Annotated in this window: 41 protein-coding genes, 1 tRNA gene and 2 pseudogenes (1 of these 44 running past the window's edge); 32 read left to right on the top strand and 12 right to left on the bottom strand. The window is 65.4% G+C overall.

What is annotated here, in order from left to right:
* Positions 1-862, bottom strand: the 5' portion of a protein-coding gene (gene idsA2, locus MSIMFI_RS17680; protein ID WP_191498436.1) for a bifunctional (2E,6E)-farnesyl/geranyl diphosphate synthase. The gene continues 197 nt to the left of window position 1, outside the view; the window shows 862 of its 1,059 coding nt (coding positions 1-862); the start codon lies at positions 860-862; its stop codon lies off the left edge, out of view.
* A gap of 262 nt (positions 863-1,124) precedes the next feature.
* Between idsA2 and MSIMFI_RS17675 the strand changes: the two genes are divergently transcribed.
* Positions 1,125-2,021, top strand: coding sequence for a mycobacterial-type methylenetetrahydrofolate reductase (locus MSIMFI_RS17675; protein ID WP_186243615.1), 897 nt, complete (start codon positions 1,125-1,127; stop codon positions 2,019-2,021).
* On the opposite strand, the gene MSIMFI_RS17670 is transcribed toward MSIMFI_RS17675, so the two are convergent.
* Both MSIMFI_RS17670 and MSIMFI_RS17665 read right to left on the bottom strand, forming a co-directional pair.
* The gene (locus MSIMFI_RS17670) at positions 2,018-2,662 is read right to left on the bottom strand and encodes a lipoprotein LppM (protein ID WP_186245832.1); all 645 of its coding nucleotides are present in this window, start codon (positions 2,660-2,662) and stop codon (positions 2,018-2,020) included. The two genes, MSIMFI_RS17675 and MSIMFI_RS17670, sit on opposite strands and share 4 nt — an antisense overlap.
* A gap of 138 nt (positions 2,663-2,800) precedes the next feature.
* Positions 2,801-3,442, bottom strand: a complete 642-nt coding sequence (locus MSIMFI_RS17665) for a GNAT family N-acetyltransferase (protein ID WP_191498435.1) — start codon at positions 3,440-3,442, stop codon at positions 2,801-2,803.
* Positions 3,443-3,729: 287 nt separating this feature from the next.
* Here MSIMFI_RS17665 and MSIMFI_RS17660 point away from each other — a divergent pair, with 287 nt between their 5' ends.
* From MSIMFI_RS17660 to MSIMFI_RS17630, 7 genes are all read left to right on the top strand, one after another.
* Entirely contained in the window at positions 3,730-4,134 is a 405-nt protein-coding gene (locus MSIMFI_RS17660; RefSeq protein ID WP_186243613.1) for a DUF3040 domain-containing protein, read from the top strand.
* Between the two features lie 412 nt (positions 4,135-4,546).
* Positions 4,547-4,978 carry a division/cell wall cluster transcriptional repressor MraZ gene (gene mraZ / locus MSIMFI_RS17655; RefSeq protein WP_067416315.1) on the top strand — a complete coding sequence of 144 codons (432 nt, stop codon included), beginning with the start codon at positions 4,547-4,549 and terminating at the stop codon, positions 4,976-4,978.
* A 238-nt stretch (positions 4,979-5,216) separates the two neighbouring features.
* A complete protein-coding gene (gene rsmH / locus MSIMFI_RS17650; RefSeq protein WP_390632967.1) occupies positions 5,217-6,218 on the top strand; it encodes a 16S rRNA (cytosine(1402)-N(4))-methyltransferase RsmH in 1,002 nt (333 codons plus the stop codon).
* The gene (locus MSIMFI_RS17645) at positions 6,215-7,423 is read left to right on the top strand and encodes a hypothetical protein (RefSeq protein WP_191498434.1); all 1,209 of its coding nucleotides are present in this window, start codon (positions 6,215-6,217) and stop codon (positions 7,421-7,423) included. Before rsmH ends, MSIMFI_RS17645 begins: the two co-directional genes overlap by 4 nt.
* Positions 7,420-9,495, top strand: a complete 2,076-nt coding sequence (locus MSIMFI_RS17640; protein WP_191498433.1) for a peptidoglycan D,D-transpeptidase FtsI family protein — start codon at positions 7,420-7,422, stop codon at positions 9,493-9,495. The genes MSIMFI_RS17645 and MSIMFI_RS17640 overlap by 4 nt, the downstream gene beginning before the upstream one ends.
* Positions 9,496-9,694: 199 nt before the next feature.
* Positions 9,695-10,123 carry a PE family protein gene (locus tag MSIMFI_RS29775; RefSeq protein ID WP_191498432.1) on the top strand — a complete coding sequence of 143 codons (429 nt, stop codon included), beginning with the start codon at positions 9,695-9,697 and terminating at the stop codon, positions 10,121-10,123.
* Positions 10,086-10,880, top strand: coding sequence for a hypothetical protein (locus MSIMFI_RS17630; protein ID WP_191498431.1), 795 nt, complete (start codon positions 10,086-10,088; stop codon positions 10,878-10,880). Before MSIMFI_RS29775 ends, MSIMFI_RS17630 begins: the two co-directional genes overlap by 38 nt.
* Positions 10,881-10,947: 67 nt before the next feature.
* Here MSIMFI_RS17630 and MSIMFI_RS17625 read toward each other — a convergent pair whose 3' ends face one another.
* The 3 genes from MSIMFI_RS17625 to MSIMFI_RS17615 are packed head-to-tail and all read right to left on the bottom strand — an operon-like array spanning position 10,948 to position 14,627.
* Positions 10,948-12,486, bottom strand: a complete 1,539-nt coding sequence (locus tag MSIMFI_RS17625; protein WP_191498430.1) for an MFS transporter — start codon at positions 12,484-12,486, stop codon at positions 10,948-10,950.
* A 51-nt stretch (positions 12,487-12,537) separates the two neighbouring features.
* Entirely contained in the window at positions 12,538-13,728 is a 1,191-nt protein-coding gene (locus MSIMFI_RS17620; RefSeq protein WP_191498429.1) for a cytochrome P450, read from the bottom strand.
* Complete coding sequence (locus MSIMFI_RS17615) at positions 13,725-14,627, bottom strand: tRNA-dependent cyclodipeptide synthase (protein WP_191498428.1); 903 nt, start codon at positions 14,625-14,627, stop codon at positions 13,725-13,727. The genes MSIMFI_RS17620 and MSIMFI_RS17615 overlap by 4 nt, the downstream gene beginning before the upstream one ends.
* Positions 14,628-15,317: 690 nt before the next feature.
* On the opposite strand from MSIMFI_RS17615, the gene MSIMFI_RS17610 reads away from it, so the two are divergent.
* From MSIMFI_RS17610 to MSIMFI_RS17515, 20 genes are all read left to right on the top strand, one after another.
* A complete protein-coding gene (locus MSIMFI_RS17610; RefSeq protein WP_191498427.1) occupies positions 15,318-18,578 on the top strand; it encodes a helix-turn-helix transcriptional regulator in 3,261 nt (1,086 codons plus the stop codon).
* Between the two features lie 91 nt (positions 18,579-18,669).
* A complete protein-coding gene (locus MSIMFI_RS17605) occupies positions 18,670-19,527 on the top strand; it encodes a TIGR03619 family F420-dependent LLM class oxidoreductase (RefSeq protein WP_191498426.1) in 858 nt (285 codons plus the stop codon).
* Positions 19,520-20,137, top strand: a complete 618-nt coding sequence (locus tag MSIMFI_RS17600) for a TetR/AcrR family transcriptional regulator (protein ID WP_191498425.1) — start codon at positions 19,520-19,522, stop codon at positions 20,135-20,137. The genes MSIMFI_RS17605 and MSIMFI_RS17600 overlap by 8 nt, the downstream gene beginning before the upstream one ends.
* Complete coding sequence (locus MSIMFI_RS17595) at positions 20,137-21,171, top strand: alkyl hydroperoxide reductase (protein WP_191498424.1); 1,035 nt, start codon at positions 20,137-20,139, stop codon at positions 21,169-21,171. Before MSIMFI_RS17600 ends, MSIMFI_RS17595 begins: the two co-directional genes overlap by 1 nt.
* Before the next feature lie 165 nt (positions 21,172-21,336).
* Positions 21,337-24,606 carry a helix-turn-helix transcriptional regulator gene (locus MSIMFI_RS17590; RefSeq protein WP_191498423.1) on the top strand — a complete coding sequence of 1,090 codons (3,270 nt, stop codon included), beginning with the start codon at positions 21,337-21,339 and terminating at the stop codon, positions 24,604-24,606.
* Between the two features lie 99 nt (positions 24,607-24,705).
* A complete protein-coding gene (locus tag MSIMFI_RS17585; protein WP_191498422.1) occupies positions 24,706-26,301 on the top strand; it encodes a UDP-N-acetylmuramoyl-L-alanyl-D-glutamate--2,6-diaminopimelate ligase in 1,596 nt (531 codons plus the stop codon).
* Positions 26,301-27,866 carry a UDP-N-acetylmuramoyl-tripeptide--D-alanyl-D-alanine ligase gene (locus tag MSIMFI_RS17580; protein ID WP_191498421.1) on the top strand — a complete coding sequence of 522 codons (1,566 nt, stop codon included), beginning with the start codon at positions 26,301-26,303 and terminating at the stop codon, positions 27,864-27,866. The genes MSIMFI_RS17585 and MSIMFI_RS17580 overlap by 1 nt, the downstream gene beginning before the upstream one ends.
* Entirely contained in the window at positions 27,863-28,942 is a 1,080-nt protein-coding gene (gene mraY / locus MSIMFI_RS17575) for a phospho-N-acetylmuramoyl-pentapeptide-transferase (protein WP_191498420.1), read from the top strand. The genes MSIMFI_RS17580 and mraY overlap by 4 nt, the downstream gene beginning before the upstream one ends.
* Position 28,943: 1 nt before the next feature.
* Positions 28,944-30,395, top strand: a complete 1,452-nt coding sequence (gene murD, locus MSIMFI_RS17570; RefSeq protein WP_191498419.1) for a UDP-N-acetylmuramoyl-L-alanine--D-glutamate ligase — start codon at positions 28,944-28,946, stop codon at positions 30,393-30,395.
* 5 nt (positions 30,396-30,400) lie between these two features.
* Positions 30,401-31,990 carry a putative lipid II flippase FtsW gene (ftsW, locus tag MSIMFI_RS17565; RefSeq protein WP_191498418.1) on the top strand — a complete coding sequence of 530 codons (1,590 nt, stop codon included), beginning with the start codon at positions 30,401-30,403 and terminating at the stop codon, positions 31,988-31,990.
* The gene (murG, locus tag MSIMFI_RS17560) at positions 31,987-33,186 is read left to right on the top strand and encodes an undecaprenyldiphospho-muramoylpentapeptide beta-N-acetylglucosaminyltransferase (protein WP_191498417.1); all 1,200 of its coding nucleotides are present in this window, start codon (positions 31,987-31,989) and stop codon (positions 33,184-33,186) included. The genes ftsW and murG overlap by 4 nt, the downstream gene beginning before the upstream one ends.
* Complete coding sequence (murC, locus tag MSIMFI_RS17555; protein ID WP_191498416.1) at positions 33,183-34,673, top strand: UDP-N-acetylmuramate--L-alanine ligase; 1,491 nt, start codon at positions 33,183-33,185, stop codon at positions 34,671-34,673. Before murG ends, murC begins: the two co-directional genes overlap by 4 nt.
* A complete protein-coding gene (locus tag MSIMFI_RS17550) occupies positions 34,670-35,617 on the top strand; it encodes a cell division protein FtsQ/DivIB (protein ID WP_186243596.1) in 948 nt (315 codons plus the stop codon). Before murC ends, MSIMFI_RS17550 begins: the two co-directional genes overlap by 4 nt.
* A gap of 277 nt (positions 35,618-35,894) precedes the next feature.
* Positions 35,895-37,034 (top strand): cell division protein FtsZ, encoded by a 1,140-nt coding sequence (gene ftsZ, locus MSIMFI_RS17545; RefSeq protein ID WP_085251672.1) that lies wholly within the window; start codon positions 35,895-35,897, stop codon positions 37,032-37,034.
* 100 nt (positions 37,035-37,134) lie between these two features.
* Complete coding sequence (gene pgeF, locus MSIMFI_RS17540) at positions 37,135-37,851, top strand: peptidoglycan editing factor PgeF (protein ID WP_191498415.1); 717 nt, start codon at positions 37,135-37,137, stop codon at positions 37,849-37,851.
* A gap of 4 nt (positions 37,852-37,855) precedes the next feature.
* Positions 37,856-38,632 (top strand): YggS family pyridoxal phosphate-dependent enzyme, encoded by a 777-nt coding sequence (locus MSIMFI_RS17535; protein WP_191498414.1) that lies wholly within the window; start codon positions 37,856-37,858, stop codon positions 38,630-38,632.
* A 65-nt stretch (positions 38,633-38,697) separates the two neighbouring features.
* Positions 38,698-39,354, top strand: coding sequence for a cell division protein SepF (locus MSIMFI_RS17530; protein WP_191498413.1), 657 nt, complete (start codon positions 38,698-38,700; stop codon positions 39,352-39,354).
* A gap of 184 nt (positions 39,355-39,538) precedes the next feature.
* The gene (locus MSIMFI_RS17525; RefSeq protein ID WP_083114612.1) at positions 39,539-39,838 is read left to right on the top strand and encodes a YggT family protein; all 300 of its coding nucleotides are present in this window, start codon (positions 39,539-39,541) and stop codon (positions 39,836-39,838) included.
* A gap of 245 nt (positions 39,839-40,083) precedes the next feature.
* Positions 40,084-40,860 (top strand): DivIVA-like cell division protein Wag31, encoded by a 777-nt coding sequence (wag31, locus tag MSIMFI_RS17520; RefSeq protein WP_186243592.1) that lies wholly within the window; start codon positions 40,084-40,086, stop codon positions 40,858-40,860.
* Positions 40,861-40,943: 83 nt separating this feature from the next.
* On the top strand, positions 40,944-41,312 hold the full coding sequence (locus MSIMFI_RS17515; RefSeq protein ID WP_191498412.1) for an SUR7/PalI family protein: 369 nt from the start codon (positions 40,944-40,946) through the stop codon (positions 41,310-41,312).
* 18 nt (positions 41,313-41,330) lie between these two features.
* Here the strand turns inward: MSIMFI_RS17515 and MSIMFI_RS17510 are convergent.
* From MSIMFI_RS17510 to MSIMFI_RS17495, 4 genes and pseudogenes are all read right to left on the bottom strand, one after another.
* Positions 41,331-42,074 (bottom strand): annotated as a pseudogene (locus MSIMFI_RS17510) (phosphoribosyltransferase); the annotation flags it as partial.
* 158 nt (positions 42,075-42,232) lie between these two features.
* Positions 42,233-42,667, bottom strand: coding sequence for a type II toxin-antitoxin system VapC family toxin (locus MSIMFI_RS17505; protein ID WP_191498410.1), 435 nt, complete (start codon positions 42,665-42,667; stop codon positions 42,233-42,235).
* 3 nt (positions 42,668-42,670) lie between these two features.
* Positions 42,671-42,982, bottom strand: a pseudogene (locus tag MSIMFI_RS17500) (type II toxin-antitoxin system Phd/YefM family antitoxin); the annotation flags it as partial.
* Between the two features lie 219 nt (positions 42,983-43,201).
* A complete protein-coding gene (locus MSIMFI_RS17495; protein ID WP_191498409.1) occupies positions 43,202-43,666 on the bottom strand; it encodes a hypothetical protein in 465 nt (154 codons plus the stop codon).
* Positions 43,667-43,703: 37 nt separating this feature from the next.
* Here MSIMFI_RS17495 and MSIMFI_RS17490 point away from each other — a divergent pair, with 37 nt between their 5' ends.
* Complete coding sequence (locus tag MSIMFI_RS17490) at positions 43,704-44,327, top strand: hypothetical protein (protein ID WP_191498408.1); 624 nt, start codon at positions 43,704-43,706, stop codon at positions 44,325-44,327.
* Between the two features lie 170 nt (positions 44,328-44,497).
* Here the strand turns inward: MSIMFI_RS17490 and MSIMFI_RS17485 are convergent.
* Positions 44,498-44,583 (bottom strand) — tRNA-Leu (locus MSIMFI_RS17485).
* 128 nt (positions 44,584-44,711) lie between these two features.
* Between MSIMFI_RS17485 and MSIMFI_RS17480 the strand changes: the two genes are divergently transcribed.
* Both MSIMFI_RS17480 and MSIMFI_RS17475 read left to right on the top strand, forming a co-directional pair.
* Positions 44,712-46,067: a M20/M25/M40 family metallo-hydrolase gene (locus tag MSIMFI_RS17480; RefSeq protein WP_191498407.1), complete on the top strand. Its 1,356-nt coding sequence runs from the start codon at positions 44,712-44,714 to the stop codon at positions 46,065-46,067.
* 41 nt (positions 46,068-46,108) lie between these two features.
* Positions 46,109-46,636, top strand: coding sequence for a YbhB/YbcL family Raf kinase inhibitor-like protein (locus tag MSIMFI_RS17475; RefSeq protein ID WP_191498406.1), 528 nt, complete (start codon positions 46,109-46,111; stop codon positions 46,634-46,636).
* A 67-nt stretch (positions 46,637-46,703) separates the two neighbouring features.
* Here MSIMFI_RS17475 and MSIMFI_RS17470 read toward each other — a convergent pair whose 3' ends face one another.
* On the bottom strand, positions 46,704-56,663 hold the full coding sequence (locus MSIMFI_RS17470; protein ID WP_191498405.1) for a PPE domain-containing protein: 9,960 nt from the start codon (positions 56,661-56,663) through the stop codon (positions 46,704-46,706).
* A 438-nt stretch (positions 56,664-57,101) separates the two neighbouring features.
* Between MSIMFI_RS17470 and MSIMFI_RS30065 the strand changes: the two genes are divergently transcribed.
* Positions 57,102-57,671, top strand: a 570-nt coding sequence (locus MSIMFI_RS30065; protein WP_191498586.1) for a PE family protein, incomplete at its 3' end; no start/stop codon positions are given.

The raw sequence follows: 57,671 nt of genomic DNA, 5'->3' as shown, positions 1-57,671 counted from the left end.
CGATCGAGGTTCGCAGAAGGTTCGCGGCCGCGGGATCTGACTTATCGGCCAATTCGGCCGCCTCGGCCACCAGCACGGTGCGTTTCCCAGACCTCAAGTCGTCGCCGGACGGCTTGCCCGTGACCGCCGGGTCTCCGAACACGCCAAGCACGTCGTCGCGCAGCTGGAACGCCACCCCGAGGTCCGTCCCGAACTGTCCGAACACCTCGGCAACGTCGGGTCTATCGGCGGCGGCTGCGGCTCCCAGCTGAAGCGGTCGCGAGACGGTGTAGTAAGCGGTCTTGAAAGTGGCGACGGTCATTGCCGCAGCGACCGACTCGGCGGCGCTGGCTTCGGCGACGATGTCGAGGTATTGCCCGCCTAGCACCTCGGTGCGGATGTCGGCCCACACGCGCTGGACCCGCCGCTGCGCGCCGGGCGTCAGACAGGCCTGCGAGACCCGGGAGATTATGTCGTCCGCCCACGCCTGCGCCACATCACCGAGCAGGATGGCCGCCGATATCCCGAACTGGTCGGCCGGGCCTCGCCAGTTCCGCTCCCGGTGCAGGTCCGCGAAGTGCACATGGGCCGTCGGTTTGCCACGGCGGGTCCGAGAGGCGTCGATCACGTCGTCGTGTATCAGCGCCCACGCATGCAACAGCTCCAGCGCGGAAAACAGCAGCAGCACATCAGGATCGGGCTCCTGGGTTGCGACTGAACGCCAGCCCCAGTAGGCAAAGACCGGTCGCAGTCGCTTGCCCCTGCTGAGCGCGAAGTCTTCGAGCCAGGCGGTCAGAGCGCCGTAGTCGCTACCGATATAGGCGGCCTCGCTACGACGGTCGCGAAGATACCGTCGCAGTTGGTCGGTCATGGCGCCGGCCAACTCGGCGGTTGCCGGGGCTGCCGGTGCGTCCAGGCTCAGGGCGGCGCCCCTTTCTGCTCGGCATCTCTGTAGCCCGACAGTGTATTCGGCCTGGGCGCGGGTGGCGTTTTGATTCGAGCGGGCGCCGCTTGTTTCGACTGACTCACTACCTCACACCTATGCTGTCGGGGTGACCTAGGTGGGCCGGCTGTAGGTCTCTGCACCATAGGTTTGCGCGGCGTGGCGCGGTCGGGGAGTTGGCAATCTGAGAAAGAGGAACCGTGTGACGCTCAACACCATCGCGCTCGAGTTGGTACCGCCGAATGTGGACGGTGGTAAGGAACGGGCGTTAGAAGATGCGCAGAAAGTGGTGCGCTACTCGGCCGAGTCCGGGCTCGACGGACGCATCCGACACGTGATGATTCCCGGCATGATTGCCGAGGACGATGATCGTCCCGTCCCGATGCGGCCGAGGCTGGATGTGCTGGATTTCTGGTCGATCATCAAGCCCGAGTTGCCCGGATTCAACGGCCTGTGCACGCAGGTCACCGCGTTTATGGACGAGGTATCCCTGCGTGGGCGCCTCGGGGACCTGACCGCCGCCGGCATGGAAGGTGTCGTTTTCGTCGGGGTGCCGCGCACCATGAACGACGGTGAAGGCTCCGGCGTCGCGCCCACAGATGCCTTGTCGATTTATCGCGAGCTGGTACCAAACCGGGGTGTGATTGTCATTCCAACCAGGGACGGCGAACAGGGCCGGCTCAATTTCAAGTGCAATCAGGGCGCGACTTACGGCATGACCCAATTGTTGTATTCCGATGCGATCGTGGGTTTCTTGGCCGAGTTTGCCAAGAACACCGACCATCGCCCCGAGATCCTGCTGTCGTTCGGGTTCGTGCCCCAGGTCGAGACTCGTGTCGGCCTGATCACCTGGCTGATTCAGGATCCTGGGAATGCGGCGGTGGCCGACGAACAGGAGTTCGTCAAGAAGCTGGCCAGCAGTGAACCCGCTGCGAAACGCCAGCTCATGGTCGACTTGTACAAGCGAGTGATAGACGGCGTCGCCGACCTAGGCTTTCCGCTGAGCATCCATCTGGAAGCGACGTATGGCGTTTCCGCGCCGGCATTCCAGACGTTCGCGGAGATGCTTTCCTATTGGGCGCCGCCACAGGCTGCTTAGCCCTGCGATTGGTCGCCCGGGGCCGTAAACCGCGGGGAGCGGTCCCGGCTGATCCAGGCCAGCAGCGCCACCACACCCGCGGCCGCGAAGGACGCGATACCCAGCCAGATGCCCGCCCCGGTGAATGAGCGAGTGTTGGGGTCGGTGTAGCGCGCTTGCGCGCTCATAGTGCTCACCACGCCGGGTTTGAGCTTCCATTGCACCACCTCGGGCTCGATGCGGTCACCGTTGGTGGACGTCACTGTCCCGGGGAATGCGACGGTCAATTCGACGTCGGCGTCGGGATCTGTCAGTGAGGTGAGATCGGCCCGGCCCTCCAGAATCACCAGGTTGCCGTTACGGCGCAGGGACAGACTCATGCCGGCGGCGTCCGAGTTCATGTGGGCCAACTGCGGCAACTCGGCGAAGGTCAAATCGGAAAACACCGCCTGCGACCCCACGTAGCCGTCACTGTCGTAATTGGAGACGGCCACCTTCTGGCTGAAGGGCAAGTTGTTCTCCAGCTGAGGGCCGGTGTCTTTGCTCGTTTTCGGTTTGGCCGCGGCGATGATTTCTCCGGACACCAGGTCATCGGGCGAGATAGTGATCGACGCTCTAACCCGCAGACAGCCGGTGGCCAGGGGCACCAGCATCAGCAGCATGGCGATGGCCAGCAGCCGGCGCCGCCGGGCCGTGAAGTGCCGGGATCCGCGGGCTGGGAGCGGGGGAGAGCTGGCGCGCACCAGGTCATCGTGCCAGACCCGGTGTGCCGCTGCGGCAAGCTGTCTGGCGAGTTGGGATTACAGCGGGAGCGCGCGCCCCAGGACCGCGAAGGCTCGAGGGTCGCCGGCGAAGTGGTATCCGCGCATTATGTCCGTGAAGCCCAGCCGCCGGTATAACCGCCACGCTCGGTTGGCCTCGCCGTTGGTCTCCGGCGTAGACAGCAAGACATGGTCCTCGGCGCGGCCGGCGAGCAGCCGGCGGGCCAATGCCTCGCCGAGGCCGCGGCCTTGGGCGCGGGGATGAATGTGCAATTCGGTCAATTCGAAGTAACTGGTCATTAGCCGGGTGATCGCATGCGGTGGAAAGCCGCTGCGCTGCAAGCCCAATACGACCTGCTGCTGCCACCATTGACCCGGTGCCCCGGGATAGCCGTACGCCACACCGAGCATCGGTGCGTCGCTCAGTTCCGCAGCGGTAGGACAGGGACCGGCCGGATCGACCGTTTCGGCCGGCACTGCCGGTTCGGCTCCGCCTACTGCTTCAACCTCTACCGCCGCGACCGCTTGCCAGCCGCGCCGCCGGAGATGCTCCAGCCACATGCCGGCGCGCTGGTTCTCGGTGCCTCTCGGGTAACGCATGGCGTCGACATACACAGTCAGGGCATCACCGAGGCGACGCTCCATATCGTTTGGTGGCAGATCGATGAGGAATATCGCCAACTCGCGGTGCCCTCCTCATATGACGATCCCGTGCGGTGCGTATGAAACCAGTATCGGACGGGGCACCCGCGCATCTACGAGCGGTCCTGCGAGCGGTCAACGTGACGGAGTGCACCGCTTAGCAATTCCGGCCCACCGCTTCGCTACGGCGCAGCCGGGATAGAATCGCCGGCGAACCAGTGGTACGGCGCAGGTTGACCTCGTATCATCTGAGTTAGTTACCCGCACAACGGGCATCCGCCTGTTATCCGGTAGTCATGCGACAATCTGTCGGCAAGGAGGGACGAATGCCACTCTCCGATCATGAGCAGCGGATGCTCGATCAGATCGAGAGCGCTCTCTACGCCGAAGACCCCAAGTTCGCGTCGAGTGTCCGGGGTGGAGGCTTCCGAGCACCGACCGCACGGCGGCGTTTGCAGGGTTCGGCATTGTTTGTCATCGGCCTCGGGATGTTGGTTTCCGGGGTGGCCTTCAAGGCCACAATGATTGGAACCTTCCCGATTCTCAGTGTCTTCGGTTTCGTCGTGATGTTCGGCGGTGTGGTCTATGCCATCACCGGTCCACGGTTGTCCCGCAGGGGGGATCACGGTGGACCCGCGTCCGGGCCGTCGCGGCAGCGTCGCGCCAAAGGCTCGGGCGGCTCGTTCACCAGCCGCATGGAAGATCGGTTCCGGCGCCGTTTCGACGAGTAGCCGAAACGCACCAAGACACCACGGGGCACGCGATTTGGCTGCCCCGTTTTTATGCGTGGATTCTGCGCTAACGGCGCGACTTCGTCCCGGGTGAATCCGCCGCACAGGCTCGACGCCGACGGGTCTGTAGGCCATATCGAGCCCAACATGTGGCGTAGTTGTGCCCCAGCGCGCCCCACTCGGCCCCACCCGAGGGCCGTCACCCGCTATATACGCGTTTGAAGTGCGGCTTTCCGTTGCCCGGTTGGGCCCAACCGCTGTGCGATAGCCGCGTGTGCGCGTCCTGTAGTGGGTAATTGGCGACGAGACACGCCAACGACACCCCCGAAGGGGGTGTTTCTGGGGCAAAGTGGGGGATTGTGGGGTATGGTGGCCGAAGCGTTTGGGTGAGAAGCAAGTTGGAGGTGCCCCAGTGTTTCTCGGCACCTACACGCCCAAACTCGACGACAAGGGCCGGCTCACACTGCCGGCCAAGTTTCGCGACGCGTTGGCAGGGGGGTTGATGGTCACCAAGAGCCAAGATCACAGCCTCGCCGTCTACCCGAGGGCGGAGTTCGAGCAGCTGGCGCGCCGGGCGAGCAAGGCGCCGCGAAGCAATCCAGAAGCCCGAGCGTTTCTGCGAAATCTCGCCGCCGGCACCGACGAACAGCATCCCGACAGTCAAGGCCGGATCACGTTGTCCGCCGACCACCGCCGCTACGCCGGCCTTTCCAAGGACTGCGTGGTGATCGGAGCGGTCGACTACCTCGAGATCTGGGATGCGCAGGCCTGGCAGGACTATCAGCAAATCCATGAAGAGAACTTCTCCGCGGCCAGCGATGAAGCACTCGGCGACATCTTCTGATGAGTGGCGACCCGTCCCCCGCAAGCGGGAGGTGCCCCCAGCGCCCGGCTCCGCCGCGCTTGCGATCACCCCTGGCTCTGAGGTGCATGCCTGTGCACCGTGGTCTCTGCCCGAACCGACCCTGGCGTACTTCCCCAACGCCAGGTGCGTGCCTTCGGGCAGGGACCTCGGTGCAGGGGCGACGCCACCGGTAGGCGGGTCCCGAAACAAGGCACGCTGGACCCGGAAAGGTGCCACGATGCCTGATCGGAGAGCGCAGCCAAGCGATTTCGGTCATGTGCCGGTGCTGGCGGATCGTTGCGTCGAGTTGCTCACCCCGGCACTGACCCGCCACCACTCAGACGGGTCGAACGCCGTCCTCGTCGACGCCACGCTCGGCGCGGGCGGCCACGCGGAGCGATTCCTCACCGCCTTGCCGGGCGTGCGGCTGATCGGACTCGACCGCGACCCGAGTGCCGTGGACATCGCGCGAACGAGGCTCGCGCGATTCGCCGATCGGATTACCTTGGTGCACAAGCGGTATGACGAACTCGCCGCCGCGCTGGCCGAATCCGGTTATGGCGCAGTGGAATCGGTAGACGGCGTGCTGTTCGATCTTGGTGTCTCGTCAATGCAGCTGGACCGTCCGGAGCGCGGGTTCGCCTACGCCAAGGATGCACCACTGGACATGCGGATGGACCCGTCGGCGCCGCTGACCGCGGCTGACATCGTCAACACCTACGACGAGGCCGCGCTGACCGACATTCTGCGCCGGTATGGCGAGGAGCGGTTCGCGCGCCGGATCGCTGCACATATCGTCCGTCAGCGCGACCGTGCCCCGTTGACCTCGACCGCCGAACTGGTCGCATTGCTGTACGAGGCGATTCCGGCACCGGCCCGGCGCACCGGCGGGCATCCGGCCAAGCGGACATTTCAGGCGCTGCGCATCGCGGTCAACGAGGAACTGGACTCGCTGCGCGCCGCAATTCCCACGGCGCTGGACGCGCTCACCGTCGCCGGACGCATCGTGGTGATGTCCTACCAGTCTCTGGAGGACCGAATCGTCAAGCGAGTGTTCGCTGACGCGGTCGCCTCCCAAACGCCGCCGGACCTTCCGGTCGAACTTCCCGGTCTCGCACCGCGATTCCGGTCGCTGACGCGTGGCGCCGAACGAGCGGATGCCGCCGAGATCGAACGCAATCCCCGCAGCGCCCCCGTGCGGTTGCGGGCCCTGCAACGAGTTGGGAAGGGCGATTCATGAGCGCGAAGCGCGAGGGGCCGAAACGCCGCGGCAGCGACCGTCGCAGCGGGCGGGACGGTTCGGCCCGATCAAGCAGGCGCACCGGGCTCGGTACGAAGGCCGACTCGGCGTCGTCGCGTCGCACCCGTAAGACCACCGCGCCCACAAAGGAGGCGCGGACGCCGCAGTCCGGACCGCAAACGAGCCCGATTCCCCGGCCTGTCGATCGGCCCGCCCGGCCCAAGAACACCAGTCAGGCCAAGGCGCGGGCCAAGGCCCGGAAAGCTAAGGCGCCCAAGGTTGTTCGGCCTAAATTGACCGAGCGTGTGGCCGCCCGGCTGGCGTCCATCGACCTGCGGCCACGCACGATAGCGAGCAAGGTCCCGTTCGTCGTGCTGGTCATCGGTTCGCTTGGTGTCGGGCTGGGCCTGACGCTGTGGCTGTCCACTGACGCCGCCGAGCGTTCGTACCAGTTGAGCCACGCCCGCGAGCGGACCCGGATGCTGCAGCAGCAGAAGGAGGCGCTCGAACGCGATGTGCGTGAGGCACAGTCCGCCCCGGCGCTGGCAGAGGCGGCCCGCAAGCAGGGCATGATCCCGACGCGGGATACCGCACACCTGGTACAGGCTCCGGACGGCAATTGGGTGGTCGTGGGTACCCCTAAGCCGGCCGACGGCGTACCCCCGCCGCCGCTGAACACGAAGCTGCCCGAAGAGGGTCCGCCGCCGCCCCCAAAGCCGCCGGTGGTTCCTCCCGAGGTTCCGGTCCGGCTGTCGCCAGGCCCCGGTGATCCCCCTGCGCCCGCCAGGCCCGGGCCGCAGTTGCTGCTCCGAGCGCCAGACGGTTCGTCGACGTTGGGCGTTGACCCGCACCTGGCAACCCAGGTGCCGGGCCAGCCGCAGGTGCTGCCTGGAGTAGTGCCGGGGGTGCCGGGCCAGCCGCCGGTGGTGCCCGGAGTCCAGCTGCCGGAGGGCCCTGGGGTAGTGCCGGGGGTGCCGGGCCAGCTGCCGGCTCCGGTAAACGCAGCGCCCCCATTGTCTGTCCACGTGCCGGCAGAAGTGCCGGTGCCATTGCAAGCGGGGACAGTGCCCCAGGCCCCAGGAGTACCACCTCTGGCCCCCGTCGCACCGCAGCCGACGGCCCTACCTCCCGCGCTCATGCCAGTGCCGGATAACGGCGAACAATTCACCCCCGTCATCGCCCCGGCGCCAGGGGCGCCACGGTGAGTCGCGGCGAGTCGCGCCGGACACGTCCGTCGCAGTCGGCGCGGCCGGCGCGCGGTCCCCGCAAACCGCAGAAAGGTCACGACATCCGGCAACCGAAGCGGCCCCGGACTCCGCAAAAGGGTAGCAAAGCCACGGACGTTGGAGAGCCGAAGCGTTCCCGGAAGGCCAAGGAAGCCAAGAAATCTCGTCCTGCGGTGCGGCCTGCGGAAGTCTCGGCGGGTCGCTCGGCACGGGACCGGCGTACCCGCCAGGCGATGGAAGTCGCGAGCCGCGGTGCGTCGTTCGTATTCAGGCATCGGGCCGGCAACGCGGTCATCTTCGTGTTGATAGTGGTGGCGGCGACGCAGCTGTTCATGCTGCAGGTTTCGAATGCCGCCGAGCTGCGCGCCCAGGCGGCCGGTCAACTCAAGGTCACCGACGTCGAACGAGCGGTCCGTGGCGCCATCGTCGACCGCAACAACGACCGACTTGCATTCACCATCGAGGCGCGCGCATTGACCTTCCAGCCCAAGAGGATTCGCCAGCAGCTGGACGAGGCCAAGAAGAAGTCCTCGCGCGCGCCAGACCCGCAGCAGCGGCTCAAGGACATCGCCAAGGAGGTCGCGGGAAAGCTGAACAACAAGCCCGACGCCGCGACCTTGCTGAAGAAGCTGCAAAGCAACGAGTCGTTTGTCTATCTGGCGCGCGCCGTCGATCCCGCCATTGCCAGCGCGATCTCGGAGAAGTATCCCGAAGTCGGTTCCGAGCGCCAGGATCTGCGCCAGTACCCGGGCGGGTCGCTGGCGGCCAACATCGTCGGCGGCATCGACTGGGACGGTCACGGCCTCCTGGGACTAGAGGACTCCCTGGACGCCGTGCTGGCCGGAACCGACGGTTCGGTCACCTACGACCGCGGGTCGGACGGCGTCGTCATTCCTGGCAGCTACCGCAATCGACACAAGGCGGTCTACGGTTCGACCGTCCAGCTCACGCTCGACGATGACATTCAGTTCTATGTGCAGCAGCAGGTACAGCAGGCAAAGAACCTGTCCGGCGCCCACAATGTCTCGGCGGTCGTACTCGACGCCAAGACCGGTGAGGTGCTCGCCATGGCCAACGACAACACCTTCGATCCTTCCCAGGACATCGGGCGTCAGGGTGACAAGCAACTGGGCAACCTGGCGGTGTCCTCGCCGTTTGAGCCGGGCTCGGTGAACAAGATCATCACCGCGTCCTCGGTCATCGAGTACGGGCTCTCAAACCCCGATGAGGTGCTGCAGGTCCCGGGCTCGATCCAGATGGGTGGTGTCGGAGTGCACGACGCCTGGGAACACGGTGTGATGCCCTACACCACCACCGGCATATTCGGGAAGTCCTCGAACGTCGGCACGCTGATGCTGGCGCAGCGCGTGGGCCCCGAACGCTTTTACGACATGGTTCGCAAGTTCGGGTTGGGTCAGCGCACCGGTGTGGCGCTGCCCGGGGAGAGTGCCGGACTGGTGCCCCCGATCGACCAATGGTCGGGCAGCACATTCTCCAACCTGCCTATCGGACAGGGTCTTTCGATGACCTTGCTGCAGATGGCCGGCATGTACCAGGCCATCGCAAACGACGGGGTGCGGATGCCGCCGCGGATCATCAAGGCCACCATCGCCGCCGACGGCACCCGGACCGAAGAACCACGACCCGACGGGGTCCGGGTGGTGTCGCCGCAGACCGCCCAGACGGTGCGGCAGATGCTGCGTGCCGTCGTGCAGCACGACCCGATGGGCTACCAGCAGGGGACCGGGCCTGCCGCCGCGGTGCCGGGCTATCAGATGGCAGGCAAGACGGGGACGGCGCAGCAGATCAACCCGGCCTGCGGTTGCTATTTCGATAACGTCTACTGGATCACGTTCGCCGGGATGGCCACCGTCGACAATCCCCGCTATGTCATCGGCCTGATGATGGACAACCCGGAGCGCAACGCGGACGGGACGCCAGGGCATTCCGCGGCTTCGCTATTCCACAACATCGCGGGCTGGTTGATGCAGCGCGAGAATGTTCCGCTGTCACCCGACCCGGGTCCGCCGCTGGTGTTGCAAGCGACCTAGGAACGCGTCAAGTAACGACACGCGGCCCTGATCCGAAGTCTCCGTAGCGACGTGGCTTCGCTAAGGCAGCTGATTTGCTGAATATATTTTCGCTGAATGTGTTTTCATCGCGTCCTGATCACGATACTATCGGCCCCTACCGAGTGTTCGCCTGTAGCGGGACATACCGGGGTCGTGCTGAGCTGGTCGGAGGTGCGGGATGTCATTTGTGTTTGCGGCGCCGGAGCTCATGGCGGCCACAGCCACCGATCTGGCGAGTATCGGTTCGACGATCAGCGCGGCGGATGCGGCGGCGGCGCTGCCGACGAGCGGGGTGCTGGCAGCGGGCGCAGATGAGGTGTCGGCCGCGATCGCGGCGATCTTCGGGGCCCATGCCCGGGGTTATCAGGCACTTAGCGCCCAAGCTACGGCGTTTCATCAGGAGTTTGTGCAGGCCCTGAGCACGGGTGCGGGGGCGTATGTGAACGCTGAGGCAGCCAACGTCGAGCAGAGCCTGCTCAATGCGATCAATGCGCCCACCCAAGCGTTGCTGGGGCGCCCGCTAATCGGCAACGGCGCCGATGGGGGGCCGGGGCAAAACGGCGGGGCCGGTGGGGTGTTGGACGGGCTGGCTCTTCTACACATCTGACGCCGGTGGAGACGGCGGAAACGGCGGAAACGGCGGGGGCGGCAACGTTGGTGGTGTCGGCGGCATGGGCGGTGTCGGCGGCAGTGTGGGGCTGATCGGCGCTGGCGGGAACGGCGGGTACGGCGGGAACGGCGGGACCGCAACGTTCAGCGGCACGGGGCTGCCCGGTGGGGGGGACGGCGGCATCGGCGGTGGCGGCGGGAATGGCGGACTGCTACAGGGCAACGGCGGATCCGGCGGGAACGGCGGAAACGGCGGTCTAGGTCTAGGGAAGGCCAACCCTGGCGGGGACGGCGGCATGGGCGGTGCCGGCGGGGTTGCCGGATTGATCGGCAGCGGCGGGGTCGGAGGGAACGGCGGTAACGGTGTGCTCGGCACCTTAACCCCGGGTAATGGTGGTAACGGCGGTGCCGGCGGCCATGCCCGGCTGATCGGCAATCCCGCGGTCGGTGGCAACGGCGGAAACGGCGGAAATAGCGGGACCGGAGGTATCGGCGGTAACGGCGGTGCCGGCGGCAATGCCGCGGTGATCGGCAATGGCGCGGCCGGTGGGGCCGGTGGCACCGGCGGGCTGAACCCGGCCACCGGTGTTCAAGGTGGCGGCGGGAACGGCGGCCAAGGCGGCGATGCCGTGCTAGTCGGCGACGGCGGAGCCGGCGGTGCAGGCGGGTTCGGCAATCCTGTCGGGACCGGCGGTGTGGGCGGTCGTCGCGGATCGCTGTTCGGCGCACCAGGCCCTGCCGGCGCCGACGGCTGATATGGGTAGCGGCACCGTGAATGCCGCTTTGTCTGACGCCGCGATGGGACCTGCCGTCGTTGTCAACTCAAGTCCCGAATTGTCGCATTGACGGCACGAGGCGTGCCTCCGATACCGCCCGTCGCCGATCATGCAGGCGGCCAGCGTCAGCGGCGGACCATCCCGGCCGCGCCGCTGAGCCGATCCGAAGGCCAATGACCGCTGGAATTGCAACGCACAGCAATGTGCTCGCTGCGATGGCGAAGCCCAGGTGGTAGCCGGCCAAAGCCAAACCGCAGTCGCGGGCCGGAGCAATGCTTTGGGCGATCCCTGCCAGGACTGTGGGCCCGATTGCACCACCGGCCTGGAGCGCTGTGATCGTGATAGCCGACGCCATACCGTGGGCGTCAGCTGGCACTTCCTGCAGACCAACCGCGGTGAGGGCCGGAAATGCCAGTCCCTGCCCTATTCCGGTGACGATCAGCCCGGCGAGGATGGCGCCCGCGTAGGGGCTGTTCGCCCCGACGGTGCACCACAAGAACACACCCGCTGAGGTCAACGCAACGCCCAATATCAGCAACATGCGCGGCCCGCGGGTTTTCATTAGCCGGCCGGACGCCAGTGCCGCGCCGGTCACTGCCAGGCTGACTGGAAGAATCGCCAGCCCCGATGCGGCGGGCGACAGGCCATGCGTTTGTTGCAGGTATAGCGGGAGCAAAAACAACGAACCGGTGCCACAAAAGAAGAAGCTGCCGGCCACCACAGCCGCGCGGCGCACCGACTGTATACGCAGCAGCGCCCGATTCAGCAAAAGCGCCTCGGTGTCGCATATCCGGCTACGCCACCACCACAGCGAGCCCATGGCCGCAGCGGCCGTGAGCATGGCAGCGGCCAGCAGGAGGCCTGGGAGGTCGAAGCGCCGGGATGCCATATTTGCCGCCAGAATCATCAGGGTGATCGCTGTCACCAGCGCGCCGGCTCCGGTGGGGTCTAGGGGCTGGCGGTGTCGCGGCATGCCAATGGGCAGCCACCGGACGGCCGCAGCGGCTGTGAACGCCGCCACCACGACGTGCAGAGCAAACACCCAACGCCAACCGAGGGCGCTGGTGATAACTCCACCGAGGATGAGACCGGCCGCGAAGCAGCCTGCCTGTGCCGAGGAGAACACGCCCAATGCGCGTGAGCGCATCGGATCGCTGTGATAAACCGACGTCAGCAGCGCGGTGGTCGCGGGCATGGTTATCGCCGCGCCCACGCCCTGCAACACCCGCCCCGCTACGACGGTCCAAAATGTGGGCGCCACGATCGCGAGCACATCACCCAGGCCGATCATTGCCAAACCCGCGACCAGCACCTGCCGGCGACGCAGCCGATCGGTCATCGCACCACCGCACAACACGAGACCAGCGAACGCGAGCGCATACCCGGTGACCGCCCACGACAGGCTTTGCGTCGACGTGCCGAACTCCATGCCCATCGACGGCAAAGCGCTGTTCAGCATCGACACGCCGCTGGCATCCAACCCAGCCGCCGCGCTCAGCACAACTAGAGGCACATACCGCTGACCTCGCTGACGGAACTGGGCTCCGCGGACAACGGCGGATCGCACTTGCGCCTTGACGTGCATCACTCCTCGGTCAGGCAGGATGGCAGTGCGCCCCACCGTCGGGACGAAGGTCTACCACAGCACCGGCAGGCGTTCGGGGATGCGTCGTTGGAACCGGGTGCGCCACACCAATTGGTCGATCGGTACGGCCAGGTCGAAGCCCGGAATCTTTTGCAGCACTGTCTCGATGCCGATCTGTGCATGGCGGCGGCCAAGGGCAGATCCAGGACAGAAATGTTGGCCGCGGCCGAACGCCAGGTGAGAGGTGGGGTTCGGCCGGTCGAGGTCGATCGTCTCCGGGTTCGGGAAGTGCGCGGGATCGAAGTTGGCGCCCTCGAGCAGCACCAGCACCAGCTCCCCCTTGCGGACCAGCACGTCGCCGACCTCGATGTCGGCGGTGGCCAGGCGTGGTAACCCGTCGGCGAAGGAGAGGTTGATCCGCAGCAGTTCCTCCACACCGGCCGGGATTAGTTCCGGCTTTTCACGCAACAAGTTCCGCAGTCGTGGGTGCTGTACCAGCGATAGCAGCGCCAGGGTGAGGAAGCTGCCGGTTGAGACGACACCGGCACCGAAGAAAGTGACGCCGATAGTGGCGAACAGTTCGTCGGAGACGTGCGAGTAGTCGGGATCTTTCCGGAGCCGGCCGAGCTCGCCCATGAGGCCGGTCGTGATGTTTGGGTTTTCCAGAATTCCGGCCATGTATTCGATGTCGCGATTCCAGTTGATCTTCGCGGCCGGGATTGCGTCGGCCGAACTCATGAAGGCGATACTCAAGCTGCGGAACAGCTTCGGGCCGTCTTCTTGCGGAATGCCCAGAACCTTGCAGTGCAGCGCAGTGGCCAGCGGGTCGGCGAAGTCGTTGCGCAGATCGGCTGGTGCGCCCTCGGTAATCAGGTTGTCCAGCAGCGAGTTCGCCGTATCGCGTAGGAATTGCTCTAACCCGGGGGCCTTCGGTGTGATCGCCTTCATCACCGCCTTGCGCAAACCCGCGTCGGCAATGTTTCCCATGTTGTTGACCACTTCGGGTGGAATAGTCAGCGCGTTCAGGCGGGGAGCGCCGGGAGCGGCGGTTTCCTTCATCGAAAAGCGCCGATCCTCCAGCACCTGCGTGCATAGCGCATACGAGGAGACCAGCCAGGCTTCGGCACCGGAAATGGTCCGCACCTTGCGGATGGGCTCGCGGGTTCGTAATTCCGCGACCTCGTCGGGAATCCGATCCCCACGTGCAGAGAATGGGACATCGAGTAGAACCGTCGCGGTCATACGGTGGGGCTCCCATCAGGGGTAACAATGGCGTGGCCTTGATTGCGCGATGCCCTTAGTCCCGATCCTCGGGCGTAGAGCATTTCGGCCATGGGCAGTGATTGGTGGTAGCAATTCAACGACGACGGCACTCCGAGAATCGCGGGTGTGTCGAGGAACAGTGGGGCTTCGGCGCAAATGTAATCCATGCACACCTGTTCCTGAGTGGCCGTCGGCCCCTGCTGCGCAACCACTTTCGTGGACAGGAAGCGCCGCACCAGGTCCTTGCAGACAGCGCGGAAATCCTCGTCGTCGTCCAGGCGCGCGAGCAGGTCCGCATGCAGCTCCCGGTATGCCTCGTTGGACTGAAATTCCGACATCGGACGGACGGACAGCCGGGTCCCGGTCGGATCGAGTTCGTCGACCGCGGCGGCGATTTTGGCGCGGACGCCGCGAATGTTTTTGACCGCTTTGCGCCGGGCTTCGATCGCGGAATCGCCTAGCGCTTCGTAACTCTCGGCCACGTGGACATCGGTGTAGACGAAGTCCACTCGGTCGAAATTCGTGAGCCCCCAGACTCCCAGATCCCGTATGCGTTCCCGGGAGAAGTAACTGTTCCCTGGAGATATCCCGATGACAGCATGATCTCCCTCGGTGTGGATGACGTGGCAATGCTGGGTGAAAGGCTGAACCAGAAACCCTTCTTGGGAAACGGCTTTCGGAACGTGCCGGCCCAATTGAAACCGGGATTGAAACCGGGATTGAAACCGGGGTTGAAACCGGGGGTTGGACTGCGAGGTGTGTTTGGTCACACGTGTTGTACCCTGTCCGATTTCTTGCGCGGCGCGAGCTCGCTGGGTGCACTGCAACTTTCCCGCCGCCGAGGTCAGCATGTCGGGTTCGGCAATCATGTAAGGCATAGTTCTCCTGGGTAGACAGAGTTTGGTCGACACCGGAATTGAAGCCACCATGGTGACGGCGCAATTTGGTCATTTCTGTGGCTCGTTCGGCCACTGCCTGCGGTGAATCCTGGCGTTGCCCGGCTACGGCTGCTGCTTAGTACAACGTGACTCGCACTCCGGCTTCGGCAATGGCGACGTCCGTTCGCGTGAGCGTGACGGATTCACAATGTGGCGTACCTTTCCAATCAAGCGCTGCGTTCAACTGTGCGCGTTGGAGCGGCAAATCCCATCGGCGATAACGCGTATATGTGTGCCGCAGGGGTCGTAGATTGTTCGCGGTGTGCGTCGTGGTTGCACCCGAGCGGGTTGATGACCACGCCGGCGAGCAGCTGCGGTGGCGACCGGTCGACGGCTCACCAACCTGTTGTGCGACCACCTCGGTGATGACGGCGGCCACGCAGACGGATAAGTAACACGGGCACGGCGGTGACGGGCGGTAACGGCGGCATAACTCAGGGCCGTAGTCGTGGGTTGCCGTTCGGCACGCCCGGCGCGCACGGCTGATAAGGGTCGCGATGGTATCGGGTGTCCGGCCCGCGTCCCCACGCAACCGCGACGGATTCAGTATTTGCTTACTTGAGCGTGTTTCGCGGTTCCACGGTGGCCGGATGCTGGTTAGCATGAGTGCGACTGAGTGGAGCGATGGGCGTGAGCGAGTTGCTGCCGCAGGGCACGGTGACATTGCTGTTGGCCGATGTCGAGGGTTCAACACGACTGTGGGAGACCCAACCCGAGGAAATGAGCGCTGCGGTCAAGCGCCTCGATCAAGTGCTGTCCGAAGTGATCGCCACCCATGACGGGGTGCGCCCGGTCGAGCAGGGCGAGGGCGACAGTTTTGTGATCGCGTTCACCCGTGCGTCCGATGCGGTCGCCGCTGCGCTGGACCTGCAGCGAGCGTCGCTGGCCCCGATCCGGTTACGCATCGGGATTCACACCGGGGAAGTGCGGCTGCGCGACGAGGGCAACTATGCCGGGCCGACCATCAACCGGACCGCGCGGTTGCGTGACTTGGCGCATGGAGGTCAGACGGTGCTGTCGGGTGCGGCCGAGAATTTGGTGGTGGACCGGCTGCCCGAGGGAGCCTGGCTGGTTGATCTGGGGACTCACTCGCTGCGTGATCTGCCGCGCCCGGAGCGGGTGGTGCAGCTATGCCATCCCGATCTTCGTGTCGAGTTTCCGCCGCTGCGAGCTTCCAGCGAGGCGCTCGCCCATGGTCTCCCGGTACATCTCACGCGTTTCGTGGGGCGTGGCGCGCAGATCGGCGAGGTGCACCAGTTACTAGCCGAGAACCGGTTGGTGACCCTGACTGGCCCGGGCGGTGTGGGCAAGACACGGCTGTCAGCGCAGCTCGCCGCCCAGTTGGCGGGTGAGTTCGGCGGCGCGTGGTTCGTGGACCTGGCACCGATCACCGACCCCGATCTGGTGCCGATCACGGTGGCGCGGGTACTTGGCCTGCATGACCAGCCCGGCCGCTCGACGACGGACACCGTGGTGCGTCACCTCGGCGCGCGCCGAGCCTTGCTGGTGTTGGATAACTGTGAGCATCTGATCGAAGCGAGCGCGGCCTTGGTAATGGTCCTCGTGGAGGCATGTCCGGGAGTGCGGTTGCTGGCAACCAGTCGTGAGCCGATCCGTGTGCCCGGCGAGGTGAGTTACCAGGTGCCGTCGCTGTCGTTGCGCGATGAGGCCATCGAGATGTTCAGCTTCCGGGCCCGACGCGTTCGGCCCGATTTCCGTCTCACCGACGACAATGTCGCCGCGGTGACCGAGATCTGCGAACGTCTGGACGGTATGCCGCTGGCGATCGAGCTGGCGGCGGCGCGGGTGCGCGCGCTGTCATTGGCCGAGATCGTGGATGGTTTGCGTGACCGCTTCCAGCTGTTGACCGGCGGTATCGCGCGTACCCTGTCGCGCCGCCAGCAGACGCTGTGGGGTTCGGTGGATTGGTCGTACACGCTCTTGACCGAACCCGAGAGGATCTTGTTCCGCCGACTGGCGGTGTTCGTGGGCTGCTTTTTCCTCGACGACGCGCGAGCGGTCGTTGGAGGTAGTGATGTGCCGCGGTATCAGGTCCTCGACGGGCTCACCCTGCTCGTGGAGAAGTCGCTGGTGGTGGCCAACGAAACCACGGGTCGAACCTGCTATCGGATGTTAGAAACCATGCGGCAATACGCCCTGGAAAAGCTCGACGAGGCCGGCGAGGTCGACGCGGTGCGGTCGCGCCACCGCGACCACTACACAGGGCTGGCCGCGCTGCTCGACAACCCGGGCCACGCCGACTATGCACAGCGCCTCGACCATGCCGAGACCCAAATCGACAACCTGCGCGCCGCCTTTGTTTGGAGCCGTGACAATTCCGACACAGATCTGGCCTTGGCGTTGGCGTCCTCGTTGCTTCCCATGTGGATGACACGTGGCTGCATCCGCGAGGGGCGGGACTGGTTTGACGCCGTCCTCGCCGACGTGAACACACGCCAGCTCGAGGTGGCGGCCGCGGTGCGCGCCCGAGCGCTGGCCGACAAGGCCCTGCTCGACATCTTTGTCGACGCCGCGACGGGTATGGAGCAGGCCCAACAGGCTCTGGCGATTGCGCGCGAGGTGAACGAGCCCGCGCTGCTGGCTCGCGCGCTCACGACCTGCGGTTTGATCGCGGTCGCCGTAGCCCGCGCCGAGGTGGCGGCGGAGTATTTCGCCGAGGCGATCGACCTTGCCCGCGCCGTCGACGATCGGTGGAGGCTGGCCCAAATCCTTACGTACCAGGCAATTGACGCGGTCGTGGCCGGTTACCCCGTCGCGGCGCGCGCGGCCGCCGAAGAGGGACGGGAGCTTGCAACCGCGATCGGTAGCCAGTCAGATGAGCTTTGGTGTCGGTGGTGCCTTGGATTCGCACAGATGATGCGAGGCGATCTTGCCGAAGCCACTGCGCAATTCGGCGAGGTCGTGGAAGAGGCCGAGACGGCGCAGGAAATCATGCAGAAGGCAAATAGCGTCCAGGGCCTGTCCATCGCCCTCGCATACCAGGGCGACGTGAGCGCCGCTCGGGCGGCCGCTGACGCGGCGCTCGACGCCGCCGATTTGGGCGAATACTTCGCGGGCATGGGCTACTCGGCGTTAGCTACGACCGCCCTGGCCGCCGGCGACGTCGAACCGGCAAAAAACGCGAGCGGGGCGGCGTGGAAGAGTTTGGGTTCGGTCATGCCGCAGATTGCGGCGCCGCAGCGGGCCTTCAATGCCCAGGTTGCGCTGGCGGGGGGTGATGTCACCGCGGCCCGCCGTTGGTGCGACGAAGCCGTGCAAGCGCTGACCGGCCGGCACCTGATGGTGGCGCTTGCGACGCGCGCCCGGATCGCGATCGCCGAGGGCAAGCCAGAAGAGGCCGCAAATGATGCCCATAACGCACTGTGCTGCGCGGTCGACAGCGGGGCATTCGTGGATCTCCCTGACGTGCTTGAATGCCTCGCCGGCCTGGCCGGCGACGCCGGCACGCATACGGAAGGGGTGCGGCTTTTCGGCGCGGCAGAGGCGATCCGGCGGCGCATCGGCGTGGTCCGCTTCATTATCTACCAAGCGGAGTATGAGGCGTCCGTGGCGACGTTGCGAGATGCTATGGACCGCAAGGACTTTGATGCCGCTTGGACCGAGGGTGCGGCGTTGTCCACCGAGGAGGCGATCGCCTATGCGCAACGTGGCCGCGGGTGGCGCAAACGGCCGGCCACGGGTTGGGATTCACTCACGCCGACCGAGTTGGATGTTGTGCGACTAGTGAGCGAGGGACTGGCCAACAAGGACATTGCGACGCGGCTGTTCGTCTCGCCGCGGACCGTGCAAACCCACCTGACCCACGTGTACACCAAACTCGGCTTCACTTCCCGCGTCCAGCTCGCTCAAGCCGCGGCCAACCGAGTCTGAGCGGCAAGACCGAGCCGTAGGTATTGACAGCAGGCCGCGGTGGCGGCATCGTTAAGTACGAACGTTCGTGCTTAATGGAAGCCGGCCGCCGATGCTCGTTTCGCTCATGCAGTTCGTCACCGACCTGACCCCACACCCGCAGGCGGTCGCAGTATGGGCCGAGGAGCGTGGGTTCGCGGGGCTGTACGTGCCAGAGAAGACACACGTGCCGATCAGCAGGCGGACGCCGTGGCCCGGTGGAGAGCTGCCACCGTGGTACTGCCGCTGCTATGACCCGTTTGTCGCGCTCGCCGCCGCTGCCGCAGTCACGACTCGGCTGCGCGTGGGCACCGGGGCCTGCCTGGTGGCAGTGCACGATCCGATCCTGCTGGCCAAACAGATCGCCTCACTTTCCGCTATGTCCGACGACCGGTTCGTGTTGGGGGTGGGTTTTGGGTGGAATGTGGAGGAGCTCGCTGACCACGGTGTGGCGTTCGCCGACCGTATCGCGGTGACGGTGGACAAGCTCGCCGCCGTGCGGGCGCTGTGGACGGCAGAACCGACCCGATACGACGGTGTCCACGCGTCGGTGCCGCCGTCGTGGGCGTGGCCGAAACCCGCGGTCGAGCCGACGGTGTTGTTCGGCTGCCGGCCCGGCATGCGGGCCTTCGACGTGATCGCCCAGCACGGCGACGGCTGGCAGCCGATCGAGGGGTACGGCGAGCTTCTTGGAGCGCTGCCGATGCTGCATGCAGCATTCGAACGTGCCGGGCGCGATCCATCGACCGCGAAGGTGTGCGTGTACTCGTCGGCCGGCGACCGGGCAACGCTGGAAAGCTATCGCGCCGCCGGTATCGCCGAGGTGGCTCTGACGCTGCCGTCCGCGGACCGCAACGAGGTGCTAAGGGCCCTAGACCGGCTGGCGCCATTGATCGAGGCGTTCGGAGAAGAGGCGACAACCCATGCCTAGCGCAGCGGCCGGCCGCGCCACCCGCGAGCAGATCCTGCGCGCCGCAATGGATACCGCATCGGTCAAAGGACTGTCCGGGCTGTCCATCGGCGAACTAGCTACGCACCTCGAGATGAGCAAGTCGGGTCTGTTTCGGCACTTCGGCGCCAAGGAGCAGCTGCAATTGGCCACCGTCGATGCCGCGATAAGTGTGTTCGAGCGAGAGGTAGTCACCCCTGCGATGGCGGCCGCCCCAGGACGGGATCGGCTGCACGCGTTGATGTTCGCGTGGGTGAGTTACCTCGAACGTGACGTTTTCCCCGGTGGTTGCTTTTTCGCGGCCGCGGCCGTCGACGTCGACTCACAGCCAGGCCCGGTGCGTGACCGCATCGCCGACGCCGGACGGGCCGGGATCGACGCCATCATGGCTGAAGTCGAAGCGGCGCAACGCCTGGGCCAGATACGTGCGGATATCGAAGCCCGTCAGCTCGCATTCGAACTTCACGGGTACGCGATGGAGGCCAACTGGTCCCGTCTGCTGTTGGACGACGATCAGGCCGGCGAGCGGGCTCGCGCTGCGATCGACGCAGCACTGGACCGAGCCAGCACCGCCCAGGAGGGAGGCGAATAGTGAGATTTATCAATCACATTGAGCCCGTTTTGCCGCGCCGAGCCAGTGGCGTCGTCGCCGAGGTCTACGCCGAGGCCCGCCGTGAGTTCGGCCGCCTGCCAGAGCCGCTCGTCATGTTGTCACCGGACGAGCAGTTGCTCACCGCCGGCTGGGCGACGTTGCGGGAGACGCTTCTGGTGGGGCAGGTGCCGCGCGGCCGCAAGGAAGCTGTTGCCGCAGCCGTCGCTGCCAGCCTGCGCTGCCCGTGGTGCGTCGACGCGCATACCACCATGCTGTACGCGGCCGGCGAAAGCGACACCGCCGCTGCGATTTTGGCCGGCAAACAGCCACCCGCCGATGATCCCAACGCGCCCTATGTCGAGTGGGCTGCCGGCTCGGGGTCACCGTCGGGACCGGCCGCGCCGTTTGGCCCGGATGTCGCGGCCGAATACCTTGGCACCGCGCTCGAGTTCCACTTCATCGCCCGGCTGGTCCTGGTCCTGCTCGACGAAACGTTCCTGCCCGGAGGCGCCCGCGCCCAACACCTGATACGCAGGGCCGGGGGGTTGGCGTTCGCCCGCAAGGTTCGGGCAAGCCACCGGCGGGGGATGTCCACGCAGCGGCTCGCTTACCGACCGCTGCCCGACGATTTCGACTGGGCCGTGCGCTGTCCGCCGGTGGCGACCGCGTTCGCGTCATTGAGTCACCGGCTGGATAGCGCCCCGCATCTACCCGAAGCCAGCCGCGAGGTGGTGAGGCATGTCGTGGCATCATGGCGCGGCGAGCCGATGCCCCTCAGTAGCGGCTGGACGAGCGAGCATACCGTCGACCTGCCCGCAGATTTGCACGCAGCTACCCGTCTTGCCCTGCTGACAAGCCTGGCGCCGCATCAGGTAACCGATGGCGATGTCGCCGCCGCTAGACCCCTGCTTGTTACCGACGCCGCTCTGGTCGGCGCACTGGCCTGGGCCGCGCTTACCGCCGCACGGCGCATCAGCACATGGATCGGCCGCGATGTCGACGGGCAAACCCATCCCGTCCCGCAGGCGCCATAGGACGGCACTAGCCCACGCTGCGGTGCGGCCGACAGCGACTGTCAGCTAGCCCGCGTCTCCACCACCGCCGCGGCGATTCAGCATCTGATTTGGTTTGGTGCGTCTTGTGGTTCCACCGTCGCCGGATGCTGGCTAGCATGAGTGCGACCGAGGAGCGGTGTGGGCGTGAGCGAGTTGCTACCGCAGGGCACGGTGACGTTGTTGTTAGCCGACGTCGAGCGTTCGACGCGCCTGTGGGACATCCAACCCGACCAAATTAGCGCCGCGATCGCTCGTCTCGACAAAGCGGTGTCCGACGTGACCGCTGCCCATGACGGAGTGCGTCCTGTCGAGCAGGGCGAGGGTGACAGTTTCGTGATCGCGTTCACTCGCGCGTCTGATGCGGTGGCTGCCGCGTTGGACTTACAGCGTGCGCCGCTGGCGCCGATTCGGTTACGCATCGGTGTGCACACCGGGGAGATCCTGGTGCGCCGTGAGGGCAACTATGCCGGTCCGACCATCAATCGGACCGCGCGCCTGCGTGATCTGGCTCATGGGGGTCAGACGCTGCTGTCAAGCGCGGCCGAAAGCATGGTGGTCGATCGGCTGCCTAGTGAGGCCTGGCTGACTGACCTGGGCACCCACCAGTTGCGTGATTTGCCCCGTCCTGAGCGAGTGGTGCAGCTATGTCATCCCGACCTTCGTGTCGAATTCCCTCCCCTGCGGGCCGCCGATAACGTTGTCACCCATGGTCTTCCAGTGCACCTGACCCGTTTCGTAGGGCGTACCGCGCAGATCAGCGAGGTGCACCAGTTGGTGGCCGATAACCGGCTGGTGACCCTGACTGGCGCCGGCGGCGTGGGCAAGACACGGTTGGCAACGCAGGTCACGGCTCAGATCGCGGGTGAGTTCGGCGGCGCTTGGTTCGTGGATCTTGCACCCATCATCGACCCCGACCTGGTGCCGATTACGGTGGCGCGCTCGCTGGGCCTGCACGACCAGCCCGGCCGCTCCACGACGGACACCTTGCTGCGTTACCTCGGTGAGCGTCGGGTGTTGTTGGTGCTGGATAACTGTGAACATCTGATCGAAGCCAGCGCGGCCTTGGTGGTGGCCCTCGTGGAAGCGTGTCCGGATGTGAGGTTGCTGGCGACCAGTCGTGAGCCGATCCGGGTGCCCGGTGAGGTGAGCTACCTGGTGCCGCAGCTGTCAGTAGGTGATGAAGCCGTCCAGATGTTTAGCTGTCGGGCCAAGCAGGTGCGGCCCGATTTTCGCCTCAGCAACGACAACAGCGCCGTGGTGACCGAGATCTGCGACCGTCTAGACGGATTGCCGCTGGCGATCGAGCTAGCGGCGGCACGGGTGCGAGCGTTGTCTCTGGACGAGATTCTCCTTGGTTTATGTGACCGATTCCATCTATTGACCGGAGGGGCGCGTACTTGGGCGCGCCGCCAGCAAACGCTGCGGGCATCGGTTGACTGGTCGTACGCGCTCTTGACCGAACCCGAACGGGTCTTGTTCCGCCGGCTGGCGGTGTTCGTGGGTTGCTTCTGCCTCGACGACGCGCATGCGGTCGCAAGCGACGGTGATGTGCCGCGCTATCAGGTCCTCGACCGGCTCACCCTTCTCGTCGAGAAATCGCTGGTGGTGGTCGACGACAGCAGCGGTCGAACGTGCTATCGGCTGTTGGAGACGATGCGCCAGTATGCGCAGGAAAAGGCCGACGAGGCCGACGAGATCGACGCGTTGCGGGCGCGTCACCGTGACCACTACACAGCGCTGGCGGCCCGGCTCGACAGCCCGCGCGGCAGCAATTATGAGCAGTGCCTCGACCAGGCTGAAGCCGACATCGACAACCTGCGCGCCGCCTTCGCGTGGAGCCGCGAAAACTCCGATGCGGAACTCGCCTTGGCGCTGGCGTCCTCGCTGGAGCCGCTGTGGCTGAAACGCGGCCGCATCCGGGAAGGTCGGGCCTGGTTTGACGCCGTTCTCACCGGCCTGGATGGGCCGCAGTTCGACGGGATCTCGGCCGCAATAGGTGCGCGGGCGCTCGCCGACAAGGCATTGCTCGATATGTTTGCCGACGCCGCCGTGAGTATGGACCACGCCGAACAGGCCCTGGCTATGGCGCGTGAGGTCAATGACCCGGTCCTGCTGTCCCGAGCGCTCATGGCCCGCGGACTGATCGGTGTGGCGGTAGCCCGCGCGGAGGTAGCGGCGCCCTACTTCGCCGAGGCCATCGGCCTCGCCCGCGCCTCAAACGATCAGTGGCGGCTTGCTCAGATCCTTACCTGTCAGGCGCTCGATGCGGTGATGGCGGGTTACCCGATCGCAGCCCACGCGGCCGCCGAAGAGGGGTGCGAGCTGGCCAACTCGATCGGTGATCGGTCCGATTCCCTTTGGTGCCGCTGGTGTCTTGGTTTTGCACAGCTGATGCGAGGCAATCTGGTCGAAGCCGCTGCACAATTCGGCGAAGTGGCGGACCAGGCCGAGGCGGCTCACGAAGTGCTGCACAAGGCCAGTGGCTTCCAGGGCCTGGCCTACGTCCTCGCATACCAGGGTGAGCTGAAGGCTGCTCGGGCGGCAGCCGACGCGGCTTTTGAGGCCGCCGAGCTGGGCGAATTCTTTGCGGGTATGGGCTATTCCGCGTTGGCCACGGCCGCGCTGGCTGCGGGCGACGCTAAAACGGCCAAAGACGCAAGTGAAGCAGCCTGGCGGAACTTTAATTTGGCCATGCCGCAGTCTGCGGCGGTGCAGCGCGCGTTCAACGCGCGGGTCGCGCTGGTGGACGGCGACCTGGTCGAGGCCCGCCGCTGGATCGACGATTCCATGCATTCAATGACCGGCCGGCACCTAGCGGTGGCGCTGATGACGCGCGCTCGGATCGGGATCGCCGAGGGCAAGCGACAAGAAGCCGAACGCGACGCATATGACGCACTCGCCTGCGCAGCCGATAGTGGGGCACATGTGGATCTCCCAGACGTGCTCGAATCCCTTGCCAGCCTTGCCAGCCTTGCCGGCGATGCCGGTACCTATGCCGCGGCGGCACGAACCTTGGGCGCGGCCGAGGCTATCCGGCAACGAATCGGCTTGGTCCGCTTTGCGATTCATCAAGCGAGATATGAACAGTCGGTGGCTGTGTTGCGAGATGCGATGGGTGAGAACGACTTCGACGGTGCCTGGGCAGAGGGTGCGGCGTTGTCGGTCGAGGAGGCGATCGCGTATGCGCAGCGTGGTCACCGCTGGCGCAAACGCCCGGGCACTGGTTGGGAGTCGTTGACGCCGACCGAGATTGACGTCGTGCGACTGGTTAGCGAAGGACTGGCCAACAAGGAGATCGCGACGCGGCTTTTCGTTTCACCTCGTACCGTGCAAACCCATCTGACCCATGTTTACACCAAACTCGGCTTCACTTCCCGTGTCCAACTCGCTCAGGCGGCGGCTAACCGCGTCTGAGCGCCAGGGCGGGTAAGCCGATGTCGGTATGTATTTCCCGCTGCGGGCGCGGGAGCATCTCCTGGGCCACCGCAGCTAGGTAGGGTGTCATGGCCGATCATGGCTTCATGCAGCGTCGGACATTGGACGGAGGTGGCGACAGTGGTGGAGTCGGTGCCCACTGGATTGCGCCCCAACGCGGTCGCCGGCGTGCGGCTTGCTGCACTGGCGGCGCAGGTTGGCGCGGTACCGGCTGACGGTCCTGACCACATCGCATCGGTGCCGGACGTGCAGGTCACCGGCGTGACGCTGCGTGCTCAGGACGTGCGGCCCGGTGACCTGTTCGCCGCGCTCGCCGGCTCGACCACACACGGGGCGCGGCACGCCGGGGAGGCGATCGAACACGGTGCCGTCGCGGTGCTCACCGACGCTGGCGGCGTCGCCGAGATTTCCAGCCGGGCAGCTGTCCCGGTATTGGTGCATCCGGCGCCCCGCAGCGTGCTCGGTGGTCTGGCCGCGACGGTGTACGGACATCCGTCCGAGCGCATGACGGTTGTCGGGATCACCGGAACATCGGGCAAGACCACCACCACTTACATGGTCGAGGCCGGTCTGCGCGCCGGCGGGCGAGTTGCCGGTCTGATCGGCACGATCGGCATCCGCATCGACGGCGCTGACATCCCCAGCGCGCTGACCACTCCGGAAGCTCCCGCGCTGCAGGCGATGTTGGCGGCAATGACCGAACGTGGAGTCGACACCGTGGTCATGGAGGTGTCCAGTCACGCGCTGACCCTCGGCCGGGTGGATGGCGCCAAGTTCGCCGTCGGCGCCTTCACCAACCTGTCGCGCGATCATCTCGACTTTCACCCCAGCATGGCCGACTACTTCGAGGCCAAGGCATCACTGTTCAACCAAAAATCGGCGCTGCGCGCGCGCACCGTCGTCGTGTGCGTCGACGACGAGGCCGGTCGCGCGATGGCCGACCGGGCCGGCGACGCGATCACGGTAAGTGCCGCAGACCAACCCGCGCATTGGCGCGCCACAGACGTAGCAGCGGTAGGCGCCGGCAGGCAGGAATTCACCGTCATCGATCCCGCCGGCGTGCGTCACCGGGTCGGCATCCCGCTACCGGGGCGCTACAACGTCGCCAATTGTGTTGTGGCGCTGGCGATTCTCGATACAGTCGGGGTCTCGCCGGAACAGGCGGCGGTGGGGCTGCGGGAAGTCCGGGTTCCCGGGCGACTGGAACAGATCGACCGCGGTCAGGATTTTCTGGCGCTGGTCGACTATGCGCACAAGCCGGAGGCGTTGCGTGCGGTGCTGACCACCTTGCTGCACCAGGACCGCAGGCTGGCGGTGGTGTTTGGCGCCGGAGGCGATCGCGATCCCGGCAAGCGGGCTGCGATGGGTGCGATCGCCGTCGAGCTGGCCGATCTGGTCGTCGTTACCGACGACAACCCGCGTGGTGAGGATCCAGCGTCGATCCGCCGCGAGATTCTGGCCGGGGCGGCCGAAAGCGGCGGTGCGGCGCAGGTCGTTGAGATTGGCGACCGTCGCGAGGCAATCCGGCATGCCGTTGCCTGGGCGGGCCCCGGTGACGTGGTCCTGATCGCCGGCAAGGGCCATGAAACCGGTCAGCGCGCCGGCGGTCAGCTTCGTCCGTTCGACGACCGGGTGGAGCTGGCTCGGGCCCTAGCGGCCTTAGGGGGCCGCTGATGATCGACCTGACCGTCGCTCAGATCGCCGAGATCGTAGGCGGCGAACTCGCCGATATCACGCCGGAAGACGCCGCGAAACGCCGCGTCACCGGCACCGTGGAATTCGACTCGCGCGCCATCGGCCCGGGCGGCTTGTTCCTGGCGTTGCCCGGCGCGCGATCCGACGGCCACGACCACGCGGCTTCGGCGGTAGCGGCCGGCGCGGTCGCCGTCTTGGCCGCTAGGGCGGTCGGCGTCCCCGCCATCGTTGTTGCGCCTGAGCCGCGCACAGCGGGGGGCCGCGTTGCCGGTGTGCTCGAGCACGACGCCGACGGATCGGGTGCGGCCGTGCTGGCCGCGCTGGCCAGGCTCGCCAAAGCGGTGGCCGCGGAACTGGTCGCCGGGGGGTTGACCATCATCGGGATCACTGGCTCGTCGGGTAAGACATCGACAAAGGACTTGGTGGCCACGGTCCTCGATCCGTTGGGTGAGGTGGTGGCCCCGCCGGGATCGTTCAACAACGAGCTGGGCCATCCCTGGACCGTGCTGCGCGCAAGCCGCAGCACCGACTACCTGATCCTGGAGATGTCGGCGCGCCATCCGGGCAATATCGCCGCGCTGGCCGAGATCGCGCGGCCATCAATCGGAGTGGTCCTCAATGTCGGCACCGCGCATCTGGGCGAGTTCGGTTCCCGCGAGGTCATCGCACAAACCAAAGCCGAACTGCCGCAAGCTGTTCCACATTCCGGTGTGGTCATCCTCAATGCCGACGACGCGGCAGTCGCCGCCATGGCTGACGCTACTGCTGCCCGCGTGGTCCGGGTCAGTCGCGAACACACCGGTGACGTGTGGGCCGGCCCGGTTTCGCTGGACGAACTGGCCAGGCCCCGTTTCACCATGCACACGGGCGGTCCAAAAGGGGATGCTCAAGCCGAGGTTCAGCTGGGGGTGTTCGGCGACCATCAGGTCACCAACGCGCTGTGCGCGGGTGCCGTCGCACTGCACTGCGGCGCCACCATCGAACAGGTAGCGTCCGCGCTGACCGTCGCGGGTCCGGTGTCGCGGCACCGAATGCAGGTGACCACACGCGCCGATGGGGTCACGGTGATCGACGACGCCTACAACGCCAACCCCGACTCGATGCGGGCCGGGCTGCAGGCGCTGGCCTGGATCGCGCACTGGGATTCTCGAGCCCAACATCCGAGGCGCAGCTGGGCAGTGCTGGGGGAGATGGCTGAGCTCGGCGACGACGCGATAACCGAGCATGATCGCATCGGCCGGCTTGCGGTGCGCTTAGATGTGTCTCGACTCGTTGTCGTGGGAACCGGGAGGTCGATGAGCGCCATGCACCACGGTGCGGTCCTGGAAGGGGCGTGGGGCTCGTGGGGGGCTGCGTCTGATAGCGGCGCCGAGAGAGGGGCCGTCAATGTTGCCGACGGCGACGCCGCCCTGGCACTACTGCGGGCCGAGGTGCAACCCGGGGACGTGGTCCTGGTCAAGGCGTCGAACGCGGCCGGGCTCGGCGCACTGGCGGACGCGCTGGTCGCCGAGGGCCCCGAAAAGGGTGGTGCCGCGCATCCATGAGACAGATCCTGATCGCGGTCGCCATCGCGGTGACTGTGTCCATCCTGTTGACCCCCGCACTGATCCGGTTGTTCAACAGGCAGGGCTTCGGTCACCAGATCCGCGAAGACGGCCCACCCAGCCACCACACCAAACGCGGCACCCCGTCGATGGGCGGCGTGGCCATCCTGGCCGGCATCTGGGCGGGCTACCTGGGCACCCACGTAGCCGGACTGGCGTTCGATGGCGAAGGCATATCCGCTTCGGGCCTGCTGGTGCTGGGCCTGGCCACCGCGCTGGGCGGCGTCGGATTCATCGACGATCTGATCAAGATTCGCCGATCGCGCAACCTCGGGCTGAACAAGACGGCCAAGACGGTCGGACAGATCACCGCCGCCGTGCTGTTTGCGGTGCTGGTGCTGCAGTTCCACAATCCCGCCGGCCTGACACCGGGCAGCGCGGACTTGTCCTACGTGCGTGAGATCGCCACCGTCACACTGGCTCCCGCGTTGTTCGTGCTGTTCTGCGTAGTCGTCGTCAGCGCCTGGTCGAACGCGGTCAACTTCACCGACGGTCTGGACGGGCTGGCCGCCGGCTGCATGGCGATGGTCACCGCCGCCTACGTGCTGATCACCTTCTGGCAGTACCGCAACGCCTGCGTCACCGCCCCCGGCCTGGGTTGCTACAACGTGCGCGATCCACTGGATCTGGCGCTCATCGCGGCCGCAACCGCCGGCGCTTGTGTCGGCTTTTTGTGGTGGAATGCCGCGCCGGCCAAGATCTTCATGGGTGATACCGGGTCGCTGGCGCTGGGCGGCATCATCGCGGGACTGTCGGTCACCAGCCGCACGGAAATCCTCGCGGTGGTGCTGGGTTCGTTGTTTGTCGCCGAAATCACCTCGGTGGTGCTGCAGATCCTCACCTTCCGCACAACCGGGCGCCGGATGTTCCGGATGGCGCCCTTCCACCACCATTTCGAGCTGGTCGGATGGGCCGAAACCACGGTGATCATCCGCTTCTGGCTGCTCACCGCGATCACCTGCGGTCTGGGCGTGGCCCTGTTCTACGGTGAGTGGCTGGCCACGGTCGGTGCCTGACGTGCTTGATCCCCTGGTGCCGGGTGCGCCGGTGCTGGTAGCCGGAGGCCGGGTGACCGGCCAGGCGGTGCAGGCAGCGCTGACGCGTTGGGGTGCGACGCCAACGGTCTGCGACGACGATCCGGCCATGCTGCGCCGGTACGTCGACGAGGGAGTCGCGACCACGACGCCGGCGGAGGCGATTCAGCGGATCGCGGAATATGCGCTGGTGGTCACCAGTCCGGGCTTTCGGCCGGAGGCGCCCGTGCTGGCTGCCGCCGCGGCTGGGGGCGTACCCATCTGGGGCGACGTGGAGCTGGCTTGGCGGCTGGACGCGGCGGGCTGCTACGGGCCGCCACGCCGCTGGATTGTCGTGACCGGCACCAACGGCAAGACCACCACGACGTCGATGCTGCACGCCATGCTCATCGCCGGGGGGCGCCGTAGCGTGCTGTGCGGCAATATCGGCAATCCCGTGCTCGATGTGCTGGATCAGCCCGCCGACCTGCTGGCCGTCGAATTGTCCAGCTTCCAGCTGTACTGGGCGCCGTCGCTGCGGCCGGAGGCCGGCGCCGTGCTCAATATCGCCGAAGACCATCTGGATTGGCATCCCACGATGGACGAATACACCGCGGCCAAAGGTCGGGTGCTGACCGGCCGGGTGGCGGTTGCCGGGCTGGACGACAATCGGGCGGCCGCATTGCTGGATGCCGCGCCCGCGCCGGTGCGAGTCGGTTTCCGGCTCGGCGAACCAGGCGCCGGGGAACTCGGTGTGCGCGACGCGCATCTGGTTGACCGCGCCTTTGCCGATGACCTGGCACTGCTGCCGGTCGCGTCCATACCGGTGCCTGGCCCGGTCGGAGTGCTCGATGCCCTGGCCGCCGCGGCTTTGGCCCGCTCTATCGGAGTGCCCGCGGCTGCGATCGCGGACGCGATCGCAGCGTTTCAGGTGGGCCGGCATCGGGCTGAGGTGGTGGCCGTCGTCGACGGCATCAGGTACGTCGATGATTCCAAGGCCACGAACCCCCATGCCGCCGAGGCATCCGTGTTGGCCTACCCGCGAGTGGTGTGGGTGGCCGGCGGCCTGCTCAAGGGCGCGTCTCTGGACGCCGAGGTCGCTCGAATCGCGTCCCGCCTGGTCGGCGCGGTGCTGATCGGGCGCGATCGGGCCGAGGTTGCCGAGGCGTTATCACGACACGCCCCCGATGTCCCCGTCGTGCAGGTTGTGACAGGCGAGGATGTTGAGATGCATGCGACTGCTGAGGTTTCTGTTGCCTCTGTGACACGAGTTGATAACGCCGGTGAGACAATCGGCACTCGCGTGATGGCCGCGGCGGTGGCCGCGGCCCGAAAAATGGCTAAGCCCGGTGACACGGTGCTGCTGGCACCGGCGGGCGCATCGTTCGACCAGTTCGCCGGGTACGCCGACCGTGGCGACGCGTTCGCGGCCGCTGTGCGCACTGCGGTCCGGTAGCGGGCGTGGGTAGCGTACTGACCCGGCTTCTGAACCGGGACAAGCGCCGGGGCAAGGGCAACGACGAGGCCGTCAACACCGAGGAGGAGACGGAGCCGGCCGAAGTGGGGGAGACGGGTCCAAAGGATGCAAATCCGTCATCCCCATCCAAGGTCAAAGCCGAGGGTGCACGCACCCGGTTTGGTGCCTGGCTGGGCCGGCCCATGACCTCGTTTCACTTGATCATCGCCGTCGCTGCGCTGCTGACGACCCTCGGCCTGATCATGGTGCTTTCGGCGTCGGGCGTGCGGTCCTATGACGACGACGGATCGCCGTGGGTGATCTTCGGCAAGCAGGTGTTGTGGACGGTCGTCGGACTCATCGGCTGCTACGTGTCGCTGCGGATGTCGATTCGCTTCATGCGTCGAATCGCGTTCTCCGGTTTCGCGATCACCATCGTGTTGTTGGTGCTCGTGCTGGTTCCCGGAATTGGCCATGAGTCCAACGGCTCTCGCGGATGGTTCGTGGTCGCGGGCTTCTCGATGCAGCCGTCCGAGCTGACCAAGATGGCGTTCGCCATCTGGGGTTCGCATCTGCTGGCGGCCCGCCGTATGGAACGGGCGTCGTTGCGCGAGATGCTCATTCCGTTGGTGCCGGCCGCCGTCGTCGCGCTCGCGCTGATCGTGGCGCAGCCCGACCTGGGACAGACGGTGTCGATGGGCATCATCCTGTTGGGTCTGCTGTGGTACGCGGGGTTGCCGCTGCGGGTCTTCCTCAGCTCGCTGGCAGCGGTCGTCATCTCCGCTGGGATCCTTGCGGTATCCGCGGGCTACCGGTCCGACCGGGTGAGGTCTTGGCTGAACCCAGAAGACGATCCTCAGGACTCCGGCTACCAGGCCCGGCAGGCAAAGTATGCACTTGCCCACGGCGGAATCTTCGGCGACGGCCTCGGTCAGGGTGTGGCCAAATGGAATTACCTGCCCAACGCCCACAACGACTTCATCTTCGCGATCATCGGCGAGGAGCTGGGCCTCATCGGCGCGCTCGGACTGCTTGGGCTGTTCGGGTTGTTCGCCTACACCGGAATGCGGATCGCCCGCCGGTCGGCCGACCCGTTCCTGCGGCTGCTTACCGCGACCACGACGTTGTGGGTGCTGGGGCAGGCGTTCATCAATATCGGCTACGTGATCGGGCTGTTGCCCGTCACCGGCCTGCAGTTGCCGCTGATCTCGGCGGGTGGAACCTCCACGGCCACAACGCTTTCGCTGATAGGAATAATCGCCAACGCGGCGCGCCACGAGCCGGAGGCGGTGGCGGCGCTGCGGGCCGGGCGCGACGACAAGGTGAACCGGCTGCTGCGGTTGCCGTTGCCGGAGCCGTATGTACCGACCCGGCTCGAGGCATTTCGCGACCGCAAGCGCCCACACCCGCAACCGGCCAAGCAGGTGGCCCCCCGCAAGGCGCCCCGGCAACCGGACAAGCCGCTGCGACCGGCGTTACCGCGAACTGCTGATCGGCCGGCCCGTCGATCAAGGCATCATGGATCTGGCCAGCGGTACGCGGGCCAGCGTCCTACAGGGCGTGTTCGCGCGTTGGAAGGTCAGCGTTACGGGTGAATGACTCGGTCAGGAAGCCGGCCGGCGGGCACGGGGTAAGCCCCCGGCCCGCCGGTGCTGCCTCGCCGTCTTTTGAGCCATTGTCGGTCGTCCTCGCCGGCGGCGGCACGGCCGGCCATGTGGAGCCCGCAATGGCCGTCGCCGACGCGCTGACCGCATTAGATCCGCACGTCCGGGTCACCGCGCTGGGGACCGCGCGGGGACTAGAGACCCGGTTGGTGCCTGAGCGTGGCTACCACCTCGAGCTGATCACCCCGGTGCCGCTGCCGCGAAAACCCAGCGGCGACCTGGCCCGGCTGCCGTCTCGGGTGTGGCGCGCCGTGCGGGAGACCCGGGCGGTGCTCGACGTGGTCGAGGCTGACGTCGTCATCGGTTTCGGCGGTTACGTAGCCCTGCCGGCGTATCTCGCCGCGCGCGGTGTACCCAGATTGCGTCGACGGATCCCGGTGGTGATCCATGAAGCCAACGCACGGGCCGGCCTGGCCAACCGCGTCGGTGCGCGCAGCGCCGACCGAGTGCTCTCAGCGGTGCCGGATTCTGGGCTCCGGCGCGCCGAGGTGGTCGGAGTGCCGGTTCGGGCGGCGATCACCGCGTTGGACCGCGCGGCCCTGCGAGCCGAAGCGCGCGCCCATTTCGGCTTCCCCGACGATGCGCGGGTGCTCTTGGTGTTCGGCGGCTCGCAGGGCGCCGTCTCACTCAACCGAGCGGTTTCTGCGGCGGCCGCCGGGTTGGCCGCGGGGGGCGTTTCCGTGCTGCATGCGCATGGACCCAAGAACGTCTTGGAGCTGCGCATGCCCGACCATGGCGACCCGCCCTACGTGACTGTGCCCTATCTGGACCGCATGGACTTGGCCTACGCCGCCGCCGATCTGGTGATTTGCCGAGCCGGCGCGATGACCGTGGCCGAGGTGTCGGCCGTGGGCCGGCCGGCCATCTACGTCCCACTGCCGATCGGCAACGGCGAGCAGCGGCTCAACGCGCTGCCGGTGGTCAATGCGGGCGGTGGCATGGTGGTCGCCGACGCCGACCTAACGCCGGACCTGGTGACCGCCCGGGTGGCTGGTCTGCTCAACGACCCGCCGCGGCTGGCGGCAATGACGTCGGCCGCCGCACAGGTGGGACATCGTGACGCAGCGCGCCAGGTGGCCCAGGCGGCCCTAGATGTCGCTAAGCAAACAGCCGGAGGTCGGCGGTGAGCGCCGAGCAATTGCCGCCCGAGCTGCGTCGGGTGCACATGGTTGGCATCGGGGGAGCCGGTATGTCAGGCATCGCCCGCATCCTGCTGGACCGCGGCGGGCTGGTATCGGGGTCAGACGCCAAGGAGTCGCGTGGTGTACACGCGCTGCGAGCCCGTGGCGCGCAGATCCGGATCGGACACGACGCGTCATCCCTGGACCAGCTGCCCGGCGGAGTCACCATGGTCATCACCACTCAGGCTGCGATTCCCAAGACCAATCCCGAACTCGTCGAGGCTCGCCGGCGCGGTATTCCTGTGGTCTTGCGGCCGGTCGTGCTGGCCAAGCTGATGGCTGGGCGTACCACGTTGATGGTCACCGGCACGCACGGCAAGACAACGACGACCTCGATGCTGATCGTTGCCCTGCAGCACTGCGGGCGGGACCCGTCGTTCGCGGTCGGCGGTGAGCTCGGGGAAGCGGGTACCAACGCCCACCATGGCAGCGGTGACTGCTTTGTGGCCGAAGCCGACGAAAGCGACGGTTCGCTGCTGGAATACACGCCCGACGTCGCGGTGGTAACGAATATCGAGTCCGATCACTTGGACTTCTACGGCAGCGCCGACGCCTATGTCGGCGTGTTCGACTCCTTCGTGGGGCGGCTCGCCCCCGGGGGCGCGCTGGTCGTGTGCACCGACGACCCCGGCGCGGCCGCACTGGCCCGGCGCACGGCCGACTTGGGAATTCGGGTGCGGCGGTACGGATCTTCACCCTCCCAACCGGGCGAGCCGTTGGTAGGCACCCTTGTGTCGTGGGAACAGCAGGGCATCGAGGCGGTCGCCCAGATCGAGTTGGCCGGTGAACCGCACCCACGCGTGATGCGGCTTTCGGTGCCGGGACGGCACATGGCGCTCAACGCGCTGGGCGCGCTGCTAGCCGCGATCGAAATCGGCGCACCAGCCGATGACGTGCTCGACGGCTTGGCCGGTTTCGAGGGTGTGCGTCGCCGCTTCGAGTTGGTCGGGACCTCGGGTGTCGGGGAGGCATCGGTACGGGTGTTCGACGACTACGCCCACCACCCAACGGAGGTCAGCGCGACACTCGCTGCGGTACGCACGGTACTTGAGCAGAGCCCCACCACTCCGGCCGGCCGTTCGCTGGTCGTGTTTCAGCCCCATTTGTACTCGCGGACAAAGGCTTTCGCTTCCGAATTCGGTCACGCGCTGGACGCCGCTGACGAAGTGTTCGTCCTGGACGTGTATGGCGCCCGCGAACAGCCGCTCGCCGGTGTCAGCGGAGCCAGCGTCGCCGAGCACGTCAGTGTTCCGGTGCGCTATATCCCGGATTTTTCCGCGGTCGCCGAGGAAGTGGCCGCGGCGGCGGGTCCAGGCGACGTCATCGTCACGATGGGCGCCGGCGACGTTACCTTGCTGGGGCCCGAGATCGTGACCGCCCTGCGGGTGCGAGCCAATCGCAGCGCGCCCGGTCGTCCGGGGGTAACGCGGTGACCGAACCCAGCGACGGCCCGGGTGTGGTCGACGAGAGCGCCCCTACCGAACCGCTCGTCATCGAATCGCAGGACGGCGCGGAGCGGTCCGATCAGCCGGAGCAGCCCGATCAAGCCGAATTCGAGGGGCCGCGCCGGCGCGCCCGTCGGGAGCGTGCCGAGCGTCGCGCCGCGCAAGCTCGCGCTGCGGCGATCGAGCAGGCTCGCCGTGAGGCCAAGCGACGGGCGCGCGGGCTTGCCAACGACGAGCCCTACCCTCCAAAAGCCGCCGCGCGAGGGGTTGTTCGCGGGCTCAAGATGCTGCTCGCAACGGTGGTGTTGGCCGTCGTCGGCGTGGCTCTGGCACTCGTCCTCTATTTCACGCCGGTAATGTCGGCGCGCAGCATCGTCGTCACCGGGATCGGGGCGGTGACCCGCGAAGAGGTCCTCGACGCTGCCAGCGTGCGGCCCGGGACGCCACTGTTGCAGATCAACACCGACCAGGTCGCCGACCGGGTGGCCGCGATCCGGCGGGTGGCCAGTGCGCGGGTGCAGCGTCAGTACCCGTCGGCGTTGCGGATCACCATCGTGGAGCGGGTCCCGGTGGTGGTCAAGGACTTTCCCGACGGTCCGCACCTTTTTGACCGCGACGGCGTCGACTTTGCGACCGATCCGCCGCCGCCGGCACTGCCCTACATCGATGTCGACAATCCCGGTCCCACCGATCCGCCGACTCTGGCCGCCTTGCACGTACTGACCGCGCTGCGCCCGGAGGTAGCAGGCCAGGTGGGTCGGATCGCGGCCCCTTCGGTGTCCTCGATCACCCTCACGCTGTCTGATGGCCGGGTGGTGATTTGGGGGAGCACCGACCGCGCAGAGGAGAAGGCCGAGAAACTGGCGGCGCTGTTGACGCAGCCCGGGCGGACCTATGACGTGTCCAGCCCCGATCTGCCGACCGTGAAGTGAGGGCAGCCCTGCGGGCGTCAGGATGGCGTGACGCTCGACGCCGAATGCCGCGCTGACGTGACGCTGGGCGGCGCATTCAAGCCAGCCTCAGGCTCGAGCGCGGAAAAAATGCCCACGGCGCGTCGGCGCGCCTGCGCGGTAAGTCCGCCTCGTACCCATACGGTTCTGGTTACGCAGAAGTACTTGACATAACTCTAAATCTATGGTTGAGGTTGAGAGTTTTGCAAGGAGACACACCGCAGCGAGACTCCAAGCCCCCCAGGGAGGAAGACGAATGATGACCCCCCCGCATAACTACCTGGCAGTCATCAAGGTCGTGGGTATCGGCGGCGGTGGTGTCAACGCCGTCAACCGGATGATCGAGCAGGGCCTCAAAGGGGTGGAGTTCATCGCGATCAACACCGACGCGCAGGCGTTGTTGATGAGCGACGCCGACGTCAAGCTCGACGTCGGTCGTGACTCCACCCGCGGGCTGGGTGCCGGCGCCGACCCGGAAGTCGGGCGCAAGGCGGCCGAGGACGCCAAGGATGAGATCGAGGAGCTGCTGCGCGGTGCCGACATGGTATTCGTCACCGCTGGTGAAGGCGGCGGCACCGGCACCGGCGGTGCGCCCGTCGTCGCCAGCATTGCCCGCAAACTGGGGGCATTGACCGTCGGTGTGGTCACTCGGCCGTTCTCGTTCGAAGGCAAGCGGCGCAGCAATCAGGCCGAAAACGGAATCGCCGCGCTACGGGAAAGTTGCGACACCCTCATCGTGATCCCCAACGACCGGCTGCTGCAGATGGGGGATGCCGCGGTATCGCTGATGGATGCGTTCCGCAGCGCCGACGAGGTGCTGCTCAACGGCGTGCAGGGCATCACCGATCTGATCACCACGCCGGGGTTGATCAACGTCGACTTCGCCGACGTCAAGGGCATCATGTCCGGTGCCGGCACCGCACTGATGGGAATCGGTTCTGCCCGGGGAGAAGGCCGGTCGCTCAAAGCTGCCGAGATCGCCATCAACTCACCGCTGCTGGAAGCCTCGATGGAGGGCGCGCAGGGCGTGCTGATGTCGATCGCCGGCGGCAGTGACCTTGGTCTGTTCGAGATCAACGAGGCGGCTTCGTTGGTGCAGGACGCCGCGCATCAGGACGCCAACATCATTTTCGGCACCGTGATCGACGACTCGCTCGGTGACGAGGTGCGGGTCACCGTGATCGCGGCGGGATTTGCGGCAAGTGGGCCCGGGCGCAAGCCGGTCGTCGGGGAAACCGGCGGCGCTCACCGGATCGAGTCGGCGAAGGCCGGCAAGCTCACCTCGACATTGTTCGAGCCGGTCGACGCGGTAAGCGTGCCGATACACACCAACGGTGCGACCCTGAGCATCGGCGGCGACGACGATGACGTCGATGTGCCGCCCTTCATGCGCCGCTGAGGTCTCAATTTGCTTGCCAGTGTGCGACAAACCGGCCACGAATTATGGGGGCCGGACATCGGTGTCGCCCGGCCGGCAATGCATTCCGGATACTGGGCACGTGAGCGTTCACATCCGTCGGGTGACTACCACCCGGGCGGGCGGCGTGTCGTCAGCGCCGTTCGACACCTTCAACCTGGGCGACCACGTCGGTGACGACCCAGCGGCCGTGGCGGCCAACCGGGCGCGGCTGGCCGCTGCCATCGGCCTGCCCGGTGAGCGAGTGGTATGGATGAACCAGGTCCACGGTGACCGGATCGAGGTGGTCGACGGGCCGCAGAGCGCCGCCGTCGGCGGCAGGGGGGGCGCCGACGGATTGGTGACCAACAATCCCCGATTGGCGCTGGCGGTTCTGACGGCCGACTGCGTGCCCGTCCTGCTGGCGGACGCGCGGGCCGGTGTGGTTGCGGGGGTCCATGCCGGTCGCGTCGGCGCCCAGCGCGGCGTGGTGGTTCGCGCCGTGGAAGCGATGCTGGGTCTGGGTGCGCGGACCGGTGACATTTCAGCGCTGTTGGGTCCGGCGGTCAGCGGTCCCAATTACGAGGTGCCCGCCGCTATGGCCGACGAGGTCGAGGCGGCGTTGCCGGGCAGCCGCACCACCACGTCCGCCGGTACCCCCGCACTCGATCTTCGAGCCGGAATTGCTTGTCAGCTACGCGATTTGGGTGTGACCTCGATCGAGGTCGATCCGCGGTGCACGGTCGCCGACCCGACACTGTTCAGCCACCGACGTGGCGCGCCGACCGGACGGTTGGCGTCGCTGGTCTGGATGGAATGACCGGATGGTGGTGGATCTTTCTAGGCTAGGCGACCGCCAATCGGAATTGACGCACGCGTTGGCGGCGGTGCGATCCCGGTTAGCGGCGGCCGCCGAGGCGGCCGGCCGCAATGTCGGCGAAATTGAACTTCTGCCCATTACCAAATTCTTCCCAGCAACCGATGTTGCGATTTTGTCCCGATTGGGTTGTCGGTCGGTTGGCGAATCGCGGGAACAAGAAGCTTCGGCCAAGGTTGCTGAACTCGCGCGACTGTTTGCCGCGCCCATGCGGGCGGGATCGCGAGGTATCCAGTGGCACATGGTCGGTCGGATCCAGCGGAACAAGGCTCGGTCGCTGGCTCAATGGGCGCACACCGTGCACTCAGTCGACAGCTTGCAGGTGGTGACCGCGCTGGATCGGGCGGTAGCCACGGCGTTGGCCGAGAGCCATCGCGCCAACCCGTTGCGGGTCTACGTTCAGGTCAGCCTCGACGGCGACGTGTCTCGCGGCGGCGTCGATATCGCGGCGTCTGGCGCGGTGGACCGAATCTGCGCGCAGGTGCAGGAGTCGCAGAACCTGGAACTGGTCGGATTGATGTGCATTCCGCCCTTGGACTGGGACCCGGACCAGGCGTTTGACCGGCTGAAATGCGCGCATGTCCGGATGCTCGAGTCCTTCCCGAAGGCGGTCGGGCTTTCCGCTGGCATGTCCAACGACTTTGAAGTCGCCGTCAAACATGGTTCGACGTGTGTGCGTGTCGGTACCGCGCTATTGGGTCCGCGGCGGTTACGGTCACCGTGAATAGTCACTGTAGTCACACCTTCATCACAGACACCAAATATCCCAGGGCTAGAAGGGGTCACGCAATGAGCACACTGCACAAGGTCAAGGCCTACTTCGGTATGGCTCCGATGGAGGATTACGACGACGAGTATTACGACGACCGTGCTCCTTCTCGCGGCTACTCGCGGCCGCGATTCGAAGACGATTACGGCCGCTACGAAGGGCGTGACTACGACGACCCGCGCCGGGATCCGCGCGGCGACCTGCGCGGTGAGCCGGCCGACTACCCGCCGCCGAGCAGTTATCGCGGCGGGTACGACGAACCGCGGTTCCCGCCGCGCGGGTTCGACCGTCCCGATATGTCCCGGCCGCGCTTCGGCTCATGGTTGCGTAACTCCACGCGCGGCGCGCTGGCGATGGACCCACGCCGGATGGCGATGATGTTCGAGGAAGGCCATCCGCTGTCGAAGATCACCACGCTGCGCCCCAAGGACTACAGCGAGGCCCGCACCATCGGTGAGCGGTTCCGCGACGGCACCCCGGTCATCATGGACCTGGTGTCGATGGACAACGCCGACGCCAAGCGTCTCGTCGACTTTGCGGCTGGATTGGCCTTCGCGCTGCGCGGCTCGTTCGACAAGGTCGCGACCAAGGTGTTTCTGCTGTCACCGGCGGATGTCGACGTCTCCCCGGAGGAACGTCGCCGGATCGCCGAAACCGGCTTCTACGCTTACCAATAGACCACACTGCGCATCACAGCCCGGTAGGTCCTACGTGGGGCCACCGGGCTGGGCGCTGGGTGGGCCCGCCGCAAGATGTGTGCCGGCCCGCCGAGTCGGTAGGCTTGCGATTGCCGCCCTCATGGGCGGCGTCTTGACATGAACATCGGTACACATCGGTACACATCGGTAAGGTCGGCTTTCCTTGGTGCTGTTTTTTGAGATCCTCGGGTTCGCGCTGTTCGTCTTCTGGCTGCTGCTGATCGCTCGGGTCGTCGTAGAGTTCATCCGCTCGTTCAGCCGTGACTGGCGCCCTACCGGCTTCACCGTGGTGATCCTGGAGATCATCATGTCGATCACCGATCCGCCGGTGAAGCTGCTCCGCCGGCTGATCCCGCAACTCACCATCGGCGCAGTACGGTTCGACCTGTCCATCATGGTGCTGCTGCTAGTGGCGTTCATCGGCATGCAACTGGCGTTCGGTGCGGCCGATAGGCCGCACTGAGGTCACCGCCCGGTGAAGATGTGAGACGCTTCGGCCACGTTTTGGAGACAGATTCGTGAGCGCAATATTCAAATCTAAGAAATGTGATTTATTGGCTTAGAGATTGAAATTGCTCTTTATTTGTTACTCCAATCGGCAACCGCCGAGTCTGGTGTGACAGGATGGACGGTAGTTGCACGATGGCTACCACTGCGTTCTACACTTTCCAGATCGTTTGACAGCCAGGAACTTGAGGGGAACAAAGAATGCCGCTTACACCTGCCGACGTCCACAATGTGGCGTTCAGTAAGCCGCCTATCGGCAAGCGCGGGTACAACGAAGATGAGGTTGATGCCTTCCTTGACCTGGTGGAGAACGAGCTGACGCGGCTCATTGAAGAAAACTCCGATCTGCGCCAACGAATCGCGGAACTGGACCAGGAGCTGGCCGGGGGCGCCGGCGCTGGAGTCACCGCCCAGCCCACCCAGGCGATCCCGGTCTATGAACCCGAACCGGAAAAGGCGGCACCGGCCCCGACCGGTACAAACGAGGAGCAGGCCCTGAAGGCCGCCCGGGTTCTGAGCCTGGCCCAAGACACCGCCGACCGGCTCACCGGCACCGCCAAGGCCGAGTCGGACAAGATGCTGGCCGACGCCCGCGCGAATGCCGACCAGATTCTCAGTGAGGCCAGGCACACCGCGGAGACCACGGTCACCGAGGCTCGGCAGCGCGCCGACGCAATGCTCGCCGATGCCCAAGCCCGGTCCGAGAGCCAGTTGCGCCAGGCCCAGGAGAAGGCCGACGCCCTGCAGGCCGACGCCGAACGCAAGCATTCCGAGATCATGGGAACCATCAACCAGCAGCGCACAGTGCTGGAGGGCCGCCTCGAGCAGCTGCGCACGTTCGAGCGCGAGTACCGCACTCGCCTCAAGACCTACTTGGAATCCCAGCTTGAGGAACTCGGTCAGCGCGGATCTGCCGCGCCGGTCGATTCGAGCGCGGACGCAGGTGGGTTCGACCAGTTCAACCGGGGCAATAACTAGCCGGGACACGCGCCAGGTTTCGAGGTCGGCGTTCAGACCCTGGTAGGTTTGGCAGTCGCTGCTAGCCGGCTGGAGGATGACCGATGCTGATCATTGCGCTCGTACTGGCCCTGATTGGGCTCGTCGCGTTGGTGTTCGCGGTGGTCACAAGCAACGAGCTGGTGGCTTGGGTGTGCATCGGCGCCAGTCTGCTGGGTGTCGTGCTGCTGATCATCGACGCGGTGCGGGAACGCCAGCGGGCCGACGTAGGGGACGACGTGGCGGACGAAGCGGCGGACGAACCGGCGGACGAGGAAGGCGCCGATCACGAGGACCGGGAGGCGGCCGAGGCTGTCGACTACCCGGAGGAAGCCCCCGATGAGGCTGAACAGCCCGCGGAGAACGCTGCTTCGGAGGCGAACGAGGAATCGACGGTGTCGGCCGACACTACCGACGACGAGAGCACCAAATAGCGTTGCTTAGCCCGCCCGCTAGCTGCCCCTGAGCGCGCTGTCGGTGGTCGGCGTGGCGAGCAGCTCGCGGACCTCGTCGTCTGTGACCTGATGAAAGTCGGCGTAGACCTGTCCGACGGCCTCAAACGCGGGCGGCATGGTGGCGCATATCACCTCGTCGGCTTCCCTGGAGAGCTCCGTGCAGGCCGTGACCGGGCCGACGGGTACCGCGACAACGATCGCTTGTGGGCCGGACGCGCGCACGGCCCGCACCGCCGCCAGCATGCTCGCGCCGGTGGCAATGCCGTCGTCGACCAAGATCACGATCTTGCCGCGCGGGTCGGCAACTGGGCGTCCGCGTCGATAGGCCTGCTCGCGCCGCTCGAGCTCTGCCGTCTCGCTGTCGATCACCTTGCGGATCTGCTCCTGGGTGACGTGCAGGCTGGAAACCACGTCGTCGTTCATCACCACGCGACCGCCGCTGGCCAACGCGCCCATCGCGAGTTCGGGCCAGTGCGGCACACCGAGCTTGCGCACCAGGAACACGTCCAGGTGGGCGTGCAACGCCGCGGCGACTTCCCAACCGACGGGAACGCCACCGCGAGCAAGCCCGAGTACGAGCAAACCGTCCTTGCCGCGGTAGGACGAGAGCTCCTCGGCCAGCACGCGGCCAGCCTCATGGCGGTCGCGGAAGTTTCGTGTCGGCGTCCGTCGAAGGAAGCCGCCCGGTGGATTCATCGCCCTCGGTGGTGGTCGTGAATGTTGACATAACCAGCCTACGACCGACGTCCAGCTTCGCGCCGACTTTGCGAAGTCCCGTGAACGCTCCCGGGTGTCCGAGGGGGGACTTGGCCATCTGCGACACGGGTTGAGACCTGGCGGATCGGTACCTGATCGTCGTCCGTGCCGGGTTTGACTCACTCTAATGTCGGGCGGTCGGGCTAGGGGTCGAGTTGGGCGGGGGCGACTCGGCACCCGGCGGCTTGGGCTCCGGCGTGCAGGCGTCGGTCCCAAACGGCGACGATCAGGCCGGGGTCGCCGACTGCCAACGCGCTGGCCAGATGGACAGCGTCGGCTCCGCGTAAGGCATGGTCTCGGGCGAGGTGGCCGGCGTGCTGTTCAACCGTCGCGGTGAGTTCGACTGGGCGGGTGGCGGCCCAGAAGCCCTCCCAGTCCCGCTCGGCGTCGGCGAACTCGGATTCGGTTAGGTCGTGATTGCGGGCTGCTGCGGCGAGTGCGGCGCGGACTTCGGGATAGGCCAGGCGGCTGGACAATGCGGCGTCGCAGCCGTCCCATAGAGCCGACGCCAGCGAGCTCCCTGTCTCGGTGGTGAGAAGTTTGACGAAGGCGCTGGCGTCGAAGTAGACGAGCGGCACCGGTCAGCGCCGCTGGTCGCTGACGCGGTCAGACACCGGCCGCCGCGGTCGGGGTCCTGACCGTCCCGCAGCGACGGGCCGCTGCGCGGTGGCCTTGCCAATTACGCCTTCGGCCGTGAGACGCTCCAACGTGCCTGCGCTGTCCAGCGCAGTGAGTCGCGCGACGGGAATCCCGCGGTCGGTGATGACGACCTCACCACCAGCCCGAGCTCGATCGAGCCAATCGCTGAGGTGCGCGCGCAACTCGGTCACGGACACATCCACACCGTGAACTGTACACTCACTGAACCGTGATTTGTACATGTCGCATTGACTCATCGAAAATGCGTGCGTAGGGGGCGCGCCTACCTGGCTGCTGATGTATCGCTGGTTAGGTTCGGACGATGGGACTGACGATGGGTCAACGCAGGGCCGTGACGAAGGCGATCGCGAGCCGTTACGCGCGGGCGGCTAAGGCTGACGGCCGCGTGTAGTACGGCGACCGCCGCGAGTTCATTCCAAATCGGGCAGATCTGCCATGTTCTGGGGGTTGTTTCACAGGCGTTGCATCGCTGCCAGCTCTTCGGGGTCGAGAGGTATCTCTCCGAACATGGCGTAAAGTGTTGTGTCCCAGGGGCGTACGTGGCCATGGCGTGGCGTCAGCATCACAGCGACGGTTGTCGAAAGGCGACGCCTGTCGGGTTCGAGCGCCGTGATCCATTCGGTATGACGTAGCAGGACCCACTGTCTGAAGGCTTCCTTGTGCAGATCCGTGAATTGGTTGCACACGGCGTATCCCAGATGCAGGTCGGCGTTGCCCAATAGATTACGTCGGAAATCCCAGCGGGCTGTGCCTATCTCCACATGCGGCGCCCTGCTCATGTGCGTCAACAGTCGGCGCCCCATGACCGCGCGCTCGGCGACCGGGAGTTTGTCGAGGAGGTGGACAACGTTGACGCGGTCGGATTCCTCGCGATCCCACGGGCTGAGCGCAATGTCTTCAAGCATCTGGCGGTGCATTCGTGCACCGTATTCGTCCGCGGCACTGGCCGGTTCAATGGGCAAGACCGGATCCGACGTTCGAAGTGCAGGGTCACCGAGGGAGGCGGGGATTCGTGATCCTGACATTTTCACCGTCATATCAACCGTCTTTGGCCTGGTCATGACCGCTTTCGGTATCTGCAGGACCATTCGCGCCAACCGCAATGCGAAGAGCGCGCATTTCGACGAAGGCCAGGCAGCTCTGCGTATGGAACTGCGAGCGCGGCTCAACTCGCAGTTCCGTTTAGTGCGAGCAGTCGACGACGTGAATCGAGGCCTCCTTCCCGGAAGCCCCGTTGAGGCAGATCTAGACGAACTACGGACGTATCTGAACGCGAAGAAGCACCGGTTCATGGTGCCGACGCGTGAGCAGATCGAGGTGGTCATTAAGTCCATCGGTGGCGCCCTGGCCGCGCTCGCAGTAGCGCACTGCCCTCCAAGGAACGACGCCGCCTTCATCCCGCACGTGGATGAGATCAAGTGCAACGTGCTGATGCCGTGGCTGGAGAAAGCGCGCGCAGATATCAACGTGCTGCTGGACGGCCTGGCAGCGATCGAGCGGCACCCGATGTCGGTGCGCCGACAGATCAAGCTGTTCGCGGCACTGAACCTAGAAAGCCAGACGCCGATTGAGGTGTAAGCACTCCAGCTGGGCTGCCAGGTGTAAACGCCCCCGGCAGCCCAACGGCGGGCGTACTGCCGTAGGACAGATCTAGGACATCAACGCGATGCCAATCGACGTCAGCAATACAGAAACCCCGCCCTAGCCGAGTTCGATGCGGGTTTTACATCTGTGTAGCTAAGAAATTGTGTCCGAGGGGGGACTTGAACCCCCACGCCCATTAGTAGGGCACTAGCACCTCAAGCTAGCGCGTCTGCCATTCCGCCACTCGGACCGGACCAACTACATGAGTTGGCAGCTAAGGCTATCGGATTGCCTCGCGCTGGACCCAACTGGGCTCGGCGACGACGTGGCCGGGCAAGAACGGCCGCGGCGGTGTCGGTAGTGGTAGGAAAGGTGACTGTGAGTCTAGAGAGCGGAGCGACCGAGACCTCGATCGGCCCAAGCGATGACGTGGTCGAGGTCGTCAGCAGGTTGATCCGGTTCGATACTTCCAACACCGGCGCACCCGAGACCACCAAGGGAGAGGCCGAGTGTGCACAGTGGATCGCCGACCAGCTCGCGGAGGTCGGCTACCAAACCGAATACCTCGAGTCTGGGGCGCCCGGCCGGGGGAATGTGTTCGCTCGCCTCGCGGGCGCGAACAGCTCCCGTGGCGCTCTGCTGATCCACGGCCATCTCGACGTGGTGCCGGCCGAAGCCGCCGACTGGAGCGTGCACCCGTTTTCCGGCGCGATCGAAGACGGGTATGTCTGGGGCCGCGGGGCGGTCGACATGAAGGACATGGTGGGCATGATGATCGTGATTGCCCGCCACTTCCGGCGGGCCGGCATCGTTCCGCCACGCGATCTGGTGTTCGCATTCGTTGCCGACGAGGAGCACGGTGGCACCTACGGTTCCCAGTGGCTAGTGGACAACCGGCCCGATCTGTTCGAAGGCATCACGGAAGCGATCGGTGAGGTCGGCGGCTTTTCCCTCACAGTGCCGCGCCACGACGGCGGTGAACGGCGTCTATACCTGATCGAGACGGCCGAAAAGGGCATCAATTGGATGCGACTGACCGCGCGGGGCCGGGCGGGGCACGGTTCGATGGTGCACGACCAAAACGCGGTCACCGCCGTCGCTGAGGCGGTTGCCCGGCTCGGCCGCCACCAGTTTCCGCTGGTGCGGACCGACAGCGTCACCCAGTTCCTGGCTGCCGTCAGTGAAGAGACCGGCCTCACGTTCGACATCGACTCGCCCGACTTAGACGGCACGATCGACAAGCTTGGCCCGATGGCTCGCATGTTGAAGGCCGTGCTGCGCGACACCGCCAACCCGACGATGCTCAAGGCCGGATACAAGGCCAACGTGGTACCCGCGACGGCGGAAGCGGTGGTGGACTGCCGCATCCTGCCCGGTCGGAAGGCGGCGTTCGAGGCCGAGATCGATGCGTTGATCGGCCCCGACGTGACCCGGGAGTGGATCAGGGATCTGCCGTCATATGAGACCAGCTTCGACGGCCATCTGGTCGATGCGATGAACGCCGCTGTGCTGGCCGTGGATCCCGACGGCCGGACGGTGCCTTACATGCTTTCCGGCGGGACTGATGCAAAAGCGTTCGCGCGCTTGGGTATTCGCTGCTTCGGTTTCAGTCCACTGCGGTTGCCGCCGGACTTGGATTTCTCGTCACTGTTCCATGGCGTCGATGAGCGGGTACCCATCGATGCGTTGCGGTTCGGCACTGACGTGCTGGCACACTTCTTAACGCACTGCTAGTCGGAAGCCGATGACACGCTGATCACAGGAGAGGACTGTCCATGACTTTGCCCAACCCGTATGACGCACTGCCCAAGCTGCCCACTTTTACCTTGACCTCGGGGTCGATCACCGACGGGCAGCCGCTGGCCAAACCCCAAGTCAGCGGAATCATGGGCGCCGGCGGCGAAGATGCCAGCCCGCAGTTGAGCTGGTCGGGATTTCCGGAGGAGACCCGTAGCTTCGCAGTTACCGTCTATGACCCCGACGCGCCCACATTGTCCGGGTTCTGGCACTGGGCGGTGGCCAACCTGCCCGCCGACGTGACTGAGTTGCCCGCGGGCGCGGGCGACGGCGGCGAGCTACCGGGAAAGGCGCTGACGTTGGTCAACGACGCTGGGATGCGCCGCTACATCGGTGCCGCGCCGCCTCCCGGCCACGGCGTACACCGCTACTACGTCGCCGTGCACGCGGTCAAGGTCGACAAGCTCGATCTCAATGAGGACGCCAGCCCCGCATTTCTGGGATTCAACCTGTTCCAGCACGCGGTCGCCCGGGCGGTCATCCACGGCACCTACGAGCAAACTTAACCGCGGCCCAGACGCGCTCACCGGTGGTAGCGCCCGGCAGCCCGGACGTCGGATGCGACTTCACGAATCAGGGCAAGAAGACGTTGTTGAAGAAGCCCGAGAGGTTGGTGCCGACATTTCCGACGCCTGAGTCAAAGGCGGCCTCGGTGAGGTCCAGCGTGCTCGTGTTGAAAAACCCCGAAATGGTGTTGCCCAAGTTCGCGAAGCCCGATTCCAGCGCGCCGTAGTTTAGGTAGCCCGAATTGCCTGCGCCGCCACTGTTGCCGATGCCCGAATTGTAGGCGAAGTCGTTTGCCAGACCCGACACGGGACCATCCGAGGAGTTGAAGAAACCTGATCCTGTGCCACTGCCGGAGTTGAAGAAGCCCGACGAGGGGTCGGTGGTCGAATTGAAGAATCCCGGGTTCTGCTGGTAACCGAAGCCGAACGTGTAGGGGCCCGAGGTCCCGCTGCCGGAGTAATCGACTATTTGGCCAATGACGGTGTCCACGGCAATTGCGGATTGGAGAACGAATGCGTCGATCGTCCAGCCGCCGATGCTGCCGTCGTACACGGTCGTCGTGATGGTCCAGCAAATTGACGTCCCGGGGATGCAGATCTTTTGTTGCAACTGGACCTTGATGGGTATGTCCGAGATGTGGAAAGTTTCCATGGTGATTTCGTTGACGGAGGCCGTGACTGGAATCTCAATGGCCGCATTCACGTCGTAGTACCAAGGGATTTCGGGAATAGTCGACGAGTACGAGATGGAAATCAGGCCCTGGTAATCGCCTCGCCAAAACAAGCCGTTGCTGTAGTTGCCCGAAATGAAAGCGCCGGTGTTGACATTGCCCGAGTTGGCAACGCCGGTGTTGGAGTTGCCGGTGTTGAGCAAACCTGTGTTGAAGTCGCCCGGGTTGAACCAGCCGGTGTTGTAGTTGCCCGGGTTGAAGCTACCGGTGTTGCTGGCACCCGCATTGTAGTTGCCGGTGTTGTAGCCGCCCGTGTTGGCGATGCCGGTGTTGGTGATGCCGGCGTTGAAGAAACCGGTGTTGGCGCTGCCCGCATTGCCGATGCCGGTGTTGTAGCTGCCGGAGTTGCCGATGCCCCAGTTTCCGGTCCCGGAGTTGCCGATGCCGATATTGTTGGTGCCCGAATTGAACAGCCCGATGTTGCCGGTGCCCGAGTTCAGGGCGCCGAAGCCGCTTAGGCCGTCGCCGCTGAGCCCGATGCCGATGTTGCCGTTGCCGGTGTTGCCGAAGCCGATATTGCCGTCGCCGGTGTTGCCGAAGCCGATGTTGTTGCTGCCGGCGTTGGCGAACCCGAAGTTGTCGCTTCCAGTGTTGGCGAAGCCGATGTTGACGCTGCCGATGTTTCCGCTACCGACGTTGAGGTCGCCCAGGTTGCCGCCGCCCAGGTTGTGGGCGCCGATGTTTCCATTGCCCAGGTTGTGGGCGCCAATGTTTCCATTGCCCAGGTTGTGGTCGCCGATGTTTGCGAAGCCGACGTTGAGTTGACCCTCGTTTGCAAGGCCCACGTTGAAGATCGTCCCGGTTGCGCTGTCGCGGAGCACGCCGGCGAGATTGGTGCCGACGTTGGCCAAGCCGGAGACATTGGCCGCCGATGTGAGGTCCTGGGTGCTCGTGTTGTAGAGGCCCGAGACGGTATTGCCAAAATTGGCGAACCCCGATTGCAACGACCCGTAGTTTTGCACGCCCGAGTTGCCGGCGAGTCCGGTCGAGGAGTTGAAAATGCCGGAATTGCTCGCGCCGAAGTTCCCGAAGCCAGATGCGCTGCCACTGCCGGAGTTGAAGAATCCCGACGACGGGCTGCTGGTCGAGTTTCCGTATCCCGGAGCCGCCGGCATGTCGATGAGTGGGATGGTGATGGGGCCGAAACCGCTTGTGCCGCTTATGCCTATCACCGTTGAGCCGTCCGGGTTGCCGATGTTGACCGCGACCGTGGGTTGCTCGCCGAAGGAAATGACGAGCGGGTCGCCGCTCTGGGCGCCGTAGACGCTGAACGGGCCGATGTAGCCGACGACTTTACCGCCGATGCCGTCGTCCAACCCGCTGAAGGTGACCTTAGGAATGGTGAAGGCGTCAATGTAGACGTCGGTCATGCTGACACTGATCGGGATGTTGATGGGGATTTGGATGTCGAAGGATGCGGGGATTTCCGGAACGGTGATCGCGTAATACGCGCCGATCTGGCCGTGGTTGTCGCCTCGCCACAAGAGGCCGTTGTTCATGTCGCCGGTGTTGAAAGCGCCGGTGTTGATGTTGCCGGTGTTGGCCAGGCCCGTGTTGTAGTCACCGGTGTTGAACCAGCCGGTGTTGGTGGCTCCGGGGTTGAAGCCGCCGGTGTTGATGGCGCCGGTGTTGTAATTGCCGGTGTTGTAGCTGCCCACGTTGGCGACGCCGGTGTTGGCGATGCCGGTGTTGAAGAAACCGGTGTTGGCGCGGCCGGGGTTGGCGATGCCGGTGTTGTAGCTGCCGGAGTTGCCGATGCCCCAGTTGCCGGTGCCGGAGTTGCCGATGCCGATGTTGTTGGTGCCGGAGTTGAACAGGCCGATGTTGCCGGTGCCCGAGTTCAGGGCGCCGAAGCCGAACTGGCCGTCACCGCTGAGCCCGATGCCGATGTTGCCGTTGCCGGTGTTGCCGAAGCCGATGTTGCCGTCTCCGGTGTTGCCGAACCCGAGGTTGTCGCTGCCGATGTTGCCGAAGCCGAGATTGTCGCTGCCGATGTTGGCGAACCCGACGTTGGCGCTGCCGACGTTGCCGCTGCCGAGGTTGTGGTCGCCGAGGTTTCCGCTACCGAGGTTGAGATCGCCGAGGTTGCCACTACCCAGGTTGACGGAGCCGACGTTTCCGAAGCCCACGTTGAGCTGGCCCGCATTTGCCAAGCCCACGTTGACAACCCGCCCGGCCGCGACGCTGCTGTTGTGGAACGCGCCGCTTAGGTCGGAGCCGACGTTTGCCAAGCCGGAAAGATTGGCAGCTGTGGCGAGGTCCTGGGTGCTGGTGTTGTAGATGCCCGAAATGGTGTTGCCCACATTGGCGATGCCCGACTCCAGCGAGCCCACGTTTCGGTAGCCCGAGACGCCGGTGTTGCCCAGCGAGACGTTGCGGAAGCCCGAGTTGTTGGCGCCGGCATTGCCGAAGCCCGACGCGCTGCCGGTGCCGGAGTTGAAGAAGCCCGACGACGGGGTGCTGGTCGTGTTCCCGTAGCCCGGAGCCGCCGGTATATCAATGAACGTGATGTCGACGGGGCCGAAGCTGCTGGAGATGGTGATCGGTATCGATGTATCTGGTCCGCCGATGAGGGCATCAACCGTGGGCAAGATGCCGGTGAGGGCCGGGACGGAAATGGTGGCGAAGGTGATGCTCAGATACGACGAACCGAGGACGCTGACGGTGATCGGTTGAATCTCGAAGGGGCCGACGACGATGTTCGTGGCATCGACAGTGATGGGGATATTGATGGGGATCGCCAGATCCAAGTCTAGGACCGAGAATTCGGGAATATAGATTCCGGCGTGGAAACCATGCAGACCCTGGTAGTCGTCCCTCCAGAAGAAGCCGTTGCTGTAGCTGCCCGCATTGAAAGCCCCGGTGTTGACATTGCCGGTGTTTGCCAGGCCCGTGTTGTAGTTACCGACGTTGAGTAAGCCCGTGTTGTAGTCGCCGGTGTTGAAGCTGCCGGTGTTGGTGCTGCCCCTATTTGCCGAGCCCGTGTTGTAGCTGCCCGGGTTGGCGAAGCCGGTGTTCGCGCTGCCGGTGTCGTAGCCGCCCGTGTTGTAGTTGCCTGCATTGGCGAGGCCGGTGTTGCCGGTACCCGGATTCCAGAGTCCCGTGTTGTGGCTGCCGGCGTTCTCGATGCCGGTGCTTGCGAGGCCCGCGTTGGCGACACCCCAGTTGCCGGTGCCCGAGTTTCCGATGCCGATGTTGCCGGTGCCCGAATTAAAGAAGCCAATGTTGCCGCTGCCGGAGTTGAACAGGCCGATGTTGCCGGTGCCGGAATTCAGTGCGCCGAAACCGATTTGGCCGTCGCCGCTGAGTCCGATGCCGATGTTGTTGCTGCCGGAGTTCGCAAAGCCGATGTTGTTGTCGCCGGTGTTCGCGAAACCCGCATTGGCGTTTCCCGCGTTCCCGAACCCGTGGTTGTAGTCGCCGAAGTTTGCCGGGCCGATGTTGTAGTCGCCCAGGTTTCCGGATCCGACGTTGTGTGCGCCGTGGCTTCCGAAGCCGACATTGAAGCTGCCGATGTTTGCGCCGCCGAGGTTGTGGCCGCCGACGTTTCCGCTGCCGACGTTGTAGTCGCCGACGTTCCCGCTGCCCAGGTTGAAGCTGCCGATGTTCGCCACACCCGCGTTGGACACCGCGAAGTTTCCGAAGAAACCCGCGAGGTCGGTGCCCCTGTTTGCGAAGCCGGAGACGTCGGCCGGCGTCGCGAGATCCAGGGTGCTGATGTTGAAGAATCCCGACATGGTGTTGCCGTAGTTCGCCATGCCCGATACCAGGTCGCCGACGTTCTTGTAACCCGAGATTCCTGAACTGCTGGAGGCCACGTTGAAGAACCCTGAGTTGTTGGCGCCGACATTGCCGAGGCCCGAGGCGCTTCCGGTGCCCGAGTTGAAGAAGCCCGACGACGGGACGCTGGTCGTGTTCCCGTAGCCCGGCTCCGCCGGAACGTCGATGACCGGGATGGGGATGGGGCCGATGCCGCCGGTGCCATCGATCGTTATCGCGGTGGTTGGCCCGCCGATGGTGACAGTGATGGTGGGAAGGGCGATCGCGATATCCCCGAACGTGATGGGCCCGACGCTGATTGCTTGGGTAGTTCCGGTATCCAGGACGGTGATGTCGGCGGTGTATTTAGGAATGGTGAAGCCCTGAATGGTCAGGGTGCCGAGTGTCGCGGTGATCGGGATGTTGATCGGGATGGTCACGGAGAGGTTTACCGGAATGGCGGTATCAGGGATATCGATCGTGTAGTTGTAGTCCATCAGGCGTTGGTAGTCGCCCTGCCATAAGACGCCGTTGTTATAGCTGCCGGAATTAACGAAACCGGTGTTCACGTCTCCCGTGTTTGCGAACCCCGTGTTGTAGTTGCCCGTATTCGAGTAGCCCGTGTTGTAGGAGCCCGGGTTGAAGCCGGCGGTGTTGAAGCTGCCGGTGTTGAAGCTGCCAGAGTTGTAGGCGCCCGCGTTGCCGATGCCTGTGTTTCCGGTGCCGGAGTCGATGAAGCCCGTATTGACGTGGCCGGAGTTCAAGACGCCGGTGTTGGTGTTGCCGCTATTGCCGAGGCCCCAGTTTCCGGTGCCCGAGTTGCCGATGCCGACATTGCCGGTGCCGGAGTTGAACAAGCCGACGTTGCCGGTGCCGGAGTTGAACAAGCCGGTGTTGCCAGCGCCGGAATTCAGCGCACCGAAACCGATTTCGCCGTCGCCGGTGAGGCCTATGCCGATGTTGTTGCTGCCGGTGTTGGCAAAGCCGACGTTGAAGTCGCCGGTGTTCGCGAAGCCGGCATTGGCGTTGCCGGCGTTCCCGAAACCGTGGTTGTAGTCGCCGAGATTTGCCGGGCCGATGTTGTGGTCGCCCAGGTTTCCGGAACCGAGATTGTGGACGCCGTGGTTGCCGAAGCCCACATTGAAGCTGCCGATGTTCGCGCCGCCCACGTTGTGATCGCCGAGGTTGCCGCTGCCGACGTTGAAGTCACCGACGTTTCCGGAGCCGAAATTGTGCGACCCGATGTTTGCGAAGCCGACATTTAAGGCGCCGTCGTTTGCGAGGCCTAGGTTAAAGGCCGTCATCCCCGCCGCGTTGTTGCGGTAGAGCCCCGCGAGGTTGGCCCCGATGTTCCCTACACCTGAGACATTGGCCGGTGTCGCGAGGTCCACCGTGCTCGTGTTGAGGAATCCCGACATGGTGTTGCCGAGGTTCGCCGCGCCCGATACCAGGTCGCCGACGTTCTTGTAGCCCGAGATCCCGGAGCTGCCGGAGGCCAAGTTCAACAAGCCCGAGTTGTTGGCGCCGACGTTGCCGAGGCCGGAGGCGCTGCCGGTGCCGGAGTTGAAGAACCCCGACGACGGGCTGGTTGTCGAGTTTCGGAATCCTGGGGCGCCGCCGATGTCGATGATCGTCCAGTCGGCGGGGCCAAGGCTGGCGTAGACCGGGATGACGATCGCGGTGGAACCGTCGGGATTTCCAATTTGGATTGCCGGCGTGGGGCCGGTGGCATAGATGGGCGGAATGGTAAGCGAGTTGATGGTGCCTTCGAGGATGGGGATGGGACCGAGCGTGGCGGTGGTTCCGAACGGGATGTCGTCAATCGTTAGCCCGTTGTAGACGGTAGTGGTGAAGCTGGCGTTGATGGGGATATTGATCGGGATGGTGGCAACCAGGTCCAACGCGATCTCCGGCATAGAGATCGTGTAATTGAAGCCGATCAGGCCCTGGCTGTCGCCCCTCCACAACAGGCCGTTGCCCATGTTGCCGGTGTTGAGAGCGCCGGTATCGATGTTGCCCGAGTTGGCCAGGCCGGTGTTGTAGTTGCCGGTGTTGAGTAGGCCGCTGTTGTAATTGCCGGGGTTGAAGCTTCCGGTGTTGGTGGCGCCCGTGTTGTAGTTGCCGGTGTTGTAGCTGCCCACGTTCGCGATGCCCGTGTTGGTGGTGCCGGTGTTGAAGAACCCGGTGTTGGTGCGGCCCGGGTTGAAGCTGCCGGTGTTGTAGCTGCCGGAGTTGCCGATGCCCCAGTTGCCGGTGCCGGAGTTTCCGATACCGATGTTGCCGGTGCCGGAGTTGAACAGGCCGATGTTGCCGCTGCCGGAGTTCAGGGCACCGAAGCCGAACTGCCCGTCGCCGCTGAGCCCGATGCCGATGTTGCCGTTGCCGGTGTTGCCGAAGCCGATGTTGTTGTCGCCGGCATTGCCCAAGCCATTGTTGTCGCTGCCGGTGTTGCCGAATCCGAGGTTGGCGTTGCCGGTGTTGCCGCTGCCGAAGTTGTGGGCGCCGATGTTGCCGCTGCCGAAGTTGTGGTCGCCGACGTTGCCGCTGCCGATGTTGAAGTCGCCCAGGTTGCCGCTGCCCAGGTTGTACGCGCCGACGTTTCCCAAGCCCACGTTGAAGACCATCCCGGTTGCGCTGTCGCGAAGAGCGCCCGCCAAGTTGGCGCCGACGTTTACGAAGCCGGAGACATTGGCAGCTGTGGCGAGGTCCTGGGTGCTGGTGTTGTAGAAGCCCGAGATGGTGTTGCCCAGGTTGGCCACGCCCGACTCCAGGGAGCCGACGTTTCGGTAGCCCGAGACGCCTGCGCTGCCCGTCGACACGTTGCGGAAGCCCGAATTGTTGGCGCCGACGTTGCCGAAGCCCGATGCGCCGCCGGTGCCGGAGTTGAAGAAGCCTGACGACGGGTTGGTTGTCGAGTTCCCGAATCCCGGCGCCGCCGGTATGTCGATGATCTGGATCGTCCCGCCCTGCAAGGCGCCGACGATGGTGGCGTCTATGGACGTAGTTGGCCCACCGATGTCGATTGTCACGGTGGGAGCGGTGAGCGTGGATGACGAGATGTTGACCGGGCCTAAATAGAAGGCGCCGTCCAGGAAATATGTTTTCGGGTACGTATAGCCCGGAATTGTGTAGACCTGCCCGCCGACAACCAAGACTTGGTCTATGGGATTAACGGACTCGATGTCGATCGGGACGGTGGGAATATCGATCGCGACATCGACGCTGATCTGGCCTTGGTTGTCGCCGGTTACGAAAAAGCCGTTGCTGTAGTTGCCCGTGTTGAAAGCGCCGGTGTCAACGTTGCCGGGGTTGAAATGGCCGGTGTTGAAATTGCCCGGGTTGAACCCACCCGTGTTGTGTTCGCCCGCGTTGTAGCTGCCGGTGTTGGTGGCACCCGCGTTGAGGAAGCCAGTGTTGTAACTGCCGGCATTGCCGAGGCCGGTATTGGCGGTACCCGCGTTCCACGGGCCGGTGTTGTAGCTGCCCGTGCTGCCGATGCCGGTGTTGCCAATGCCCGCATTGCCGATGCCCCAGTTGCCGGTCCCCGAGTTTCCGATGCCGACGTTTCCGGTACCGGAGTTGAACAAGCCGATGTTGCCGCTGCCGGAGTTCAGCGCTCCGAACCCGACTTGGCCGTCGCCGGTGAGCCCGATGCCGACGTTGTTATTGCCGGCGTTGGCGAAGCCGATGTTGTTGTCGCCCGCGTTCCAGAAGCCTCGGTTGTGGTTGCCGACGTTGCCGCTGCCCAGGTTGTAGTCGCCAAAGTTGCCGAAGCCGAAATTATTGACGCCATGGCTTCCGAAGCCCAGATTGCCGTCGCCGATATTCCCGATGCCGATATTGGTGTTGCCGATGTTGCCGCTGCCCACGTTCGAGCTGCCGACGTTTCCTCTGCCGATGTTGGAATTGCCGACGTTTCCACTGCCGAAGTTAGAGTCGCCGATGTTCGCGTTGCCAACGTTTGCGCCGCCCTGGTTGGCGAACCCAAAGTTTATGGACGAGGGGCCGCCGAGAACACCCGACATGTTACTGCCGGTGTTTAGGGCACCTGAGATAAATGCCGGCGCCGCGGCGCTCAGCAAGCTGGTATTGAGCAAACCCGAGACGGTATTGCCCGAATTCGCGAGGCCCGATTCCAGCCCACCGGTGTTGTAGTAGCCCGACACCCCGACATTCGATGAGTTGAAGAATCCCGAATTATTGGCGCCGGAATTTGCGAGGCCCGACGCACTACCAGAACCGGTGTTGAAGAAGCCCGACGACGGGATGTCGGTCGAGTTTCCAAACCCCGGAGCCGCGAATATCAGGCTCTGATAATTTCCTCGCCATAACAGACCGTTGCTGTAGTTGCCCGAGATCAAAGCGCCGGTGTTGACGTTGCCGGTGTTTGCCACGCCGGTGTTGTAGTCGCCGCGGTTCAAAAAGCCGGTGTTGTAGCTGCCGGCGTTGAAGCTGCCGGTGTTGGTGCTGCCAGGGTTGTAGTTGCCCGTGTTGTAGCTGCCCGCGTTCGCGATGCCGGTGTTGGCGATCCCGGAGTTGAACAAGCCCGTGCTGGCCTCTCCGGAGTTGCCGAAGCCGGTGTTATAGCTGTTGCCGGAGTTGCCAATGCCCCAGTTCCCGGTGCCCGAGTTGCCGATGCCGACGTTTCCGGTGCCCGAGTTGAACAGGCCGACGTTGCCGGTGCCCGAATTCAGCCCGCCGAGGCCCCTCAGACCGGACCCCGTCAGCCCGACGCCGATATTGCCGTCGCCGGTGTTGCCGAAGCCGACATTGCCGTCGCCGGTGTTTCCGACGCCGATGTTGTTGCTGCCGGTGTTGCCCAAGCCGAAGTTGCGGACGGCCGCCGTCGCCGCCGCCATCGAGGGGTCGCTGTTGCCGAACCCGATGTTCCCGCTGCCGATGTTGCCGCTGCCGATGTTTCGGTTGCCAACGTTCCCGGAGCCGAGGTTGAAGTTGCCGATGTTTCCGTTACCGACGTTTCCGCTGCCCACGTTTGCGGCGCCCAGGTTCAAACCGGCCCTGCCGAGCAGATCGTATGGAGTCAACACCGAAGTGATCGCCGATGCCTCAGCGTGATAGTCGAACATGGCGGCCACATCCTGTGCCCACATCTGCTCATACTCAGCCTCAGCAGCGGCGATCGCCGGCGCATTTTGACCCAGCAGGTTCGAGGCCACCAGCCAAACAAACTGAGCACGGTTGGCCGCAATGACCCCGGGATGCACGGTTGCCGCCTGCGCTGCTTCGAACGCGGCTGCCGCTAACCGGGCCTGGGCGGCGGCCTGTTCGGCCTGCATTGCCGCGTCGCTCAACCACCTCGCATAGGGTTCGGCTGCACCCACCATCGCCGCCGAGGCCGGACCCTGCCACGACGAATTCGCCAGCCGCGACGTCAGTGATGTAAATGCGACAGCGGATGAACCCAGTTCGACGGCCAACCCCTGCCAAGCTGCCGCGGCCACCAGCATCGGCCCCGGCCCGGCGCCAGCAAACATCTGACCCGAGTTGTGCTCCGGCGGTATCCGCGTGAAATCCATCATGTCTCCCCAAGTCGAAGCAGATGGCCGGCGCCGCCGTGGCGGCCGGTGTGTTGGATCCCCGGGCAGTAGGCGTCGCACCCCGCGATTGCTTAGCTGCGCCAGGCAGGATCAAGCAATTCATAGTGAATTTCCGGGAGTCCGCAAGTAGCCCATTTGTGCAATCCCCACCGGGGCGGTGTTGGTAACCAAGCCGGGTCGGAATTACACGAATACGTGAAAACCGCACTGACAGAGTGACTTTCGACAACCAAGGCAAGCTCACTGCAACTCGTCCTCGCAGCCCCCGGCGGTGCCGTCCTCCCCCAATAGGGGGAGGAAATTTCATCCCATGAATCCCCCATTTGACCGAGGGCGCTACGGCCCCAATTGAAAGAAGTTTGTTGCTGGAGCACTGGCTCGGTGACGAGATGCACTCGAACAAAGGGGATCGAAGTGATGTCTTTTGTGCTGGCTAGCCCGGACGTCCTGGCGGCGGCCGCGTCTGATGTCGCGGGTATCGGTTCGGCGCTGCGTTCGGCAAATGCGGCGGCAGCGGCCCCGACCACGGCCATGTTGGCCGCGGGTGCCGATGAGGTCTCGGCAGCGGTTGCGTCGCTATTTTCCAGGCATGGCCAGGTCTATCAGAGCGTGAGCGCTCAGCTGACGGCGTTTCACGACCAGTTTGTCCAGGCCCTCAATTCGAGCTCGGATGCGTACGCGACGGCTGAGGCTACTAACGCATCGCCGCTACAACAAGTACTCAACGTGATCAATGCACCCACGGAAGCGCTGGTGGGGCGCCCGTTGGTCGGCAACGGCGCAGACGGGGCGCCGGGCTCCGGGGCAAACGGCGGGGCCGGCGGGATCTTGTTGGGCAACGGCGGGGCCGGGGGGTCGGGCGCCGCCCGGCCGAACGGCGGGGGCGGCGGGGGCGCCGGGGTTCTAAGGGAAGGGGGGGGGGGGGGGGGCGGGGGGGGTGGGGGGGCGCGGGGGGGCCGCGGGGGGGGGTGGGGTGGTGGTGGGGCC

It is taken from the genome of Mycobacterium simulans (genome assembly GCF_900232995.1).
Taxonomy (GTDB): domain Bacteria; phylum Actinomycetota; class Actinomycetes; order Mycobacteriales; family Mycobacteriaceae; genus Mycobacterium; species Mycobacterium simulans.
Note: the sequence above shows the minus strand (reverse complement) of the source record. Positions and strands in the feature narration are given on the sequence as shown.

Bases quoted from the DNA above. Each gene is read 5' to 3' on its own strand.
- rsmH (WP_390632967.1), top strand. From the start codon at position 5,217: ATGCCTGATCGGAGAGCGCAGCCAAGCGATTTCGGTCATGTGCCGGTG.
- MSIMFI_RS17470 (WP_191498405.1), bottom strand. From the start codon at position 56,663: ATGGATTTCACGCGGATACCGCCGGAGCACAACTCGGGTCAGATGTTT.
- MSIMFI_RS17660 (WP_186243613.1), top strand. From the start codon at position 3,730: ATGCCACTCTCCGATCATGAGCAGCGGATGCTCGATCAGATCGAGAGC.
- MSIMFI_RS17615 (WP_191498428.1), bottom strand. From the start codon at position 14,627: ATGCCTTACATGATTGCCGAACCCGACATGCTGACCTCGGCGGCGGGA.
- wag31 (WP_186243592.1), top strand. From the start codon at position 40,084: ATGCCGCTTACACCTGCCGACGTCCACAATGTGGCGTTCAGTAAGCCG.
- MSIMFI_RS17515 (WP_191498412.1), top strand. From the start codon at position 40,944: ATGCTGATCATTGCGCTCGTACTGGCCCTGATTGGGCTCGTCGCGTTG.
- MSIMFI_RS17475 (WP_191498406.1), top strand. From the start codon at position 46,109: ATGACTTTGCCCAACCCGTATGACGCACTGCCCAAGCTGCCCACTTTT.
- MSIMFI_RS17605 (WP_191498426.1), top strand. From the start codon at position 18,670: ATGCTCGTTTCGCTCATGCAGTTCGTCACCGACCTGACCCCACACCCG.
- MSIMFI_RS17625 (WP_191498430.1), bottom strand. From the start codon at position 12,486: ATGCACGTCAAGGCGCAAGTGCGATCCGCCGTTGTCCGCGGAGCCCAG.
- MSIMFI_RS17530 (WP_191498413.1), top strand. From the start codon at position 38,698: ATGAGCACACTGCACAAGGTCAAGGCCTACTTCGGTATGGCTCCGATG.
- MSIMFI_RS17535 (WP_191498414.1), top strand. From the start codon at position 37,856: ATGGTGGTGGATCTTTCTAGGCTAGGCGACCGCCAATCGGAATTGACG.
- MSIMFI_RS17495 (WP_191498409.1), bottom strand. From the start codon at position 43,666: ATGCACCGCCAGATGCTTGAAGACATTGCGCTCAGCCCGTGGGATCGC.
- MSIMFI_RS17585 (WP_191498422.1), top strand. From the start codon at position 24,706: ATGGCTTCATGCAGCGTCGGACATTGGACGGAGGTGGCGACAGTGGTG.
- MSIMFI_RS17580 (WP_191498421.1), top strand. From the start codon at position 26,301: ATGATCGACCTGACCGTCGCTCAGATCGCCGAGATCGTAGGCGGCGAA.
- ftsZ (WP_085251672.1), top strand. From the start codon at position 35,895: ATGACCCCCCCGCATAACTACCTGGCAGTCATCAAGGTCGTGGGTATC.
- MSIMFI_RS17490 (WP_191498408.1), top strand. From the start codon at position 43,704: ATGGGCAAGACCGGATCCGACGTTCGAAGTGCAGGGTCACCGAGGGAG.
- MSIMFI_RS29775 (WP_191498432.1), top strand. From the start codon at position 9,695: ATGTCATTTGTGTTTGCGGCGCCGGAGCTCATGGCGGCCACAGCCACC.
- mraY (WP_191498420.1), top strand. From the start codon at position 27,863: ATGAGACAGATCCTGATCGCGGTCGCCATCGCGGTGACTGTGTCCATC.
- MSIMFI_RS17620 (WP_191498429.1), bottom strand. From the start codon at position 13,728: ATGACCGCGACGGTTCTACTCGATGTCCCATTCTCTGCACGTGGGGAT.
- MSIMFI_RS17600 (WP_191498425.1), top strand. From the start codon at position 19,520: ATGCCTAGCGCAGCGGCCGGCCGCGCCACCCGCGAGCAGATCCTGCGC.
- MSIMFI_RS17645 (WP_191498434.1), top strand. From the start codon at position 6,215: ATGAGCGCGAAGCGCGAGGGGCCGAAACGCCGCGGCAGCGACCGTCGC.
- MSIMFI_RS17670 (WP_186245832.1), bottom strand. From the start codon at position 2,662: ATGCTGCTGATGCTGGTGCCCCTGGCCACCGGCTGTCTGCGGGTTAGA.